Source organism: Paenibacillus sp. FSL M7-1414, from assembly GCF_038003195.1.
GTDB lineage: Bacteria > Bacillota > Bacilli > Paenibacillales > Paenibacillaceae > Paenibacillus > Paenibacillus amylolyticus.
The window spans coordinates 6113176-6170846 of the sequence record NZ_JBBOOS010000001.1; the positions used below are offsets into that span (position 1 = coordinate 6113176).

At 47.5% G+C, this 57671-nt stretch carries 43 protein-coding genes, 1 tRNA gene, 3 rRNA genes and 1 other annotated feature (2 of these 48 only partly in view); of the genes, 2 read left to right on the forward strand and 45 right to left on the reverse strand.

Translation table 11 applies throughout. The annotated features are described in order from the left end of the window. The 19 genes from rpoB to MHH92_RS26930 all read right to left on the reverse strand — a co-directional run. Nucleotides 1–2870, reverse strand: partial view of a DNA-directed RNA polymerase subunit beta gene (gene rpoB / locus MHH92_RS26840; RefSeq protein ID WP_047841125.1) — the 5' portion only. Its footprint begins 676 nt before the window's first position; only the first 2870 of its 3546 coding nucleotides appear in the window; its start codon is at nucleotides 2868–2870; its stop codon lies beyond the left edge, outside the window. A 412-nt stretch (nucleotides 2871–3282) separates the two neighbouring features. After that, on the reverse strand, nucleotides 3283–3885 hold the full coding sequence (locus tag MHH92_RS26845) for a class I SAM-dependent methyltransferase (RefSeq protein ID WP_047841126.1): 603 nt from the start codon (nucleotides 3883–3885) through the stop codon (nucleotides 3283–3285). Nucleotides 3886–3981: 96 nt separating this feature from the next. Next, nucleotides 3982–4341, reverse strand: a complete 360-nt coding sequence (gene rplL / locus MHH92_RS26850) for a 50S ribosomal protein L7/L12 (protein WP_017692065.1) — start codon at nucleotides 4339–4341, stop codon at nucleotides 3982–3984. 72 nt (nucleotides 4342–4413) lie between these two features. Further along, nucleotides 4414–4917 (reverse strand): 50S ribosomal protein L10, encoded by a 504-nt coding sequence (gene rplJ, locus MHH92_RS26855; RefSeq protein WP_253509304.1) that lies wholly within the window; start codon nucleotides 4915–4917, stop codon nucleotides 4414–4416. A gap of 24 nt (nucleotides 4918–4941) precedes the next feature. After that, nucleotides 4942–5088 (reverse strand) — a sequence feature (ribosomal protein L10 leader region). A 68-nt stretch (nucleotides 5089–5156) separates the two neighbouring features. Next, the gene (rplA, locus tag MHH92_RS26860; protein WP_017692063.1) at nucleotides 5157–5849 is read right to left on the reverse strand and encodes a 50S ribosomal protein L1; all 693 of its coding nucleotides are present in this window, start codon (nucleotides 5847–5849) and stop codon (nucleotides 5157–5159) included. Between the two features lie 94 nt (nucleotides 5850–5943). After that, the gene (rplK, locus tag MHH92_RS26865) at nucleotides 5944–6369 is read right to left on the reverse strand and encodes a 50S ribosomal protein L11 (protein WP_017692062.1); all 426 of its coding nucleotides are present in this window, start codon (nucleotides 6367–6369) and stop codon (nucleotides 5944–5946) included. Between the two features lie 68 nt (nucleotides 6370–6437). Beyond that, entirely contained in the window at nucleotides 6438–6971 is a 534-nt protein-coding gene (gene nusG / locus MHH92_RS26870) for a transcription termination/antitermination protein NusG (protein ID WP_036607165.1), read from the reverse strand. Nucleotides 6972–6992: 21 nt separating this feature from the next. Continuing rightward, the gene (secE, locus tag MHH92_RS26875) at nucleotides 6993–7184 is read right to left on the reverse strand and encodes a preprotein translocase subunit SecE (RefSeq protein ID WP_017692060.1); all 192 of its coding nucleotides are present in this window, start codon (nucleotides 7182–7184) and stop codon (nucleotides 6993–6995) included. A gap of 17 nt (nucleotides 7185–7201) precedes the next feature. Then, nucleotides 7202–7351: a 50S ribosomal protein L33 gene (rpmG, locus tag MHH92_RS26880; protein WP_072735843.1), complete on the reverse strand. Its 150-nt coding sequence runs from the start codon at nucleotides 7349–7351 to the stop codon at nucleotides 7202–7204. Between the two features lie 305 nt (nucleotides 7352–7656). Next, nucleotides 7657–8301: an RNA polymerase sporulation sigma factor SigH gene (gene sigH / locus MHH92_RS26885; RefSeq protein WP_017692059.1), complete on the reverse strand. Its 645-nt coding sequence runs from the start codon at nucleotides 8299–8301 to the stop codon at nucleotides 7657–7659. A gap of 171 nt (nucleotides 8302–8472) precedes the next feature. Further along, nucleotides 8473–8994 (reverse strand): NYN domain-containing protein, encoded by a 522-nt coding sequence (locus MHH92_RS26890; protein WP_036607162.1) that lies wholly within the window; start codon nucleotides 8992–8994, stop codon nucleotides 8473–8475. A gap of 5 nt (nucleotides 8995–8999) precedes the next feature. After that, nucleotides 9000–9746, reverse strand: a complete 747-nt coding sequence (gene rlmB, locus MHH92_RS26895) for a 23S rRNA (guanosine(2251)-2'-O)-methyltransferase RlmB (protein ID WP_017692057.1) — start codon at nucleotides 9744–9746, stop codon at nucleotides 9000–9002. A 43-nt stretch (nucleotides 9747–9789) separates the two neighbouring features. Further along, nucleotides 9790–10269, reverse strand: coding sequence for a Mini-ribonuclease 3 (locus MHH92_RS26900; protein WP_036607160.1), 480 nt, complete (start codon nucleotides 10267–10269; stop codon nucleotides 9790–9792). Next, on the reverse strand, nucleotides 10266–11666 hold the full coding sequence (gene cysS, locus MHH92_RS26905) for a cysteine--tRNA ligase (RefSeq protein ID WP_091020524.1): 1401 nt from the start codon (nucleotides 11664–11666) through the stop codon (nucleotides 10266–10268). The genes MHH92_RS26900 and cysS overlap by 4 nt, the downstream gene beginning before the upstream one ends. 42 nt (nucleotides 11667–11708) lie before the next feature. Beyond that, complete coding sequence (cysE, locus tag MHH92_RS26910) at nucleotides 11709–12368, reverse strand: serine O-acetyltransferase (protein WP_036607155.1); 660 nt, start codon at nucleotides 12366–12368, stop codon at nucleotides 11709–11711. Between the two features lie 539 nt (nucleotides 12369–12907). Continuing rightward, nucleotides 12908–14365, reverse strand: coding sequence for a glutamate--tRNA ligase (gltX, locus tag MHH92_RS26915; RefSeq protein ID WP_253503548.1), 1458 nt, complete (start codon nucleotides 14363–14365; stop codon nucleotides 12908–12910). A gap of 33 nt (nucleotides 14366–14398) precedes the next feature. Then, on the reverse strand, nucleotides 14399–14875 hold the full coding sequence (ispF, locus tag MHH92_RS26920) for a 2-C-methyl-D-erythritol 2,4-cyclodiphosphate synthase (protein ID WP_017692052.1): 477 nt from the start codon (nucleotides 14873–14875) through the stop codon (nucleotides 14399–14401). Further along, nucleotides 14872–15567: a 2-C-methyl-D-erythritol 4-phosphate cytidylyltransferase gene (gene ispD / locus MHH92_RS26925; RefSeq protein WP_253503551.1), complete on the reverse strand. Its 696-nt coding sequence runs from the start codon at nucleotides 15565–15567 to the stop codon at nucleotides 14872–14874. Before ispD ends, ispF begins: the two co-directional genes overlap by 4 nt. Nucleotides 15568–15649: 82 nt before the next feature. Further along, the gene (locus tag MHH92_RS26930; protein WP_047841132.1) at nucleotides 15650–16735 is read right to left on the reverse strand and encodes a PIN/TRAM domain-containing protein; all 1086 of its coding nucleotides are present in this window, start codon (nucleotides 16733–16735) and stop codon (nucleotides 15650–15652) included. Between the two features lie 173 nt (nucleotides 16736–16908). Between MHH92_RS26930 and MHH92_RS26935 the strand changes: the two genes are divergently transcribed. Then, the gene (locus MHH92_RS26935; protein ID WP_017692049.1) at nucleotides 16909–17304 is read left to right on the forward strand and encodes a hypothetical protein; all 396 of its coding nucleotides are present in this window, start codon (nucleotides 16909–16911) and stop codon (nucleotides 17302–17304) included. Between the two features lie 126 nt (nucleotides 17305–17430). On the opposite strand, the gene pssA is transcribed toward MHH92_RS26935, so the two are convergent. From pssA to MHH92_RS26995, 12 genes are all read right to left on the reverse strand, one after another. Beyond that, nucleotides 17431–18162, reverse strand: coding sequence for a CDP-diacylglycerol--serine O-phosphatidyltransferase (gene pssA, locus MHH92_RS26940; protein WP_017692048.1), 732 nt, complete (start codon nucleotides 18160–18162; stop codon nucleotides 17431–17433). A gap of 45 nt (nucleotides 18163–18207) precedes the next feature. Then, nucleotides 18208–19284 carry a DNA integrity scanning diadenylate cyclase DisA gene (disA, locus tag MHH92_RS26945; protein ID WP_047841130.1) on the reverse strand — a complete coding sequence of 359 codons (1077 nt, stop codon included), beginning with the start codon at nucleotides 19282–19284 and terminating at the stop codon, nucleotides 18208–18210. Nucleotides 19285–19297: 13 nt separating this feature from the next. Continuing rightward, on the reverse strand, nucleotides 19298–20665 hold the full coding sequence (radA, locus tag MHH92_RS26950; RefSeq protein ID WP_036671578.1) for a DNA repair protein RadA: 1368 nt from the start codon (nucleotides 20663–20665) through the stop codon (nucleotides 19298–19300). Nucleotides 20666–20937: 272 nt separating this feature from the next. Further along, complete coding sequence (locus MHH92_RS26955; RefSeq protein WP_036607223.1) at nucleotides 20938–23400, reverse strand: ATP-dependent Clp protease ATP-binding subunit; 2463 nt, start codon at nucleotides 23398–23400, stop codon at nucleotides 20938–20940. A 184-nt stretch (nucleotides 23401–23584) separates the two neighbouring features. Further along, on the reverse strand, nucleotides 23585–24655 hold the full coding sequence (locus MHH92_RS26960; protein WP_036607140.1) for a protein arginine kinase: 1071 nt from the start codon (nucleotides 24653–24655) through the stop codon (nucleotides 23585–23587). A 28-nt stretch (nucleotides 24656–24683) separates the two neighbouring features. Continuing rightward, complete coding sequence (locus MHH92_RS26965) at nucleotides 24684–25208, reverse strand: UvrB/UvrC motif-containing protein (RefSeq protein ID WP_036607138.1); 525 nt, start codon at nucleotides 25206–25208, stop codon at nucleotides 24684–24686. 31 nt (nucleotides 25209–25239) lie between these two features. Next, nucleotides 25240–25701 carry a CtsR family transcriptional regulator gene (locus MHH92_RS26970; protein ID WP_036607135.1) on the reverse strand — a complete coding sequence of 154 codons (462 nt, stop codon included), beginning with the start codon at nucleotides 25699–25701 and terminating at the stop codon, nucleotides 25240–25242. Between the two features lie 462 nt (nucleotides 25702–26163). Further along, a complete protein-coding gene (locus MHH92_RS26975; protein WP_340907167.1) occupies nucleotides 26164–27339 on the reverse strand; it encodes a GNAT family N-acetyltransferase in 1176 nt (391 codons plus the stop codon). A gap of 178 nt (nucleotides 27340–27517) precedes the next feature. Further along, nucleotides 27518–27634 (reverse strand): 5S ribosomal RNA (gene rrf / locus MHH92_RS26980). A gap of 79 nt (nucleotides 27635–27713) precedes the next feature. Continuing rightward, nucleotides 27714–30637: ribosomal RNA gene (locus tag MHH92_RS26985) — 23S ribosomal RNA — on the reverse strand. Nucleotides 30638–30847: 210 nt separating this feature from the next. Next, nucleotides 30848–30923: transfer RNA gene (locus MHH92_RS26990), tRNA-Ala, on the reverse strand. Nucleotides 30924–31031: 108 nt separating this feature from the next. Continuing rightward, nucleotides 31032–32584 (reverse strand): 16S ribosomal RNA (locus MHH92_RS26995). Together the 16S, 23S and 5S rRNA genes with 1 tRNA gene alongside form the textbook arrangement of a ribosomal RNA operon. A 710-nt stretch (nucleotides 32585–33294) precedes the next feature. Between MHH92_RS26995 and MHH92_RS27000 the strand changes: the two genes are divergently transcribed. Continuing rightward, nucleotides 33295–34668 (forward strand): molybdopterin-dependent oxidoreductase, encoded by a 1374-nt coding sequence (locus MHH92_RS27000; RefSeq protein WP_047840608.1) that lies wholly within the window; start codon nucleotides 33295–33297, stop codon nucleotides 34666–34668. A 128-nt stretch (nucleotides 34669–34796) separates the two neighbouring features. On the opposite strand, the gene ligA is transcribed toward MHH92_RS27000, so the two are convergent. The 14 genes from ligA to uvrA all read right to left on the reverse strand — a co-directional run. Further along, complete coding sequence (gene ligA, locus MHH92_RS27005) at nucleotides 34797–36818, reverse strand: NAD-dependent DNA ligase LigA (RefSeq protein ID WP_047840609.1); 2022 nt, start codon at nucleotides 36816–36818, stop codon at nucleotides 34797–34799. 276 nt (nucleotides 36819–37094) lie between these two features. Next, entirely contained in the window at nucleotides 37095–39449 is a 2355-nt protein-coding gene (pcrA, locus tag MHH92_RS27010; RefSeq protein ID WP_340907168.1) for a DNA helicase PcrA, read from the reverse strand. Between the two features lie 436 nt (nucleotides 39450–39885). Then, the gene (locus MHH92_RS27015) at nucleotides 39886–40581 is read right to left on the reverse strand and encodes a heptaprenylglyceryl phosphate synthase (protein WP_036612366.1); all 696 of its coding nucleotides are present in this window, start codon (nucleotides 40579–40581) and stop codon (nucleotides 39886–39888) included. 115 nt (nucleotides 40582–40696) lie between these two features. After that, a complete protein-coding gene (locus MHH92_RS27020; protein ID WP_076328773.1) occupies nucleotides 40697–41572 on the reverse strand; it encodes a phosphatidylinositol-specific phospholipase C/glycerophosphodiester phosphodiesterase family protein in 876 nt (291 codons plus the stop codon). 134 nt (nucleotides 41573–41706) lie between these two features. Next, nucleotides 41707–42588: a dTDP-4-dehydrorhamnose reductase gene (gene rfbD / locus MHH92_RS27025; RefSeq protein WP_340907169.1), complete on the reverse strand. Its 882-nt coding sequence runs from the start codon at nucleotides 42586–42588 to the stop codon at nucleotides 41707–41709. Next, entirely contained in the window at nucleotides 42585–43610 is a 1026-nt protein-coding gene (gene rfbB / locus MHH92_RS27030) for a dTDP-glucose 4,6-dehydratase (RefSeq protein WP_076328771.1), read from the reverse strand. The genes rfbD and rfbB overlap by 4 nt, the downstream gene beginning before the upstream one ends. A 54-nt stretch (nucleotides 43611–43664) precedes the next feature. Further along, complete coding sequence (rfbC, locus tag MHH92_RS27035; protein WP_340907170.1) at nucleotides 43665–44213, reverse strand: dTDP-4-dehydrorhamnose 3,5-epimerase; 549 nt, start codon at nucleotides 44211–44213, stop codon at nucleotides 43665–43667. Between the two features lie 181 nt (nucleotides 44214–44394). Next, a complete protein-coding gene (gene galU, locus MHH92_RS27040) occupies nucleotides 44395–45273 on the reverse strand; it encodes a UTP--glucose-1-phosphate uridylyltransferase GalU (RefSeq protein WP_340907171.1) in 879 nt (292 codons plus the stop codon). A 75-nt stretch (nucleotides 45274–45348) separates the two neighbouring features. After that, a complete protein-coding gene (locus MHH92_RS27045; RefSeq protein ID WP_340907172.1) occupies nucleotides 45349–48999 on the reverse strand; it encodes a DEAD/DEAH box helicase in 3651 nt (1216 codons plus the stop codon). A gap of 110 nt (nucleotides 49000–49109) precedes the next feature. Then, nucleotides 49110–51623: a U32 family peptidase gene (locus MHH92_RS27050; RefSeq protein WP_340907173.1), complete on the reverse strand. Its 2514-nt coding sequence runs from the start codon at nucleotides 51621–51623 to the stop codon at nucleotides 49110–49112. A 327-nt stretch (nucleotides 51624–51950) separates the two neighbouring features. Next, nucleotides 51951–53846, reverse strand: a complete 1896-nt coding sequence (locus MHH92_RS27055; RefSeq protein ID WP_340907174.1) for a stalk domain-containing protein — start codon at nucleotides 53844–53846, stop codon at nucleotides 51951–51953. Between the two features lie 43 nt (nucleotides 53847–53889). Beyond that, nucleotides 53890–55059, reverse strand: coding sequence for a S1C family serine protease (locus MHH92_RS27060; protein ID WP_047840633.1), 1170 nt, complete (start codon nucleotides 55057–55059; stop codon nucleotides 53890–53892). A gap of 466 nt (nucleotides 55060–55525) precedes the next feature. Then, nucleotides 55526–55738, reverse strand: a complete 213-nt coding sequence (locus MHH92_RS27065) for a hypothetical protein (RefSeq protein WP_017692026.1) — start codon at nucleotides 55736–55738, stop codon at nucleotides 55526–55528. Nucleotides 55739–56075: 337 nt separating this feature from the next. After that, a protein-coding gene (uvrA, locus tag MHH92_RS27070; RefSeq protein WP_340907175.1) for an excinuclease ABC subunit UvrA crosses the window boundary here: on the reverse strand, nucleotides 56076–57671 show its 3' portion. Its footprint extends 1263 nt past the window's final position; only the last 1596 of its 2859 coding nucleotides appear in the window; the start codon falls outside the window, past its right edge; the stop codon is at nucleotides 56076–56078.

The window sequence follows — 57671 nt, forward strand, 5'->3', positions numbered from 1 at the left end:
ACGATCTGAACCGGTGTACCGTCTGGCAGGAAAGGCATATCTTCTTCCGGCAAGATGCGGGCCACGACCCCTTTGTTACCGTGACGTCCGGCCATTTTATCACCCTCGGAAATTTTCCGTTTTTGAGCGATATATACACGAACGAGTTGGTTAACACCTGGAGGCAGCTCATCACCGTTTTCACGGGTAAATACTTTCACGTCTACTACGATACCGTCAGTACCATGTGGTACACGCAAGGAAGTATCACGTACTTCACGTGCTTTCTCACCAAAGATCGCATGCAAGAGACGTTCTTCTGCTGTCAGCTCTGTTACACCCTTAGGTGTTACTTTACCAACCAGAATGTCGCCAGCACTGATCTCAGCACCGATTCGGATAATACCGCGCTCATCCAAGTTACGCAACGCTTCTTCCCCAACGTTAGGGATGTCACGTGTGATCTCTTCAGGTCCGAGTTTGGTATCACGTGCTTCTGACTCATACTCCTCGATATGGATGGATGTGTATACATCTTCCTTAACGAGTTTTTCACTGAGCAAGATCGCATCCTCGTAGTTGTAACCTTCCCAAGTCATGAAGGCAACAACAACGTTACGTCCCAGAGCCAATTCACCCATTTCCGTTGAAGGACCATCAGCGAGGATATCGCCAGCTTTGACAGCGGCACCTCTTTTAACAATCGGACGCTGGTTAATGCATGTTCCTTGGTTCGAACGCATAAATTTGTGTAATTTATATTTAACGATATCGCCTTTAACTTCCTGACCGTCCACTTCTTCAACACGACGGACCCAAATCTCGTTCGCAGTAGATCGTTCAATAATTCCGTCATAATCGGAGACAATACATACACCGGAATCTTTCGCGGCTTTGTGTTCCATACCTGTTCCCACAAGTGGTGCTTTAGGAATCAAAAGTGGAACGGCCTGCCGCTGCATGTTTGATCCCATGAGCGCACGGTTGGAGTCATCGTTCTCAAGGAACGGGATAAGCGCTGTAGCGACGGATACAACTTGCTTAGGAGATACGTCCATGTAGTCAACGCGCTCACTCGGCATCGTAAGGATGTTATCCGACTGTTTGTTATAACGTACAATGATCGCTTCTTCTTCAAATGTACTATCTTCATTCAGCTTCGCATTCGCTTGAGCGATAACATAGTTGTCCTCTTCGTCCGCTGTCAGGTAATCAATTTGCTCGGTTACAATACCTGTCTTCGGATCAACCCAACGATATGGAGCTTCAATAAAGCCATATTCATTAACACGGGCGAACGTAGACAAGGAGTTGATCAAACCGATGTTTGGTCCCTCTGGCGTCTCGATTGGACACATACGGCCATAGTGGGATGGATGGACGTCACGCACTTCCATACCTGCGCGCTCACGTGTCAAACCACCGGGTCCGAGTGCGGACAAACGACGTTTATGTGTCAACTCACCCAGCGGGTTCGTTTGATCCATAAACTGTGACAACTGAGAGCTACCAAAGAACTCTTTAATGGATGCAATAACAGGACGTATGTTGATCAATGCCTGTGGTGTAATTACGTTAGCATCCTGAATGGACATTCTCTCACGAACCACACGCTCCATACGGGACAAACCGATACGGAACTGATTCTGCAGGAGTTCACCCACCGAACGCAAACGACGGTTACCCAGATGGTCAATATCATCCGTGCTACCAATTCCCTGCAGAAGGTTAAGGAAATAACTGATGGACGAAATGATATCCGCCGGCGTCACGTTTTTAACGGACTTGTCAATGATTCCATTGGCAATCAGTTTGACTACTTTACCATCTTCAGTTGGTGAGAACACATCAATCGTTTGCATAGGGATATCATTGGCATCCAAAACGCCGTTACCCACGTGATACGTGCGGAATCCAACGCTCTTCTCCAGATACGGCATGATTTCATCCAACAAACGACGATCAACCATTTGACCTGCTTCAGCAATGATTTCACCAGTCTCAGCGTCAACAAGTGACTCAGCCAAGCGCTGGTTGAACAAACGGTTTTTGATGTGCAGTTTTTTATTCATTTTGTAACGACCTACATTAGCCAGGTCATAACGTTTTGGATCAAAGAAACGTGCTACGAGCAAGCTTTTTGCATTATCCAGCGTTGGCGGCTCGCCCGGACGAAGACGCTCATAGATCTCAATGAGTGCTTTCTCCGTGGAATCCGTGTTGTCTTTGTCCAGTGTGTTGCGGATATATTCGTCATTACCGAGCAGATCCAGAATCTCAGCATCTGTGCCAAAACCAAGTGAACGCAGGAGAACCGTAACCGGTATTTTACGTGTACGGTCGATCCGGACGTAAACAACATCCTTCGCGTCCATCTCCAGTTCCAACCAAGCGCCGCGGTTAGGAATAACTGTAGCGGTATACGTTTTTTTGGCGTTTTTATCTACTTTGGTACTGAAGTAAACGCTAGGAGAGCGAACCAACTGGCTGACAATAACCCGTTCCGCACCATTAATAATAAATGTGCCCGTGTTGGTCATCAGCGGGAAATCTCCCATGAATACTTCCTGCTCTTTGACTTCGCCGGTTTCCTTATTAATGAGCCGGACTTTGACCCGAAGCGGTGCTGCATACGTAACGTCACGCTCTTTCGCGTCGTCTACTGTATACTTCGGTTCACCGAGACTGTAATCGATAAATTCCAAAATCAAGTTACCTGTAAAATCCTGGATCGGCGAGATATCCTGGAACATTTCGCGCAACCCTTCCTCCAAAAACCAATCATAGGATTTTTGTTGGATTTCAATCAGGTTCGGAACTTCGAGTATCTCGTTAATTCGTGCATAACTGCGCCGAGTGCGTCGACCATATTGAACAAGATGTCCTGCCAACTTAAACTCACCCCTCAATGTCTACTCACTTTAAAAATTTCGTTGCGAACCTCTGTTTGTAACCTTATAATGGTACACATACAGAGCAAAGCAATGCATCCACAAATAAAGAAAAGCCCTTACTCGAAATGTCGTTCGAAAAAAGAGCAACTTTGATCGGCGGATGTCTTTCCAAATCATTCTTATCCCCAGTTTGCCCAAAATGTACATATTATACGCCAAACGTAGGCATAATAAGCCCGTTCGGCGTAAAAAAAGGTTGACATTTTTAGTTAGCTAAAGCCAAGTAGGGCATCTTAATACTGACATTTTACAACTATACCACGACCTGAATTTCAAGTCAATAGTCCTATTGCAAAAAAAATGATCCCCTGCTTACTTTACAAACTCGGATTCAGCTTTTAGTAGATACCTATTCCGATTTCACCGCTTTAAAAATCCGATAGCCTTTATCCTTCGTCACTTCTTCCACTCTTCCAAACAAAGATTCCAATTTCGCTTTCGCCGACGGGGCTCCTTGTTTCTTCTGAATGACAATCCACAACGAACCGCCTACCTTTAGATGGCGATGTGCCTGTTCGAAAATAGTATGAACTGTCTCTTTCCCAGCCCGTATAGGCGGGTTGGTTAGGATAACGTCAAAATCTTGCTTTTTCACTTCAGCCAGTAGATTACTTTGCAATACCGTAACATTGTTAATTCCGTTCGCTTTTGCATTTTCCCTGGAAAGTTCAACGGCTCTCTCGTTGATATCGATCATGGTGACATGCCCATCCGGTACAAGTTTGGCTGCTGTAAGGCCCATAGGCCCGTATCCACAGCCCACATCGAGAACATGAGCCCCTGATGGCAACTCTATCGCATCAATCAATACTCTGCTGCCATAATCGATTCCGTTTTTGGAAAACACACCGGCATCCGTCACGAATCGCAGACTGAATCCGCGAAGAACCGCTTCAGTTGCTCTGCGATCATGCGCCACTTGCGGTTTGTCCGAATAATAATGATTGGACATGCCCTCACTCACTTTCCATTTACAATTACAGCAACAAACCCCTTGATATAAGTCAAGGGGTTTGTTGTTTTGTTCATTTAGCTTGTAATAGCTAAATTATTTAACTTCAACTGAAGCGCCTGCTTCTTCAAGCTTAGCTTTAACCGCTTCTGCTTCTTCTTTAGCAACTTTTTCTTTCAATGCTTTTGGAGCGTTGTCAACCAATTCTTTTGCTTCTTTCAGGCCAAGACCTGTGATTTCGCGAACTGCTTTGATAACGTTGATTTTGGAAGCACCAGCGCTAGTCAAGATTACGTCGAACTCGGATTGCTCAGCTTCAGCAGAAGCTACTGCACCTGCAGCAGCTACTGGAGCTGCAGCAGTTACGCCGAATTCTTCTTCGATTGCTTTAACAAGATCGTTCAATTCCAGTACAGTCATGCCTTTGATTGCTTCCAAGATTTGCTCTTTACTCATGAGTGAACCTCCATATATAATATTATTTTTTTTAATTCATTTGCCGCCTAAACAGCATTCAGATCAAGTTGCTTACGCGCCTTGTTCTTCTTTTTCTGCAACTGCTTTAACCGCAAGCGCGAAGTTGCGCACTGGCGCTTGAAGCACGCTGAGGAGCATGGAGAGGAGTCCATCGCGGGATGGCAGTTCTGCCAATGCCTTAACTTCTTCTACTCCGATTACGCGACCTTCTACGACTGCACCTTTCAATTCCAATGCATCGTTCTTTTTCGCGAAGTCGTTCAGAATTTTAGCTGGAGCCACAACGTCATCTACGCTGAATGCAATTGCAGTAGGACCTGTAAGAACATTATCGAGTTCTGTCAGTTCTGCTGCTGCAGCTGCACGGCGAAGCAACGAGTTTTTCAGCACTTGGAATTCGATCCCCGCTTCACGAAGTTGCTTACGCAACTCAGTTACTTGGGCAACGTTCAATCCGCGATAGTCAACAACAACAGTTGTAACGCTCTCGCGCAATTTTGCTGTTACTGCATCAACGGATTCTTGTTTTGCTTGAATCACTTTTGCGTTTGCCAATCTGTACACCTCCTGATCAAATTTATCCCATTAAGAAAAGCCTCCGTAGAATCACGAAGGCTTGATATATACTCATCATCGATTTGCATCGTTCTAAGTTCTATAATCACACCTCGGCAGGAAATTAAGCCAAATGGCACCTACTGTCTACGGCAAGCATATTCAAATGTCATCGGTCAGTCACTCGGACTCACAACTTTTATATCTTATCAAAAACAGGACAAGCCTGTCAAGAGATATTATCTAAAAGCTGCTGCGTTCACGCGTGCGCCAGGGCCCATCGTGGAAGAAAGACTAACATTCTTCAGATAAACACCTTTTGCTGCCGCTGGTTTAGCACGATTCAGAGCTTCCATGAGAGCTTTGAAGTTCTCATTAAGTTGCTCAGAAGAGAAAGAAGCTTTACCAATCGGTGCATGAATTTGACCTGCACGATCCAGACGATATTCGATTTTACCGGCTTTAATTTCTTGAACAGCCTTAGTTACATCGAAAGTTACCGTTCCGGCTTTAGGGTTAGGCATCAGACCTTTACCGCCGAGCAGTCGGCCCAATTTACCTACTTCACTCATCATATCTGGTGTCGCTACGCAGACGTCGAATTCGAACCAGCCTTGTTGGATTTTGTTGATCATGTCTGCATCACCAACATAGTCCGCGCCAGCCGCTTCCGCTTCTTTCGCTTTGTCACCTTTTGCAAATACCAATACGCGTTGTGTTTTACCTGTGCCGTGTGGCAAGACAACAACACCACGTACAGCCTGGTCTTGCTTACGAGGGTCTACGCCCAAACGAACTGCTGCTTCGATTGTTTCATCGAATTTTGCAGTAGCTGCCTTTTTCACAAGCTCTACAGCTTCTGAAGGCTCGTAAGTTGCTTCGCTGTCAATCAGCTTAGCAGCTTCCAGGTATTTTTTACCGTGTTTAGCCATGTTTTATTCCTCCTTTGTGGTGTTAGCGGATATACCTCCCACATCAACCGGTCGCGAATCGACCGGTTTTACGAAGCCATGTTTCTTATGAAAATTAGTCTTCGATGGTGATACCCATGCTGCGGGCAGTACCTTCGACCATACGCATTGCGGACTCAACGTCTGCTGCATTCAGGTCAGGCATTTTTGTTTCTGCGATTTGACGTACCGCATCACGTTTAACAGTAGCAACTTTTTTCTTGTTCGGTTCGCCGGATCCTTTTTCAACTTTAGCTGCCACTTTCAACAGAACTGCTGCTGGTGGAGTTTTAGTGATGAAAGTAAAGGAACGGTCCTCGAATACAGAAATTTCAACTGGAATAATCAATCCCGCTTGATCAGCTGTACGAGCGTTGAATTCTTTACAGAATGCCATGATGTTGACACCTGCTTGACCCAAAGCTGGACCTACTGGTGGTGCTGGGTTTGCTTTACCTGCTGGAATCTGCAGTTTTACCATTTTAATAACTTTTTTCGCCATGATTGACACCTCCTTGCAAAATAGTGGTTAACGGGTTTTTCAACCCTCCCACAAGAAACTTGAAGAAACTATATCTTCTCCACTTGTGTGTATTCCAACTCAAGCGGCGTTTCCCGTCCAAACATGTTCACGTGCACTTTCAACTTGCTTTTCTCTACCAAAATCTCTTCCACGGAGCCTACGAAATTCGCAAAAGGACCGACTTTAATACGTACGGATTCCTTAATATCGAACTCAATTTTCGGCTTAGGTTCAACCATTCCCATGTGCTTCAGAATTTGTTCCACTTCTTCAGGCAACAATGCAGTTGGTTTGGACCCAGAACCTGTCGAACCGACAAATCCTGTAACACCTGGTGTGTTGCGAACAACATACCAAGAATCATCCGTCTGTACCATTTCCACCAAGACATAACCGGGGTAAACTTTACGCATAACGGTTTTTTTCTTACCGTCCTTGTTTACCACTTCTTCTTCCATAGGAACAAGAACGCGGAATATCTTGTCTTCCATGCCCATAGACTCTACGCGTTTTTCCAAATTGGCTTTGACCTTGTTCTCATACCCTGAATAGGTATGAACGACGTACCATCTTTTTTCCATATCAAGCCACCGGAACCCTTCTTAAATAATCGCTTCGATCACAAAGGAGATGCCAATGTCAATGACCCAAAAAAACAGCGTCATAACCACAACAGTACCAAGTACGATCAATGTGTAGTTGGTCAGCTCTTTACGATTAGGCCAGCGAACTTTTTTAAGTTCAGCCCAGCTTTCTGAGAAAAAGGAAATCAGAGATTTGAAACTTCGTTTCACGCCGACACCTCCAAAAACTATCTGGTTTCGCGATGAGAAGTCTGCTCGTTACAAAACTTGCAAAATTTCTTCATCTCCATGCGGTCGGGGTGATTACGCTTGTTTTTTGTCGTAGTGTAATTTCTTTGTTTGCAGTTAGTACAAGCCAAAGTAATAATTACCCGCATGATGTACACCTCCCGAAGACTTCCACATTCAAGCAGAGTCTCTAAATTGATCCTGAAAAAAAGCCATAAATTTAGGCCTACCTAAAACACTTTATCACAAGGGTATAACCATGTCAATGAAAGAATAGCCTTTCATTCATTGGGTATTACTTCCGTAAAACGTACATTCGTTTCTCATCTCTGTTTTTTCTCTTCTCCTGCATGGACCGAGCGATTACTAGTATAAACATTCTTAGATTTTATAAACTTGAGACACTAAAAAAAGACTCAAACACCGAGCCTTTTCCGTCAACGACAACATGTGTTTAATTATCTCGAACTTCCAGGTACTTTTCAAGTTTACGCTTGACGCGCTGAAGTGCATTATCAATGGACTTCACATGTCTGTCCAAATCTACTGCAATCTCTTGATAAGATCTCCCGTCCAGATACAACATCAATACTTTACGTTCCAGATCACTCAGAATCTCGGACATTTTATCTTCCAGGCCCACAAACTCTTCCTGATTGATGATAAGTTCTTCCGGATCACTGACCTGGGTTCCACAAATCACATCGAGTAACGTACGATCAGACTCTTCGTCATAAATAGGCTTGTCCAGAGATACATAAGAATTAAGCGGAATATGCTTCTGACGTGTTGCTGTCTTAATCGCCGTGATGATCTGTCTTGTAATACACAGTTCGGCAAAAGCCTTGAACGAAGCCAGCTTGTCCCCTTTGAAATCTCGAATGGATTTGTAGAGGCCAATCATTCCTTCTTGAATAATATCTTCCCGGTCTGCCCCAATCAGAAAATAAGATCTTGCCTTGGCGCGTACAAAGTTACGATATTTGTTAATTAGAAACTCTAACGCTTCGCTTTCGCCTTCACGGAAAGCTTCGACAATGTCTTCGTCACTTTGGTAATCATACTTAGATAACATGATATCTTTGAGGTCGACACTCACAGACAATCCCTCCGGCTGCAACGCAAGGTACCCCGTTACTCTACTCTATGAAATATAGGATCAGTATATATGATGGTACCTCACACCGTCAACCACGCTATGCCTAAAAAAGAACATCAATAACATAAATGTCAAGAGTTTCAATATTCTAAATTTTGTAAAAACGTGCTGTTATTCCCGGCGCCATCGCTCAAACTCTTTTAATACATCGGGACTTAACTTACCCCCGAGTGTGTTACGCGTGGTCTTCGCCTGATCTTCTTCCAGTCGTTTTTTTAATTCTTTTTCGTTCTGCTCAACTTCAATTAGTAACTCCCTTGCAGATACGCGTAGCGCTCCCTGTCCAAAAATAACATGTTGCTCTACCATATCGCTCGTAGCCACATAGATTTGGCGTCTTCGCATGCTTAGTTCCCGAACGAGTCTCTCAATGCATTCGTCTGCCGTCTCTTTTTCCTTTGTAAAATAGATCTGCACTTTGCTCTGAGTAAAGGATTTACCGAGTCCAGGCACGAGGTAGGCGTCAAACACAACAATGACTCGCCGGCCGGAGAAAGCCTGGTAGTCTGCAAGACGAAAGAGAAGCCTGTTACGCGCCTCTTCGAGCCCACTTTCCGCCAGTTTGGTTAATTCCGGCCAGTCGCCAATCATGTTGTACCCGTCTACAAGAAGCACATCACGGGAATCAGCCATACCTTCTATTCCTGCGCTTGACGCGAGCGGAGCACTTCGTACATGACAACCCCCGCTGCCACGGAAGCATTCAGGGAATTAATCTGACCTTGCATTGGTAGTTTGATCAGCACATCGCATTTCTCACGAATAAGTCGTCCCATTCCCTTGTTCTCATTTCCGATTACCAATGCCACAGGGCCAGTAAAGACTCCATTACCAAAGACACCTTCATGAGCCGTGACATCTGTCCCTACAACCCATACACCTTCCTCTTTGAGGCGATCGATGGTCTGTCCAAGATTACTTACCCGAGCCACTGGCACGTACTCCACAGCGCCTGCTGATGTTTTGGATACTGTCACGGTTACCGCTGCCGAGCGACGTTTCGGTACAATGACGCCATGCGCACCCGTGCAATCTGCTGTCCGCAAAATGGACCCCAGGTTATGAGGATCTTCAATCTCATCCAACAGAATCAGGAAAGGATGCTCATTCTTCGCTTTTGCTGCGGCAAGAATGTCTTCCACCTCCACATAAGCGTAAGGTGCCGCTTGAGCAACTACCCCCTGATGCTGAATGCCTGGTACCGTTTGATCCAGCTTACGCTTGTCCACGTGTTGAATGACAATACCTAGTTTTTTAGCTTCCGAGATAATAGGTTGAGTCAGATGTTTCTGTGCTGTATCGGCAATCCATATTTTATTAATGGTCCGGCCTGAACGCAGCGCCTCCGTCACGGAGTGTTTACCGGCGATCCATTCTTCTTCCATCGTTGTTCGATCCTCTCTGTAATGCGTTGTTTTGTTGAAATTTCTATTTTTTTGTCGGTGATGGCGATTGTTGTTCCGCGTGCTCAATGCCAAGCCCGATCAGTTCAATCATGCGATCATGATGACCACTGCTGTAGAGGTAACCAATGAGACATTCAAAAGCCGTGGCATGTCTGTATTCCAACACATCTGCATTTTTGGGTACACTACCCGACTTGGCATTCCGCCCTTGCCGGACGATATCACGTTCTTCCTCTGTCAGTTCAGCCTCAATCGTTGTAAGTATGCGGCTCTGTGCCTTCGCTGATACCAACCCGGTTGCACTACGGTGCAAATGATTGGGACGCATGTTGGCCTTCGACAACAGATATTGACGAACAGCTACCTCATATACCGCATCACCAATATAGGCCAGTGCAATAGGTGGAATCAACCTCGCAGGTCTGGAAGGAGGATATGGGAACCATCCTCCCTCTGTGACCTGCTCCTGTTGTTTTGGTGTATTTGGATGTCCCTCGCTCATTTGCGCCGCCATCTCATGCCCTGCGCCGTATCTTCAAGCAGAATGCCACGTGCAGACAATTCATCGCGAATTTCATCCGCTCTTGCCCAGTTTTTGGACTTGCGCGCTTCTACACGCTCTTCAATCAGACGTTCTACTTCCTCATCCAGAAGTTCTGGCTCTGCGTCAGTATAGATGCGCAGCACAGCATTCAATTCACTGAACAATTCGAGGAGTGCACGAATGTCTGCCGCATTAACTACTTCTTGCTGCAACAGTTGGTTGGCTTCCCCTGCCCACTCAAACATCGCAGTGATCGCATCAGGAGTATTGAAATCGTCCTGCATCTTTTCGTGATACTGCTGACGAATTTGGTCGAGTCTTGCCGCAAACTCTGCTGTGATATCCTGATCTACAGTCACCGCATTCAGACGATGATTCAGGTTACCTACCGCATTTGCAATCCGGTCCACACTGTTCTGTGCCTGCTCCATCGTATCATCCGTGAAGTTCAATGGGTTGCGGTAGTGGGTAGACAACATGAAATAACGAATCGCTTCGCGTTTATATTGATTCCGCAAGTCTTTAACCAGAACACCATTACCGAGTGATTTCGACATCTTCTCGTTATCAATCCGGATGAATCCATTATGCATCCAGTAGTTCGCAAGTGGTTTACCTGTTAACACCTCGGATTGGGCGCATTCGCACTCATGGTGCGGGAACTGCAAATCCTGTCCACCCCCGTGAATGTCCAGTGTATCCCCAAGGTACTCCCTAGCCATGGCGGAGCACTCAATATGCCAGCCTGGTCGACCATCGCCCCAAGGACTGGACCAATAGATCTCACCTGGTTTGGCAGCCTTCCAGAGCACAAAATCTTCGGGATGCTCTTTGCGCTCGTCCACACCCACACGGATTCCAAATTGCAGCTCCTGCAGGTTTTGTTTCGAAAGTTTGCCATATTCGCTGAATTTGCCTGTGCGATAATAGACGTCACCGCCATTTTCATACGCAAATCCTTTTTCAACCAGCTCACGGATAAAATCAATGATCAGCGGCATGTTTTCCGTTACTCTCGGATTGCTGCTTGCCTTGGGAATACCCAATCCCTCAAGGTCTTCATAATAGGCAGCAATAAATTTCTCAGCCACGTGAGGAACATCTGTTCCAAGTTGTTCTGCTTTGCGAATCAGCTTATCGTCCACATCCGTGAAGTTCACCACATAGTTCACATCATGTCCTGTCTGTTCCAGGTATCCACGAACCGTGTCGAAAAAGATAACCGGGCGTGCATTCCCGATATGAATGTAGTCATATACCGTTGGTCCGCAGACATACATCTTTACTTTCCCTGGCTCTTGAGGAACAAATTCCTCTTTGGTACGACTCATCGTATTATAAATCTGAAGCGTCATGGTCACTTATCCTTTCATCCTATACTGCCTTTATTTATTGTATCACGTATCACGCACAGTCTCATTTTCACGGGCATTTTGCAGTGTACGTACTTCTTCCTGCAATCGTTCGAGTTCTTTTTGCATACCGCGCAAGGAGTCAACGACTGGATCGGGCAATTGCTGACTGAGGCGATCTACCCGTCGGCCATCCTGTTTAACAATTCTGCCCGGTATACCTACTACGGTACTATTGGAAGGGACCTCCTTAAGCACAACGGAGTTCGCACCAATGTTACATTGATCCCCCACGCTAAATGAACCGAGCACCTTGGCTCCGGATGAGATAACCACATTATTACCAATGGTGGGATGTCTCTTCCCTTTTTCTTTCCCTGTTCCGCCCAGGGTAACCCCCTGATAGATAACGACATCATCGCCAATCTCACATGTTTCTCCAATAACGACGCCCATCCCATGGTCAATAAACAACCGATTTCCGATCGTAGCTCCAGGATGTATCTCGATTCCTGTCATAAAACGGCTAACCTGCGAAATGAACCGGGCAACCGAGAACCATCTTCGCTTGTATAAAAAATGAGCGATCCGGTGTGCCCATATCGCATGCAGCCCTGAGTAGGTGAATACCACCTCAAACCAACCTCTGGCCGCCGGATCGTTTTCAAACACCGCCTGGATATCTGATCTGATCTTCTTGAACATGCTCGTTCCCCTCTTGTTCAGGTTCCCGTCCTCCGGCTTACCGGACGGCGCGTTCCTTGGTAGTGTACTGCACACTCGCCTAAACAAAAAAAACGCCCCTGCAGCATTTAGCTGCAGAGGCGTTTATCGCGGTCCCACTCTGCTCGGTCCATTCTTAAATAGAATGAGCCCTCAAGCGGTTTGGTAACGGAAACCAATCGTCACAACCTATCCTAACGTTTTCCCATGTCATGATCGACAAAGGCGGGGCCGGATTCGGCTGTGCAGCTCACGGGCGCATTTCGGCTGATGGACAGTGGATGGTTCACAGCCACCGCAACCAAAGAAATCTCTCTTTGCTGCGGGACCATCCTCTCTGATTCTGTCCGGGTCAGTCTACTCCTCCCGATCTTTGCTGTTCTATTAGATAAATCATATCAATTATTCGTTGTGTTGTTATTATAGCGAAAAGGCCTCAGACTGACAACAGCCTCCTACGTAATCCATCCATCGTAGGACTGTGTTCAGATTCCAAATAAACGGAATGTCTTCTACTAAAATTATTTTACTTGTGCAAGCAAACGTTCGATCACCGTATCACGACCCAGAAGTACGATCGTTTGGTTCAGATCCCGTCCATGCGTCTGTCCAGTCAAGGCTACACGAATTGGCATAAAGAGCTGTTTGCCCTTAAAGCCGGTCTCTTTCTGTACTTCCTTGATCAATGCAGCCATTTTGCTTGGAGTAAACTCTTCGCTCGCCTGTACTTTATCCGCAAATGCCTTCAGTACGGTTGGCACCTGCTCCTCAGCAAGCACTGCTTCTCCTTCACTTTCAAGCTCCAGATTGGAACGGAAGAATACTTCCGACAATTCGACAATATCGGAGGCAGAATTCATCTGCTCTTGGTACAGGTGTACCAGAGTATAAGCCCATTCTTTTTGTTCAGCAGACAGCTCGGAAGAAATACGTCCAGCCTTTTGCAGATGCGGAATGGCCATTTCGGCAATACGTTCCGGGTCAGCATGTTTGATATAATGGTTGTTCAAGTGCGCCAGCTTGTGGGTATCAAATACCGCAGGGCTCTTGGACAGACGTTTCGTATCAAAAATGGAGATCAGTTGCTCTTGCGAGAAGATCTCTTCTTCCCCTTCCGGCGACCAGCCGAGTAAGGAAATAAAGTTAAACATCGCTTCAGGCAAATAGCCGAGCTGATCATACTGCTCAATAAACTGGATAACGGACTCATCCCGTTTACTCAGCTTCTTGTGATTTTCATTCACGATCAACGTCATATGACCGAATTGCGGTGGCTCCCAGCCAAGCGCTTCATAGATCATCAGTTGACGCGGCGTGTTCGAGATGTGATCTTCCCCACGCAGGACGTGGGAGATCTTCATCAAGTGATCATCCACAGCAACGGCATAGTTGTATGTGGGAATGCCGTCTTTTTTCACAATGACGAAGTCACCGGATTCCTTGCTGTTGAACGAGATTGTGCCTTTAACCATATCATCAAACATATATGTGCGCTCTTCCGGCACACGGAAACGAATACTCGCTACGCGGCCTTCCGTTTCAAACGCACTAATTTGCTCTGGAGTCAGGTCACGGTGTTTGCCAGAATAACGCGGCGTTTCTCCACGTGCTGACTGTTCCTCGCGCTCTTGCTCCAATTCTTCTTCCGTGCAGAAGCAACGGTAAGCCAGACCTTTATCCAGCAATTCCTGCGTATATTTACGATAGAGGTCCAGACGTTCCGTTTGACGGTATGGTCCGTATTCTCCGCCCACGTCAATACTTTCGTCCCACTCAATTCCGAGCCATTTCAGGTATTTCAGTTGGCTTTCTTCACCACCGGCAATATTCCGTTTCACGTCCGTATCTTCAATACGAATAATGAATTTACCGTTATTATGTTTGGCATATAAATAGTTAAACAACGCCGTACGGGCATTCCCGATATGCAGGTGTCCCGTTGGGCTCGGCGCGTAACGCACACGAATATCCGTGCTCATATGATCCCCTCCGTCACTAATTGATTGATGATATCACACACGTACAAGGCAAACAACGGATTGAGCGGCAATGCCCTCTCCCCGTCCCGGGAATCCCAGTTGCTCTGTTGTTGTTGCTTTCACGTTCACCTGTGTTACATCCGCTTCCAGTGCCTTGGCAATAACCTCAGCCATCTGTGGGATATAAGGAGCCATCTTTGGCTTCTGGGCAATAATCGTTGAATCAATATTCCCTAGCTTATACCCGCGATCCTTCACAAGCTGCCATACATGCTCCAGCAATTTCAGGCTGTCGGCATCTTTGAATTCCGGATCGGTATCCGGGAAGTGTTTGCCAATATCCCCAAGTGCCAGTGCACCCAAAATGGCATCACTGATCGCGTGCAACAGCACGTCTGCGTCCGAGTGACCCAGCAGACCTTTTTCATAAGGAATCGTTACTCCGCCAATAATACACGGGCGTCCCTCTACCAGCTGATGTACATCAAATCCCTGTCCTACACGTATCATCGCTTCTTCTCTCCCCCCAGCAAAAACGCAGCATATTGCAAATCTTCCGGCGTTGTTAATTTGATATTGGTATAATTGCCTTCCACAACCTTGACCGACATTCCCTGACGTTCAGCCAGCATGGCATCATCTGTTCCCAGAAATCCGTCCTGCTCAGCTGATTCGTAGGCGGAGAGCAGGGAAGAAAGACGAAAAGCCTGCGGGGTTTGAATGCTCCACAGACTGCTGCGGTCTGGCGTCGCCGTAACGACTCCTTCCGCATTCACTTGTTTGATCGTATCCTTCACGGGAACCGCTAGCACAGCTGCTCCACCACCGGATATGGCGGCCGCCATGCATCCCTTGATCTGCTCATGGTTCACAAAAGGACGTACCCCGTCGTGAACGAGAACCCAATCCGTCCCAAGTGCCTCAAGGCCTTTATGGACAGAATGTTGTCTCTCTTTCCCTCCGGGGATAACACGGACACGTGAATCCAGTTGGTATTCTTTTACCCAATCCTGGCAACGTTCAACATCTGCGGTTCCTGTGACCAGCACCATCTCGCGGATCTCGTCCAGTGCAGCAAATACCTCAAGCGTATGTATGAAAACGGGCTTGTCCTGCAGCAACAGAAACTGTTTGCTCTCGGTCGTCCCCATCCGGGTTCCGCGACCTGCTGCCACAATGACAACGCCCCACCCTTTATCCATGCCGCAATCCCTGCCTTGTCTGTCAGTTTATCGTCCAAAGATATACAATATCATTCAACGATACACTACCCATCATACCGCTTTATTGGGCTTTTTCCAACAGTTTCGGCTTGGCAAAAATCATTCGTCCCGCTGAAGTCTGCAACACACTGGTCACCAGCACTTCCATCATCATGCCGATATACTCACGTCCGCCCTCCACAACAATCATTGTGCCATCATCCAGATAGGCTACACCTTGACCATGCTCCTTGCCATCCTTGATGATCTGCACCATGATCTCCTCACCTGGCAGAACAACTGGCTTAACCGCATTGGCGAGATCATTAATGTTCAACACAGATACACCCTGGAGTTCGCACACTTTGTTCAGGTTAAAGTCATTGGTGACCACTTTGCCCTGAAGCACTTTAGCCAGTTTAACCAGTTTGCTGTCCACCTCGGAGATTTCCTCGAAATCCCCCTCGTAGATCAGAACTTTTACATCGAGTTCCTTCTGGATTTTGTTCAAAATGTCCAGTCCACGACGTCCTCTGTTCCGCTTGAGCAGATCCGATGAATCAGCAATATGTTGTAACTCCTCCAGAACAAATTCCGGAATTACGATCGTGCCTTCAATAAATCCGGTTTTGCATATATCAGCGATACGCCCATCGATAATAACACTGGTATCCAGAATTTTATGTTCTTCCATCCGTCTATCCTCGTCCACCTCGGGATGACCCCATCGTCCAGACATCCAGAAGGCCCCCAGATCGTCTTTCTTCGCCATGGCAAGGGTATAACCGGAATAAGCACTAATCACCGTCAGCGCCACTTGCAGCACTTCTCCTGCCGTCCCCATCCATCCCACAACAGGGTAAAGTAACAAGGCCACGAGCAATCCTGCAACGGTACCTGCAGCACCTGCAGCCAATTCGTTCATAGGTACTTTTGCCAATGAATCAATTCCACTATGCAGCCTGTCTGCCATCAATGTTCCACCAATATTACATACAGCCATAAACATTACAGCTCCCAGCAGCGTCGATATACCAGCTCCCAGTAATCCTGCTGACTGAATCCACTCCGCCATCCATGGGACCGATTTTCCTGCCAGATGATATGCCGTGTAGCCGAACCATGCACCGCACAATCCTGTAAAAGTTAAAATGCCTTTTTTCCACATTAGTCCCTGCACCTCCTTCAATGTATCTTGATCTTTATATCCAGTATGATCCAATTCCTGAATTGCTAATCCCATCTGGAAGAACTTTTTGGAAATGTTGCAATCGTCAGTTGAAAGTAGGTAAATTATTGGCATATAATGAATTCAATTCATATCCCGAGGTGAGTGGCAAAATGAGTACGCTAAGTTTACAGGCTTTCCAGGATCAAGTTTCTGAACTGTTGTTGCGTCATCGCAGCCTGATTGATGTACTGTCCAAAACGGGACAAGCCGGAGCGTCTGTTAACCGTGCCGTGTCCAAAGCCATTACCGAATGCGGCTGCATCGAGCTGCACGCCACCAAGCAGAAATATGCCCCGGAGAGCGATATTGCTCAAACCAAGGGCCTGCTGGAAACGCATGTGGAAGGTGAGTTGTGTGAGAACTGCAGAGAGGTCATCAGCTCTGAGCTAGGGCGGAACCTGTTCTACATGTCGGCTCTCTGCAATCTGCTGGACATTAACATGGAAGAGGTCGTAAATCACGAATCACAGAAGTGTTCAACGTTAGGGATGTTTAATCTGTCGTAAGAAGATATGTATGTCGTCCGTAAGGGTTTCTTTTACCGTAAATAGATCTCAATAAACAAAAAGCACGCATTCTCCAGTTCAGGAGAGTACGTGCTTTCTTTGTATAGTGTCTGTCCCCAAGGCGACTTAACGATCGGAAGGACGGGAAGATTTCTCATCCTTGCGCTTTTTCGCCCGACTACGCGAGGCCGCTGTTCGCACATTATGCTTCATTCCATACAAGGCGTATAACACCAGCGGAATAAAGATCAACTTGGATAACTGCTCCGGGAAAATAACGGCTACGGCTATGGCAAATAACACAACCCATGGTGCGATCCAGATTGCCTTGCGTGGCAAACCGACCTTTTTGAAATTGGGATATTTAAGCGAACTCACCATCAGATACGATAACAGCAATGTAGCAATCATCATACTAACCGGGCCAATATCCTTATTGAACAAGGACAGTGTGGCCAGTACCCCGCCGGCTGCCGGAATCGGCAGACCTGTGAAGTATCCGGGAATTCCCGGACGAACGTTAAACCGTGCAAGACGAATGGCTCCACAGATGGGAAAAGCCGCTGTTGCGATCCAGGCGAGGATCGGCATCGAATCTTGAAATGACACCATAAATATGATCAGGGCTGGTGCTGCACCAAAGGAAACCATGTCAGACAAGGAATCCAGTTCCTTGCCAAATTCACTTTGAGCATTGAGTGCACGTGCCACTCGGCCATCCAGACCATCTAGCAACATCGCTACTATGACCATAATGGCAGCCAAACTGTAATTTCCATCAATCGCAAGCAAAATTGCCATCATTCCAAGAAACAGATTACCCAGGGTAAAGAGATTCGGAATGAATCTGGTTAGCATCGTTGTTTCACCTCATCCATTTCAAGCCTTTATATAGGCAAACCCTTACATCTGTCTGTCGATAAACATTTGCTCCTGCAAACGTTTGAGGCCTTCCTTAATGGTCCGGGCACGAACTTCACCAATACCGTCCACTTCGTCCAGTTCTTCAATTGTAGCCATAATAACATGAGGCAATTGTTCGAATTGATCCACCAGATTATGGATAATGACATTGGGCAGGCGGGGGATCTTATTTAATACCCGGAATCCACGAGGGGCAACCGAATCCTCAGAAGTAGCCGCTGATGATGGATACCCGAGCAGACGGACAATATGATGTGCATCCAGCAACTCATCGTCCGACAATCTTTTCAGTCCCACGATAATTTCACGGATTTTGTCATCACTGTCGTCACGGGCATAGTCTTTATACAATAACCAGGCTTCTTCTTCCGTTGTACCCACGAGTTCTTCCATTTGCATGGAAATGAGTCGTCCCTCATTCCCGAGTTCATGAATGTAACGTTTGATTTCCGTTTTGATCCGCATCACCATTTCGGTACGCTGAATCACATTAACCACTTCAGGAATCGTCACCAGTTCCTCAAATTCCGAAGCACTCAGATTCGTAAGGGACTGTGTTAATACCGCTTTGTATTTCTCAAGGGTTTGAATCGCTTGATTCGCTTTGGTCAAAATAACCCCGATTTCCTTGAGGGAATAACGAAGTGTTCCCTGATACAAGGTAATGATATTCCGGCGCTGTGATATGGATACGACCAATTTACCCGTTTGCTTTGCTACACGCTCTGCCGTCCGGTGACGAATCCCCGTCTCTGATGAAGAGATCGAAGAGTCAGGGATTAACTGGGTATTGGCGTAAAGAATACGCTTCAAATCCTCGCTAAGAATAATGGCTCCATCCATCTTGGCGAGTTCGTACAGGTAGTTTGGGGAGAAATCACAGTTAATCGAGAATCCCCCATCCACCACTTCCATTACTTCAGGGCTGTATCCTACAACAAGCAGTGCGCCCGTCTTGGCGCGCAGCACATTTTCTAGACCTTCGCGGAAAGGTGTACCTGGTGCGATCAGCCTTAACAACTCATTCATATTATCCAGTTGGCTCATATCTTTCATCTTGTTATGCCCCCTAATCTAAAGCAACCGCTAGTGCATCTGCCACGGTATTCACACCGATCAGTTGTATCCCGCGAGGATGTTTCCAGCCCTTTAAGCTTTTTTCTGGTAAAATGACTCGTTTGAAGCCCAGCTTTGCTGCTTCCTTCACTCGTTGTTCGGCCCGTGATACGGCTCGAACTTCACCTGTCAGACCAATCTCGCCAAAGATGACGTCGTCTGGCTTGGTCGGCACATCTCTCAAACTGGATGCAATGCTGACGGCAACCGCCAAGTCTACAGCGGGCTCATCCAGCCTTACTCCTCCAGCTACATTCAGATATGCATCCTGGGTCTGTAAGAACATACCCATTCGTTTCTCCAACACTGCAATAATCAGATTCAATCGATGCAGATCTACCCCTGTTGCCATACGGCGGGGAGAAGGAAAATGGGTCGTCGAGATCAACGCCTGTAATTCCACGAGCAGAGGACGTGTCCCCTCCATACTGGCAACTACCGTTGAACCTGCTACACCCAGTGGACGTTCCGACAAAAAGAGTTCGGACGGATTGCCCACCTCACGAAGTCCATCCTCGCCCATTTCAAAAATACCAATCTCATTGGTGGAACCAAAACGGTTCTTCACCGCACGCAACAGGCGATACGTATGATGCCGTTCTCCTTCAAAATAAAGCACGCAATCCACCATATGTTCTAACATACGTGGACCGGCAATGGCACCTTCTTTGGTAACATGCCCCACAAGAACCGTTGCAATGCCTCTGCCTTTTGCAATCCGCATGAACCTTGACGTACATTCCCTTACCTGTGCTACACTACCCGGCGCACTGGTAACTTCGGGAAGATATACCGTCTGAATGGAGTCGATGACCAGAAAATGCGGCTGGATCTGATCCACCGCTTCCTCTACACGTTCCATATTGGTTTCACACAGGACATACAACTCGGCAGAGAGTGCCCCGAGGCGGTCTGCCCGCAATTTGGTTTGCTTGACTGATTCCTCACCGGAAACATATAACACACGCAAACCCGAATGCGTCAAAGCATGGGACGTCTGCAACATCAACGTTGATTTACCAATACCCGGATCTCCGCCCACCAGAACGAGTGAACCCGGAACGATTCCGCCACCCAATACCCGGTTCAACTCTCCGATTCCAGTCTGTACACGCGGTTCCTGACCGCTATCTATATCTATGATAGGAAGCGGTTTATCTTTACTGTCAAACAGAGGAGAATTTCTCCCTTGTGTTTTGACCACCGTCTCTGTTTCTTCCACCATTGAATTCCATGACTGACAACCCGGACACTTACCGTACCACTTGGGGGCTTCATAGCCGCATTCCGTACATTGAAACTTGGTTTTAACTTTGGCCACTTCAGCACTCCTATAATTTAATTTTATAACAGCATTTTGCATTATTCGACGAATTTCACCCAAACTCCCTGACGTGCAGGGTTACTAAAAGTTTACCATTGTTTGAGATTTTTCGTAAAGGATTATCGCAAACTTTACACATGTTCCTGACATAATCATGTCCGTCTTCTGTCCAAAGTGCAAAAAATCCTCCCCGGCCGAAGCCGAGAAGGATTTGATTAAGGATTATGGATCAATACAAGCTGAAGTTTAACTCCAAAGCTTGCTGTATATTATTTAGTTTCGATTTCCTCATTGGACGGAACGACCACGTCTTTTTTCGTAACAGACAGTGCACCGTTCTCTTCGTCAATGAGCAATGAATCCCCTTTGGTTACGTTACCTGTGAGCAACTCTTCGGACAATTTGTCCTCGATATGCTTTTGGATTGCCCGACGAAGCGGACGCGCACCGTAAGCTGGATCAAAGCCTGACTTCGCAAGGAACGACTTGGCATTATCAGTGAGTTCGAAATCGACCTCATGTTCGAGCAGTCGTTTACGAAGTTCTTCACTCATAAGCGTAACAATTTCAGCGATGTGTTTTTCTTCGAGTGAATGGAACACGATAATTTCATCAATCCGGTTAAGGAACTCTGGACGGAAGCTTTTCTTCAGCTCATCCATCACTTTCCCCTTCATGTTGTCATAATCTGCTCCCGCATCTACAACTGCAGTGAAGCCCAGTGTAGAGTTACGTTTGATCGCTTCGGCACCCACGTTGGATGTTAGAATGATCAGCGTATTGCGGAAGTCAACGACGCGACCTTTGGAATCCGTCAGTCGACCATCCTCAAGCACTTGTAACAAGATATTGAATACTTCTGGATGTGCTTTCTCGATTTCATCGAGCAGGACTACGGAGTATGGTTTGCGACGAACTTTCTCTGTCAGCTGGCCACCTTCTTCGTACCCAACATATCCTGGAGGCGCTCCGACAAGTCGGGAAGTCGAGTGCTTCTCACCATACTCGGACATATCAATCCGGATTACTGCATTTTCATCGCCGAACATCGCTTCAGCCAGAGCACGAGCAAGTTCTGTTTTACCTACCCCTGTAGGGCCGAGGAAAATGAATGAACCCATCGGACGTTTTGGATCTTTAAGTCCCGCACGAGCACGACGAACCGCACGGCTGACAGACTTCACTGCCTCATCCTGACCGATGACACGTTCATGTAGAATAGACTCCAGATTCATCAGACGCTGTGTCTCTTCTTCTTTCAGTTGGTTCACAGGGATTCCTGTCCAGCTGGCTACCACTTGTGCGATATCCTCAGGAGTAACCTCGGAATCGGTGCGACCTTGTTTCTCTTTCCACTGGTTCTTCGTTACATCCAGCTCTTCACGGATTTTTTGTTCCGTATCACGCAGAGCTGCTGCTTTTTCGAACTCCTGACTTTGAACTGCAGCGTCTTTTTCCTTACGGATATCTTCCAGACGGCTTTCCAGTTGTTTCAGGTTTGGTGGGATCGTGTAAGAGTTCAATCTTACTTTGGAGCCCGCTTCATCAATCAGGTCAATCGCTTTGTCTGGCAAGAAACGGTCCGTAATGTAACGATCAGACAGTTTAACCGCCTGCACAATTGCTTCGTCCGTAATTTTCACGCGGTGATGCGCCTCATAACGGTCACGCAAGCCGTGCAAGATTTGAATCGCTTCTTCCGGAGAAGGCTGATCTACAGTAATCGGTTGGAAACGACGCTCAAGCGCTGCATCCTTCTCGATGTATTTACGATACTCATCCAGTGTTGTCGCACCGATACATTGCAATTCTCCACGGGCCAGAGCCGGTTTCAAAATGTTAGAAGCATCGATGGCACCTTCAGCTCCGCCTGCGCCAATCAAGGTATGCAATTCGTCGATAAACAGGACAATGTTACCTGCTTGGCGAATCTCATCCATGATTTTTTTCAGACGATCTTCGAACTCACCACGATATTTGGTTCCAGCGACTACAGAACCCATATCCAGGGTCATTACACGTTTGTCGCGCAATGTTTCCGGAATCTCATTTGCGATGATTTTTTGTGCAAGGCCTTCAGCAATCGCTGTTTTACCTACACCTGGCTCACCGATCAATACCGGGTTGTTCTTGGTACGACGGCTGAGCACCTGAATGACACGTTCAATTTCTTTGCTACGTCCAATGACTGGGTCCAGGTTGTTCTCTCTCGCATAAGCCGTGAGGTCACGTGCCAGACTGTCCAGCGTTGGTGTGCTGACATTGGCAGGTGTTCCATTATGACTGGATACAGCTTCACTGCTGCCAAGCAATTGCAGCACTTGTTGCCGTGCTTTGTTCAGGCTAATTCCTAGGTTATTGAGCACACGTGCTGCAACACCCTCGCCTTCACGAATCAATCCAAGCAGGATATGCTCTGTGCCTACATAAGTGTGGCCCAATTTACGAGCTTCATCCATAGACAGTTCAATTACTTTTTTCGCACGTGGCGTATATGCAATGTTGGTAGGTTGCTCTTGGCCACGGCCAATTAGCGTTTCTACTTCATCCTGAATTTTTTCCAATCCGAGTCCCAGGCCGATCAGTGCTTTGGCTGCGATGCCTTCGCCTTCACGAATGAGGCCGAGCAAAATATGCTCAGTACCGATGTTATTATGACCGAGACGGACAGCTTCTTCCTGCGCGAGTGCGAGCACCTTTTGGGCCCGTTCCGTAAATCTTCCAAACATCATATCTCCTGCACCTCCATGGTTTTGGATAAAACGAGGTCATGTAATGAAATAACCGTCGTATTCTTCATATCATTTTTGTTTGCAGCCGTGCTGCGAATAAAGTCATTCGGCATTCGTACATGCCTTATTATATAAAAGCCGCAATGCGGCATGAAACCATAATTCAATACAATATCAGGTTAAACTAGGACTGCTTCGCTGCATTGATCGTATCACGAATCAACTGAGCTCGGTAGATGTCACGCTCATCTGTGCGCATATCTTCCCCGAATGTTTTCTGCAAAAATCCCGGCTGTGTCATCACATTCAACTCATTCATTACCGTGATAGACAGTCCATCCAACAATCCGAGATCCACGCCAAGGCGTACATCCGATAAGCGCTGTGCAGCTTCCTTGGAATCAACAATAGCTGCATGAGACAATATGCCATAAGAACGCATGACCCGATCCGTAATCCGAAGTCTGGAGTCGGTAATTAACCGTTCTCTCGCTGTACGTTCATGACCAATCATCTGTAACACAACACCATGCAGGTTCTCGATGACTTCCTGTTCGGTCTGTCCCAAAGTAATCTGGTTCGAGATCTGGAACAGGTTACCCATCGCCTCGCTACCTTCACCGTATATCCCTCTTACCGTCAATCCCACTTGGGAAACTGCGGTTAGAATACGACCAATCTGTTGTGTCATCACCAGGGCAGGCAAGTGCATCATGACCGATGCTCTGACACCTGTACCTACATTGGTAGGGCAGCTAGTTAAGTATCCTCTGCGATCATCAAAAGCATAATCCACGTGCGCTTCAAAAGCATCATCTATTGCGGAAGCTTTCTCCCAGGCTTCTTTCACCTGAAACCCCGGATAGAGGCACTGGATACGAAGATGATCCTCTTCATTAATCATAATACTGACAGACTCATCCTCACTGAGAATAACCGCACCATTCCTGGATTCATTCGCAAGACTTGGACTGATGAGATGTTTCTCCACCAGCACCCGTTTGTCGAGTTCGTCAATATCGATCAGATCCAACGTATGAAAATCCCCAAAGGCATGAACGTCATCGTATTGAAGTACTTCGCTCAGCTTATTCAGCACCTCTTCCGATTGCTCATTGGAAGCCAGCATCGGAAACGGAACATGCTGAAGGTTGCGTGCAATCCGGACACGGCTGCTAATGACAATTTCGGAATCAGCCGCATCACTGCGCATCCAGTCGCTGAGCGCCTTCTCTGTAAAGCGCAGATTAGGCATTACGCATCCCTCCTACTCATGACAAACTTTACTCCTGAGCTATTCCTTTTTCAAGTCCTCTGATCTGGTCACGGATCTGAGCCGCCTCTTCAAATTCCTCTTGTGCGATGCTCTCTTGTAGCTCACGCTTCAGATCAGCAATTTGCCGTTTCACCTTGATGCGACCACCAGCTCGTGCAGGCACTTTGCCTACATGGGACGTATTACCATGAACCCGCTTGAACAAAGGATCCAGACGACTGTCAAAATATTTATAACATGAACTGCAGCCGAACCGGCCTATCTTACTAAATTGTGCGTACGTCATACCACACTCTTCACATTGAAGAGCTTTTGCAGGTGGTGTTCCTGCCGATCCACTTTTGCCGGCTGGATCAAAATCAAGCAATCCGGACAACAAGTTGTGAATGGAAAACCCGCCTGCTGTTCCAGGGATCATTTCCCCTTTTTCACGGGCACATGACTCACAAATATGGAATTCCGTCTTCTCTCCATTTACGATCTTAGTAAAATGAAGTGTCGCCGGACGTTTATTGCATTCTTGGCACAGCATATTGATGTACCTCCTTTGACCCCGATAGTTTTCATTTACCGAGCAAAGATATTAACATCGCCTTCAACATTCTGGCACGAATTTGATCCCGGTAAGGAAGTTTGACCAATATAACCTCTCTAGATACAGCAGCTCGCATCAACCCGGCTTCCCGCTTGCTCAAGAAGCGCGCTTCTTCCAATTGATAGATCAGACCTTCGGCAGCTGTCTGCCCGATCTCTTCACCAATACTATGGTGCAAATGATTATGCAGAGCTGATTGGGCCGGTAATTCAATGCGCTGTATGCGAACATAACCACCACCGCCGCGTTTACTCTCTACCAGGTATCCCTTCTCGAGTGTAAAACGTGTGCTGATGACATAATTGATCTGGGAAGGTACACATGAGAATTGATCTGCCAGATCATTACGCTGAATTTCAACCATTCCTTCGGGACTTTCATGCAAAATACTCTTCAGATATCGTTCGATAATATCAGAGATATTACGCATCCAATCATCCTCCACTGTCTGAAACGTTAAGTCAATAAGGACCCACACGCCCCCACAGAGTACACCTTCTCTACCCATTTAACCAATCAGGGAAACAGCGAATCTTGCTTCCACAGGTGTCAACAGGAGAGCGAAGGAAGCACGAAGGTCCTTTAATATTCCCTTGATCCTCCAATGAAATGAATCCCGTATATCGGCGATCATGCATCAGATTGTAGAAAGGAAAGCTACTTAAGTATTAAACCTTTAGTTGACTTTGACTTTCTTTGACTTTATAACCATTATAGCATATTTTGTGGTTTTGCCAAGTGGGGTCACTATTCATTTTTTACGATTTTACACGAAATATTCCCCGGACACAAAAAAACCTCTCCAAAATTGCTGGAGAAGTCCATTTGTCTTTCAATCACGCCGTATTTCTATATAAGCTAATCAAGTTAAATGGAGCAGTGGGAATAGTCATCAGAAGAAATCGAGCAAATAGGTTTCCCGTTCAGGAATCGCTTGTTCCAAAGCCTTGATTGCTGTGTTCGGTCCGTGAATTCTTCCGATTCGTGCCATTTCCGTTGGTCTGCGATATCCCATCAGCACCGCGGTAAGGGATTGAATATCCACCTTAATGGTCTGATCATCAGTAATTGGTTCCGAAGTTTTCCATATGGACGCTGTTCCGTTCATTGCCACGTTTAATTGCCATATCCCTTCATTCCATGGAGCGTGGGCATCTTCTACCTGAAGAACAATCTGCACCGGTGAGTCCTGGCTTGCAAATGGATACTGGGATATAAACTGCTCTACACTAACGATACGAGCCATAAAATAAGGTACAATCTCCTGCTGAATCCGTGGGTTATCCAATTGGAAGGCAAGCGTATCACTGGCAGGCGCCTGCAACGTAACTTCCTGGATCATGGAATCATGGTTAGCAATGAAGGTCCACAGCCCTTGCCTAGCCTCTTCATTCAGATAGATGATCTCTTTAATGGTAAATTTATTTTCCTTAACCTCATATAAAAGATAACCTTGTGCTGCATCAGCTTCATCATAATATACAGCCTTCTGGCTGGTCCCATTAACAAGAACTGAATTCTCCCACCTTGCATCATCCCGAACCAGAGTTCCGTTATAACGCTCAGCATACGCACTGTATACTTCCTTTAATATGCTGAGGCCCGGATCCCCACGCCGAATTGTTCCAGGTGTCGCTTTTTTCAGAGGCAAATGAGCTGTAGGTACTTTATAACGTTTAAATTCAACATACGTCTCCCATCCATACTTCCGATAGAAACCAAAAGAGAATGGATGCAAGAATGATATGCTCTGTTTGTTACGATTCATTTCTTCCAACGCATGCTTCAGCAGACCCGCTACCCAGCCTTTGCGTCTATACTCTGGCCAGGTGGCTACACCCGCAATACCGCCCATCTCGAACGATCTGCCATGAATATAGGTTTGGAAAGGAATGATGTGAAGTTTGGCTCCTAGCTGCCCGTCCTCATATACACCCCATATATCCTGTGACGAAAATTGACTGCGCCGTTTTTCTTTTTGTTCCTCGCTCATTACTACTTGAAAAGCATATTCGGAGAGTGCCATCGCTGGTTCAAAATCATCTACCGTCAATTTCTGAATTTCCATGTTGTCCTACACCCCATTCGCTAGAGTTATATCAATCCAAATCATGGCCTGATATGTGATATATGTACCCCTTAGAGTGTGTCAGAGGATTCTTACAAAGTCAAATAGGAGATGCTTTCGCATCCCCTAAAATAAACAAATAAAAACCACCACCGAATAACATCGGCAGTGGTTCTTCGCTTGGCGGCGTCCTACTCTCCCAGGACCCTGCGGTCCAAGTACCATCGGCGCTAGAGGGCTTAACGGTCGTGTTCGGGATGGGTACGTGTGGAACCCCTCCGCCATCGCCACCAAACGCATAGCATAGCTTACATTTCAGAGATCGTTCTCTGAAAACTAGATTCGAAACGAAACATGCGAATTATCACTTGCTATTGGATAAGCCCTCGACCGATTAGTACTGGTCAGCTCCATGCATTGCTGCACTTCCACCCCCAGCCTATCTACCTCGTCGTCTTCAAGGGGTCTTACATACTGGGAAATCTCATCTTGAGGGGGCTTCACGCTTAGATGCTTTCAGCGTTTATCCCGTCCGTACATAGCTACCCAGCGGTGCTCCTGGCGGAACAACTGGTACACCAGCGGTACGTCCATCCCGGTCCTCTCGTACTAAGGACAGCTCCTCTCAAATTTCCTACGCCCACGACAGATAGGGACCGAACTGTCTCACGACGTTCTGAACCCAGCTCGCGTACCGCTTTAATGGGCGAACAGCCCAACCCTTGGGACCTACTTCAGCCCCAGGATGCGATGAGCCGACATCGAGGTGCCAAACCTCCCCGTCGATGTGGACTCTTGGGGGAGATAAGCCTGTTATCCCCAGGGTAGCTTTTATCCGTTGAGCGATGGCCCTTCCATGCGGTACCACCGGATCACTAAGCCCGACTTTCGTCCCTGCTCGACTTGTAGGTCTCGCAGTCAAGCTCCCTTATGCCTTTGCACTCTTCGAATGATTTCCAACCATTCTGAGGGAACCTTTGGGCGCCTCCGTTACTCTTTAGGAGGCGACCGCCCCAGTCAAACTGCCCACCTGACACTGTCCCCGCACCGGATTACGGTACCAGGTTAGAACCTAGATACGATCAGGGTGGTATCCCAACGTTGCCTCCACGCAAGCTGGCGCTCACGTTTCAAAGGCTTCCACCTATCCTGTACAGATCGTACCCAAATTCAATATCAAGCTGCAGTAAAGCTCCATGGGGTCTTTCCGTCTTGTCGCGGGTAACCTGCATCTTCACAGGTATTAAAATTTCACCGGATCTCTCGTTGAGACAGCGCCCAAGTCGTTACGCCATTCGTGCGGGTCAGAATTTACCTGACAAGGAATTTCGCTACCTTAGGACCGTTATAGTTACGGCCGCCGTTTACTGGGGCTTCGGTTCACAGCTTCGGATTGCTCCTAACCACTCCCCTTAACCTTCCAGCACCGGGCAGGCGTCAGCCCGTATACTTCGCCTTACGGCTTCGCACAGACCTGTGTTTTTGCTAAACAGTCGCTTGGGCCTTTTCACTGCGCCCCCTCGTGCTATTCACACTACCGGGGCACCCCTTCTCCCGAAGTTACGGGGTCATTTTGCCGAGTTCCTTAACGAGAGTTCTTCCGCGCGCCTTAGAATACTCTTCTCGCCTACCTGTGTCGGTTTGCGGTACGGGCACCATCACCTGGCTAGAGGCTTTTCTTGGCAGTGTGAGATCATGACCTTCGCTACTATAATTTTCGCTCCCCATCACAGCTCAGCCTTACAATGTGCGGATTTGCCTACACATCAGCCTTACTGCTTAGACGGACATCCATCAGTCCGCGTCACTACCCTACTGCGTCCCCCCATTGCTCATAACGGCTTACGGTGGTACAGGAATTTCGACCTGTTGTCCTTCGACTACGCCTTTCGGCCTCGCCTTAGGTCCCGACTTACCCTGAGCGGACGAGCCTTCCTCAGGAACCCTTAGGCTTTCGGCGGATCAGATTCTCACTGATCTTTTCGTTACTCATACCGGCATTCTCACTTGTATAATGTCCAGCGCTCCTTACGGTACACCTTCAACCCTTATACAACGCTCCCCTACCCCTGATGCAAAGCATCAAGCCATAGCTTCGGTGGTGTGTTTAGCCCCGTTACATTTTCGGCGCAGAGTCACTCGACCAGTGAGCTATTACGCACTCTTTCAATGGTGGCTGCTTCTAAGCCAACATCCTGGTTGTCTGTGCAACTCCACATCCTTTCCCACTTAACACACACTTGGGGACCTTAGCTGATGGTCTGGGCTGTTTCCCTTTTGACAATGGATCTTAGCACTCACTGTCTGACTCCCGGAAGTAAGTCTATGGCATTCGGAGTTTGACTGAGCTTGGTAACCCTTGCGGGCCCCGCACCCAATCAGTGCTCTACCTCCACGACTCTAGTTTCCGAGGCTAGCCCTAAAGCTATTTCGGGGAGAACCAGCTATCTCCGAGTTCGATTGGAATTTCTCCGCTACCCCCACCTCATCCCCGCATTTTTCAACATGCGTGGGTTCGGGCCTCCAGTGCGTGTTACCGCACCTTCACCCTGGACAGGGGTAGATCACCCGGTTTCGGGTCTACGTCCACGTACTAAGTCGCCCTATTCAGACTCGCTTTCGCTGCGGCTCCGGCTCTTCACCTTAACCTTGCACGGGAACGTAACTCGCCGGTTCATTCTACAAAAGGCACGCCATCACCCCTAAAACGGGCTCTGACTTTTTGTAAGCACACGGTTTCAGGTTCTATTTCACTCCCCTTCCGGGGTGCTTTTCACCTTTCCCTCACGGTACTGCTTCACTATCGGTCGCTAGGAAGTATTTAGCCTTGGCAGATGGTCCTGCCGGATTCATACGGGGTTTCACGTGCCCCGCACTACTCGGGATCCGTCTCGGAGGGAACAGACTTTCAACTACAGGGCTTTTACCTTCTTTGGCGGGCCTTTCCAGACCTCTTCGCTTAACCGGTTCCTTTGTAACTCCATGTGAGACGTCCCACAACCCCAAAGAGCAAGCTCTTTGGTTTGGGCTTCTCCGCGTTCGCTCGCCGCTACTGACGGAATCACTATTGTTTTCTCTTCCTCAGGGTACTTAGATGTTTCAGTTCCCCTGGTATGCCTCTACATAACCTATGTATTCAGTTATGAGTAACTGGAAATTACCCCAGCTGGGTTTCCCCATTCGGACACCCCCGGATCAAAGCTTGCTTACAGCTCCCCGAGGCAGTTTCGTTGTTCGCCACGTCCTTCATCGGCTCCTAGCGCCTAGGCATCCTCCGTGTGCTCTTAGTAGCTTAACCATTTTGTTCCGGTTTCGGTCGCTCGCTTCCCTTGTTTTGCTTGCGCAAAGCCAAAAGTCGCTCTCACCGGATACCATCACAAAAGCAATTTAACTACCTTTATACACTTGACTTGTTTACACAAGTTCAGCTTAAAGGAATGTTCTAATTCGCGTTTGTTTCGTTTCGATATCTAGTTTTCAAAGAACAAGCCAAATAGATGAAATTGTTTGGTGGAGCCAAGCGGGATCGAACCGCTGACCTCCTGCTTGCAAGGCAGGCGCTCTCCCAGCTGAGCTATGGCCCCTCAAATTCCATCAAAACTGAACAAATGGATAAGTAACTGTGTTGCTGTTGCAGGTTCTAAGAACCTGCATATTTGAATGTTTCCGTTGCAGGAAACGATTCTCCATAGAAAGGAGGTGATCCAGCCGCACCTTCCGATACGGCTACCTTGTTACGACTTCACCCCAATCATCTATCCCACCTTCGGCGGCTGGCTCCTTGCGGTTACCCCACCGACTTCGGGTGTTATAAACTCTCGTGGTGTGACGGGCGGTGTGTACAAGACCCGGGAACGTATTCACCGCGGCATGCTGATCCGCGATTACTAGCAATTCCGACTTCATGCAGGCGAGTTGCAGCCTGCAATCCGAACTGAGACCGGCTTTGTTGGGATTGGCTCCATCTCGCGATTTCGCAGCCCGTTGTACCGGCCATTGTAGTACGTGTGTAGCCCAGGTCATAAGGGGCATGATGATTTGACGTCATCCCCACCTTCCTCCGGTTTGTCACCGGCAGTCTATCTAGAGTGCCCACCCGAAGTGCTGGCAACTAAATATAAGGGTTGCGCTCGTTGCGGGACTTAACCCAACATCTCACGACACGAGCTGACGACAACCATGCACCACCTGTCTCCTCTGTCCCGAAGGAAAGATACATCTCTGCATCGATCAGAGGGATGTCAAGACCTGGTAAGGTTCTTCGCGTTGCTTCGAATTAAACCACATACTCCACTGCTTGTGCGGGTCCCCGTCAATTCCTTTGAGTTTCAGTCTTGCGACCGTACTCCCCAGGCGGAGTGCTTAATGTGTTAACTTCGGCACCAAGGGTATCGAAACCCCTAACACCTAGCACTCATCGTTTACGGCGTGGACTACCAGGGTATCTAATCCTGTTTGCTCCCCACGCTTTCGCGCCTCAGCGTCAGTTACAGCCCAGAGAGTCGCCTTCGCCACTGGTGTTCCTCCACATATCTACGCATTTCACCGCTACACGTGGAATTCCACTCTCCTCTTCTGCACTCAAGTCACCCAGTTTCCAGTGCGATCCGGGGTTGAGCCCCGGGATTAAACACCAGACTTAAATGACCGCCTGCGCGCGCTTTACGCCCAATAATTCCGGACAACGCTTGCCCCCTACGTATTACCGCGGCTGCTGGCACGTAGTTAGCCGGGGCTTTCTTCTCAGGTACCGTCACCTTGAGAGCAGTTACTCTCCCAAGCGTTCTTCCCTGGCAACAGAGCTTTACGATCCGAAAACCTTCATCACTCACGCGGCATTGCTCCGTCAGGCTTTCGCCCATTGCGGAAGATTCCCTACTGCTGCCTCCCGTAGGAGTCTGGGCCGTGTCTCAGTCCCAGTGTGGCCGATCACCCTCTCAGGTCGGCTACGCATCGTCGCCTTGGTGAGCCGTTACCTCACCAACTAGCCAATGCGCCGCAGGCCCATCCCCAAGTGACAGATTGCTCCGTCTTTCCAGTTTCCTTCAGGCGAAGAAAACAATTATTCGGTATTAGCTACCGTTTCCGGTAGTTGTCCCAAACTTGAGGGCAGGTTGCCTACGTGTTACTCACCCGTCCGCCGCTAACCATCAGAGAAGCAAGCTTCTCTTCAAGTCCGCTCGACTTGCATGTATTAGGCATGCCGCCAGCGTTCGTCCTGAGCCAGGATCAAACTCTCCAATAAAGTATTGAAAAGAGCGATAAGCTCATTTTGAATCTGACGATTCATTGTGAATCAAAAGTTACTATCCATTTGTTCAGTTTTCAAGGAACTTGTATGTCCGTTTATGTTGATGTTTGTCAACCGGACAGGAATCTTATCATATCATGTTAACTAACTTACTGTCAACACTTTGTTTTCGTCATCTTTCAAATGATTATGACAATCATTCGTTTGAAGCGACAAGAAATAATATATCACGTAGTGGTTTATTTAGCAAGCATTTTTAATCAACCTTTTGATATCATCATCTTCATCTACGCTGTCTTGTTTCCAACCTGTATTCGACAGATTAGCACATGCTCTGAACAAGTGAAAGGCTACCCTTAAAGTGCATTACAGATAAAAGAAATAACTCATTTCTATAAATACTCCCTTCTATAACCACAAGTAATAATGATCTAGATGAGTTTTAGTTAGAGTACCGATCGGGATAACGATCCCTGCCCTTCTAATGGTTTGAAGAAAGTGATCCAAAAACTCTATAATAAGGTATATAGATATAGGGATAAGGTTAAGCAGTCAAGTGTACTACTTTCATAAGTAGCCTATGAACAATCGTATAACCATCTCGCATTGCACCTTTACACAGATCACGTACTCCATTCACAGCTAGCTATTACATATCAAAGTTCTGAATAAACTCATTACTAACCTATATGGGGTGATCGCACTTGAAGCAATGGTTGAAGAACAGACGCAAAGGTTACGGCAAAAAGTTGGTTTCCATCCATGCTTGGAATGCCTGGATTGTTGTGATCCTTGCTATAACAGGTCTTATGCTGGTAGGCGGCTTTTGGCGCGAGATACTCGGAATTGGACGTGTCTGGTTAAAATGGCTACATATCATCGTTGGGCTAGCTATGCTGGCACCCGTAGTATATTACTTGATTTTGGCCGGAAAGCACTGGAAACAACTTCGAAATAGGCCTTGGCAAAGGGTGAACACCATCTTTGTTCTTGCGCTGCTGGTAGGCTGGCTCATCTCGGGTATTGTATTATGGCAGTTCAAGCTAGCTGGACCTCGATGGTCGAATGCTGCACTTTTGATCCATGACCTGCTGACTTGGGTGGGCTTACCTTATATTATCTATCACTCCATCACTCGGACCAAATGGTTAAAGGATCCTGCACGTCGTGCGGTTAAAACCACTACAACTTCAACACGAACTCAAAATACAGCTGACCCATCTGATTCAATATCGGATGAAAAAGAAACTCCGGCTGCTATATCTTCTTCCCAGTTTGATCGCAGTTCCGAGAGAGATCCCCTCAAATCAGAGGAGCGACCTCAACCGTTGTATACACGACGAGCTTTCATCCGTTCTGCTGTGGGGGTTGGTCTCGCCGTGACTCTTGGTCCTACTTTTATATCCTGGGTAGGACGAAATCTCAAGATCGATAATAGTATTGATAGCATGCTGGAGAACGATCCTAACCGTATGGTTCCTCTGCCACAACCGCTGTCTGCCTCTTCACCTCCCATTGGAGGCGGAGCTGAAGGTCATTTCCGCGTATATACGGTTACGCCTATACCGTCCTTCTCCAATGCTAACTGGTCTTTCCGAATTGATGGACTGGTTGAACGGGCACAGGTTTGGAATTGGGAACAATTCGTGAAGCTGACGCGCACCGTACAGGTTAGTGATTTTCACTGTGTAACGGGCTGGTCTGTATATAAGAATACCTGGGAAGGTATCTCTCTTGCACAGCTTTTGAAACAAGCCGGGGTCAAACCGGAAGCTCACAGTGTGAAATTTTATTCCGGTGATGGTGTGTATACGGATGCCATTACGATGGATCAAGCGCAAATGGAAGATATTATGGTCGCTGTCATGCATGATGGCAAACCTATCCCTGCTGATCTTGGCGGTCCGGTACGGCTCGTCATTCCTCAGATGTATGCCTATAAATCAGTAAAATGGTTGAATCGCATTGAACTCATCGACAGTGAACATATCGGTTACTGGGAAGAGCGAGGATATGACAAGGATGCATGGCTTACAGGCGCATCTCAACGCATTCCTAACAATTTAAGTGGGTCATGATCAGATAAGATAAAATTGGCGAGCGTTCATTCGTTGTAAAAGTAATTCAATAAATAGCAAAAGCCCCCGATCATATATTCGTGTCTTCGGGGGCTTTTTTTATATGAACTCTTTTGTTCATTTATCCTCTAACCCTGTGGGTTCAAAAGACGTACAAGTTCGTCCTCATCCTCAATCGTTGGAATACCGAGATCATGAGCTTTGGTTAGTTTACTACCTGCCTTCTCTCCGGCAATCACCAGATCTGTCTTTTTCGACACACTGCCGGTCACCTTCGCTCCGAGCGCTTCCAGTCTTTGCGTTGCCTCTTCCCGCGTCAATTGGTGCAGCGTTCCGGTCAAGACGACCGTTTTACCACTGAAGAAGGAATCTTCCACAACAGCAACGGCTGGTGCCTCAGGTGCCTGAGCTTTCACGCCCAAGTTGAGCATTTTCTCAATCGCAGCCTGTGTAAACGGATCTGCAAAAAAGTTTACGATGCTCTCAGCCACGATACCACCGACGTCGGGTAGTTCAACCAGTTCTTCCACGGTTGCATTCATAATGGCGTGCAGATCTCGATAATGATCAGCCAGCATGCGCGTTGTCGATTTACCTGTGTTCGGAATACCCAGTGAGTATAAGAAGGAAGCCAAGTCTCTATCTTTACTAAGCTCAAGCGCAGCGATAAGGTTGTTCGCTTTCTTTTCCCCAAATCGCTCCAGCTTCACCAGATCATCAAACTGTAACGTATAAAGGTCAGCAGGCTCACGTACGTTCAATTCATCATACAGCTGAATCGCTGTTTTCTCACTGAATGTCTCAATGTCCATCGCATCACGGGAAGCAAAATGGGAAATACGTGCCACCGTTTGCGGTTTACACGCAAGTCTATTGTTACAGAACAGATGCGCTCCACGTTGCTCCAGTGGGAATCCACATGCAGGGCACTGCTCAGGGAAGACGATCTCCTCGCCATCACTTTCCTCCGTCACTTTACCCAGAATCTCAGGAATGACGTCGTTGGAGCGACGGATAAAGACCCGTGTACCCAGAGCGAACTTCAGATTTTTGCGCTCAATATCGCCGACATTGTTCAGCGTACAGTTCTGTACCGTTACTCCGGCAAGTTCAACCGGTTCTACGCGTGCCAGCGGAGTTACTTTGCCAGTACGGCCCACATTCCATACCACAGCATTAAGAACCGTCGTGGTCTCTTCTGCCTCGAATTTATAGGCCACCGCCCAGCGAGGGAACTTATCGGTATAACCCAGTACCTCGCGAGTGCGCATGTCCGTAATTTTGATAACAGCTCCATCGATCAGATAGTCCAGTTGACCCCGGTTCTCTTGAATCGCAGCCAGTTGTTCCATCACATCATCAAACTCATGGAAATAAGTAATGGATGGATTCACTTTGAAACGATTCTCTCGTAGGAAGTCCATCATCTGCTGATGATTGGCAAACTGAATGTCATCCGAATAACCTACGTTATAAAAATAAGCATTCAGTCGACGCTCAGCCGTCGCCTTTGGATTCAGGTTACGCAGTGCTCCCGCTGCTGCATTCCGTGCATTCTTGAGCGGTTCTGCCGCGGTCTCATTGTATCGATCCAAGACAGACAAGTTCATGATACCTTCACCCTGTACTTCAATCGTGCCGCTTGTGTAAGGAATTTTGAGGGGGACCGATCTGATCGTTCTCACCTGTGCCAAAATACCTTCCCCTACAGTACCGTTACCACGCGTAGAGGCTTGTACCAACTCACCGTTGGTGTAGGTCAGGTTCAGCGTCAATCCGTCAAACTTCAACTCAATGACATAACCTGGTTCCGGTAAAGGCGTATCGGGATTTTTGCTGTTATAGTCATTAATCAGTTTCAGTACACGGGTATTCCAGCTGCGCAGCTGCTCAATATTCTGTGCTTTGTCCAGACTCCATAATGAGGATAAATGGCGATGTGGGGTAAACCCCTTGAGCAGTTCGCCGCCCACACGTTGTGTTGGAGAATCTGGCAGAACCATGCCGCTTTCCTGTTCCAGCGTAACCAGTTCATCGTACAGAAGATCATACTCCTTATCGCTGATCTGTGGCTGATCCATCGTGTAGTACTGATAATTATGCTGGTTCAGCTCGGTAACGAGTTGCTCCATCCGGTGCATCGGGTCCATACAGGGCCATCCCTCCGTTAATTTGATCATATATGTAGAACGAACACTCCTATTGCACTTGGACTGCGATAACAGAAAAACGTTCCATCGTTGATATTACTACATAATTTCAATGAATGAATATCCACACCGACACTCCGATAACAGAACAACTTTCCGATCGCTGTTATCCCCGGATTCATTTTAAAAGGTGGAAATCCGGGGATAAAGGCGAACGCCTTGCTTCTTCAAGTTATTTCTGTTCTCTCTGTTATCGTACAAAAGGAGGTTTCGTTCTTATTCTACTTTCGTAATTGGGGCAAATCCGGCAAGCAAACGTTTTACGCCAACCGGAGCCGGGAAGGCAATCTGCAGTTCGGTATCATTACCTGTCCCTTTGACCGCAACAATGGTGCCTGTCCCCCATTTGCCATGCTGCACTTTATCTCCTGCCTTGAATCCTGCTTCACCATCAGAAGCTACCGGCTTGGAAGCAGATGATGGCGTAGAATATGTTGGGCGGGAGACACTTGTGGTCACACGCGAAGTTGGCGTGGATGAGGTAGCAGATGAACCGCTTTTACTTTGGTGATCAAAGAGCTTGGTGCCGCCACCGAAGTTACTTCCTCCACTAGAGCCTAACCCACGTCCACCATATGAGCCGCCTCCGCTACTTCCACGACGGTAACGATCACGAGCCATGGAGGTGTCTTCCTTCAGCTCATCCGGAATTTCATCCAGGAAGCGGGAAGGCGGGTTCGCTGTTGTACGTCCAAACAAGGTCCGCATCTGGGCACAGGACAGGAACAGTTGCTCTTCCGCACGGGTGATTCCTACATAAGCAAGTCGGCGTTCTTCTTCCAATTCTTCATTGTCCATAAAGGCACGGCTATGCGGGAAGACTCCTTCCTCCATACCTACGATAAAGACAACCGGGAACTCCAGACCTTTGGCGCTGTGCATGGTCATCAGGGTAACAGCGTCGCTCTGATCCTCTTCATCATCGTTCATGCTGTCGATGTCAGCAATCAATGCAAGATCGGTGAGGAACGACACGAGCGTTTTATCTTCATTATTTTTCTCAAATTCCATCGTTACCGACAGGAACTCTTCAATGTTCTCCAGCCGTGCACGGGATTCGAGTGTGTTTTCATTTTGCATCTCAAGACGGTATTGGCTCATCTCAAGAATCTTCTCGGTCAATTCAGTTACAGACAGATACTCTACCATCTGATGCAACGCAGCGATCATGTCATAGAACTCCACCAGCGCATTCCGCGTACGACCAGCAAAACCAAGATCATCTACGACCTGAAGTACACGGAAAATAGAAATTCCACGCTCTCCTGCCGCAGCCGCGAGCTTCGCTACTGTTGTATCACCAATGCTACGTTTTGGTACATTAATGATCCGTGTAAGACTGATATCATCGTCGGGGTTGGATAACAGGCGCAGATACGCCAGAATGTCCTTGATCTCTTTACGATCATAGAACTTGATGCCGCCGACAATCTGATACGGAATATCAGACTTGATCAGAATTTCCTCTATAACCCGGGACTGAGCGTTGGTACGGTACAAAATGGCATGGTTCTGATAGGATTTGCCGTTCTTCACATTTTTACTAATCTCAGAGGTAACAAAATACCCCTCATCATGCTCGGAATCCGCACGGTACACCTTGATCTTCGAACCACCCTCTTTGTCCGTCCACAGTTTCTTCGGTTTACGCCCTGTATTCAGGCCGATCACTTCATTCGCTGCATTCAGGATATTGGAAGTTGAACGATAGTTCTGCTCCAGCAAAATCGTACTTGCTTCAGGGTAATCTTTCTCAAAGTTCAGGATATTGCTGATATCCGCCCCACGCCAGCGATAGATCGACTGGTCACTATCCCCTACAACGCAGATGTGGTGGTGGCTGTCAGCGAGCATGCGGCACAGCATGTACTGTGCACGGTTCGTATCCTGATACTCGTCCACGTGAATGTATTGGAATTTCTTTTGGTAAAAGTCGAGAACTTCCGGCACTTCCTTGAACAGTTGAATAGTCTGCATAATGAGATCGTCGAAATCAAGTGAGTTGTTGGCTCTTAACTTTTTCTGATACATCTTATATATCTTCGCTACAATACCCTCGAAATAATCTCCTGCCTGCTTCTCATATTGCTCCGGACTAATCAGTTCATTCTTCGCCGTGCTCATCATGGATTGAACTGCTTTGGGCTCGAATTTCTTGGTATCGATATTCTGATCTTTCATACAGCTACGAATTACAGATAATTGGTCCGATGAGTCCAAAATACTGAAGTTGGAGGTAAAGCCAATACGTTCAATGTCACGGCGCAAAATACGCACGCACATGGAGTGGAACGTGGATACCCATATGTCGCGGCCCTGAGATCCACCTACGAGTTGGGATACACGGTCTTGCATCTCACGGGCGGCTTTGTTCGTAAATGTAATCGCTAAAATGCCCCACGGGGGCGCTTTCCGTGTTGCAATGAGGTAGGCAATCCGGTGTGTCAGCACCCGCGTCTTGCCGGAGCCGGCTCCGGCCATAATCAGCAGCGGGCCATCCGTCGCCTCGACGGCTTGCCGTTGAGGGGTGTTAAGCCGTGCAACGGCATCATGTATATTTACAGGTTGCATGCATGCATGCTCCTTTCGTTGGTTGGTCGGTATAAATGATCTATCCATTACACTTGGACTTCGATTGCAGCAGCATCTTCCGATCGTCGTTATCCCCAGATTTTTTGATTCCCTTTATTAAAGGGAAAGTCCGGTGATAAATACGAACACTTCGTTTCTTCAGATTGCTTCTGCACTCTCCGTTTCTGTGTAAACATAGTCCCTCTATACGAATTTCTTAGTAAAAAAAGAACAAAATCAGGTAATAGAAGTATGCTTAGGATTTAGCTTTCTTACAGAAAGCTTTTAACGAGCATTTCGTTTCTCCAGCTCACTTCTCTCCTCTTCGTTCTCGTGTAAACGACATTACGCTCATATAACTTCTTTAGTTAGTAAGGGCAAAGTTCTATTTTAACAGATCATAAGGGGAAAATGGGGGAATGGTAAACTAAACCGATTAAATGGTTCCTTTTACAGCCAACACCGTCTCAAGTGCCTTAGTTAAATCGCTGTACACAATGTTACCTACTACGACAGTATCTGCCACCTGGGCAGCTTGCGCGGCTTTCTCCGAATCATCAATTCCGCCGCCGTAGATAAGGTGTGCCCGATCCAATTGTCTGTGTGTCTCACCAACAAGCTCCATATCTCCGAACGTTCCGCTGTACTCCATGTATACAATTGGAAGATTGAGTAGACGCTCCGCAGCCTGGGCATATGCCACCGCAGCTCCTGTCGTCAGATCCGTATCTGCGCCAGTCAACCGAGCTACCGTGGAGTTTGCATTGAGCACAATATAACCCTCGGCAATAAGTAGATCCCACGGGATGAGATAACCATAACGCTCTATCGCTTGCTGGTGGTGCCCAATCATCCATTTGCTGTCCGTTGCGTTCAAGACCATCGGGATCAAATATCCGTCAAACCCGGGAACAACAGCCTCCAGATCGGATACTTCAAGCACACATGGCAACTCATAACGACGCACACGGGACATCAGGTCTACCGTGTTATCATAGGTAATCCCCGAAGATCCGCCAACGATAATTGCATCGGTCCCCGACATACAGACCAGATCGAGTTCTTCGTCCGTAATTTCCCGGTCTGGGTCAAGCTTAAATACATGTCTCCACTGCTTAATCATGTCTATCAACGAACATTCCTCCAGAGGTTCTTCTGCATCCTAGAAAGCTTGTAAACTAAGTCTAAGTCAGCAGGCAGCGAGTGTCAATGTTCGTATAAAAAGGGGAACAGAAAAACATGTATTTTTACGGTTTCCAGGCAAAACGTGTATTCATCTCATCCAGTTCCTGCTCCGTCAGCACGTCAGAGTATACCCCGTACACGCCCCATTTCTCATAGTTAGCCACCTGTTCAGTGTCGTTGATGGTGTGCACGTAGGTGACAGAACCTGCACTATTCAGCTTGGCGACGAAATTCTGGTTTACTTTATATTCCGGCATAGTCACGGCATCAATATCATTCTTTTGCACAAAATCAACAACCTGAGCTTCTGTATCCTGTGTGGCATATAACGTATAGATAATGGAAGGGAATGCATAGACTTCTTTCACCGTTTCGAGCATCGGTTCGTTATAAATCTGTACAACCACCCGATCCAGCACGGAGGGATCATGTTCTTTAGCTGCATCCACCAGGGACTGTAACACCTGCTGAATATCCTCATCCTTCTGTTCCTTGGTGTCGGTTACGATATACATATCCGGATACTCGGCCAGTACATCTATAATGCCATCAGCATCCATGGGTTGATACATGCCTAAAATAGGCGTATTCATAAATTCATCATGTGTCAGTGCCCCGGCTTGTCTATCCTCCGGAAGCTGTTCGTCCTGTCCTAGCATTTTGCTCATATTAGCGGTCCATTCATGTCTGGCTACGGCTTTGCGATCCGAGGTTAACATAAAGTCGATCTCAAATACACGTGTGCCTTTCTCGTAATTGGCAATCATCGCTTCATAGGCGTTGGTATATGGTTGATCACGAATGCTGCCCATCGCATGGGCGATTAATCTATAGGCGGTAAATCCGTCCCGTTGTTCCTCACTCTCGCTTTCATAGGCGAAAAAGAGTGTGCCCACGGTAACGATCAGTAGTATTAACACGGCGGCAATGCGTTTCATATCACATTCACATCCTCAGTACCTTTTTGTTAGCTAACTACCCGAATTGATGAGGTGCAAAACAAAATAGCCGCCCGAGGCGGCTGTTAAATGGTGGGTGCAGTTTGGGAATAAAGCAGAGACCCTCCACATGCTCAGTCCTTTTGCTGTACACTCCACTCTTTCAAAAACGCAATCAGTGCCTCACGCCAAGGTCTCAGAGGTTCCAGACCGTTCGTTCGAATCGCCAGATGATCCATCACCGAGTATGCAGGACGAGGGGCTGGACGCGGAAACTGATCCGTTGTGCATGGCGTAAGTTCGGCTGCAGGCTCGAACCCACTCTGCTTATTGGCTTCTTCTTTTATTGCCTCTGCAAACTCGTACCATGTGCAAGTCCCTGAATTAGAGGCATGATAGATGCCATACTTTTCACTTATGGAAAGGATATGAATGAATCGGGCAAGATCAACCGTATAGGTAGGCGAACCTTGTTGGTCATGAACAACTTGCAGTTGTGGACGTTTTTCCATAAATTCCAGCATGGTTTTGACAAAATTACTGCCATACACGCCAAACACCCATGATGTTCGAATGATAAACCATTGCGTACAAAAACTTTGAACCAGCCGTTCCCCGGCAAGCTTCGACTTGCCATATACACTCTGCGGATTCGTTACATCGTACTCGTGGTAAGGTGTACTCCCGCTCCCATCAAATACATAATCGGTACTGATATATACCAGTTTTGCTTTCACTTTCTCGGCGGCAACCGCGATATTTCTAGTACCTGATGCATTAATTGCGTATGCTGTATCCTCATCTACCTCAGCCTGATCGACCGCCGTGTAAGCAGCGCAGTGAATAATGATGTGAGGCCGGAAGGTTGTAATCATATCTGTGCACTGCTGTTGATCGGTAATATCCATCTGGTTTTTGTCACAGGCCAATACCTGATGACCCTCTGCTTGAAAGGTCTTCACCACATCATAACCCAGCTGTCCTGCCGCGCCAGTCACCATAACTCTATAGTTCATTTGGACGAATCACCCATCCGCTTACCGTACTGAAGCTGAACATAGTCCTGATATGTGCCTGATTGAATTCTAGTCCACCAATCTTGATGTTTCAGATACCACTGGATCGTCTCCTTGATCCCTGTCTCAAAATTGTGTGCAGGTTGCCATCCGAGCTCTGTACGTATCTTGGTAGGATCTATACCATAACGTCGGTCATGTCCCAATCGATCCTGTACATATTGAATCAAACTCGCCGGTTTACCCAGTTGTTCCAATACGCTCTCCACAATGTATATATTGGTACGTTCATTATTACCACCAATGTTGTATACCTCTCCAGATTGACCATTATGAATCACCAAATCAATCGCGCTGCAGTGATCCTCGACATAAAGCCAGTCACGAATATTGAGGCCGTCACCATATACTGGAATGGCTTCATCATTTAATGCACGGGATATAATCAGCGGAATCAGTTTCTCCGGGAATTGAAAAGGCCCGTAGTTATTAGAGCAACGTGTAATATTTACAGGCAGTCCAAAGGTTTCGTGATAAGCTCTTACGAGTAGATCCCCGCCAGCTTTACTTGCAGAGTACGGACTGTTTGGCATCAGAGGTGTATCTTCAGTAAATAAACCTGTTGCACCCAATGATCCATATACCTCATCCGTCGATACCTGAACAAATTTGGTGACCTGATACTTCTTTGCCGCATCCAGCAGAACTTGAGTACCCATCACATTGGTACGCACAAAGATATCCGGGGACAGAATACTTCGATCCACATGAGACTCGGCAGCGAAATTCACAACCACATCGATGCCTTGAGAAAAAACAGCTTCCATCTGCTGTACATCTGCAATATCTGCCTTGATGAAGGTATATCGGGGATTGGACTCTACCGTATGCAAATTCTCCAAGTTCCCTGCATACGTTAATGCATCCACATTGATAATTTCATAACTCGGATGTTCACGAAGCATATATAACACAAAGTTGCTGCCGATAAATCCGGCCCCACCCGTAACCAGTAGTTTCATGCTGTCTCTCTCCCTCTGCCTCCAGATACCGAAGTATCTGAAAAGTCTGATTAATTAGTCGAAATTCAGTTCAGCATCTTTCAGTAGAGGATGCTTCTGATCCTTCTCCGATAATATAGGTTTCGTCACAGGCCAATCAATGGCGAGCGCCGGATCGTTCCACAAAATTCCACGATCATGTTCAGGCGAATAATAGGCGTCTACCTTATAAGTTACCAGGGAATTAGGCACCAAGGTACAAAATCCATGAGCAAATCCTTGAGGAACAAGTAGTTGCCGCTGGTTGTACTCACTTAGAATGACACTTTTCCATCGGCCAAAAGTAGGGGATGAGCTGCGGACATCCACAATCACATCATATATAGCCCCTGATATAACCCTCACCAATTTAGTCTGTGCTTTGGGCTGAAGCTGATAATGAAGCCCACGCAGAACACCTGCTTCAGCCGACAAGGATTGATTGTCCTGAATAAAGACGTGCTGTATCCCCTGTTCATGCAGAACCTGCTCATTATAACTCTCCATAAAATATCCACGGTGGTCACCATTAACCTTGGGTTCCAATATAGCAGCGCCATCCATAAACAGCGGAAGTACCTTCATGACATCCCTCCGTTTTGCTGTTGACATCATTTCTTCATATTGACTATGTATATGTAAAGTGTCGGGTATATGTTTGTTCATTGGCCTGTATAACCCTCATATTTACTCTTCCATAAAATAAATTAAAGCCCAGCCGCGATATCATTCTTCGGCTGGACTTCAAGGGCATGCGGAAAACCATTTATTGATCCTTTACGACCTGTTCCAAATACTTTAAGAGATCTTTCCGTAGATCCGGGCGCTGCAACGCGTAATGAATCGATGTCTCAATAAAACCTAACTTCTCGCCGACATCATGACGGAGTCCATCAAAATGATATGCGAGAATCTGCCGCTGTTCATTCAATCGGGACAAGGCATCCGTGAGTTGGATTTCTCCCCCGACACCAGCAGATTGTTGACCCAGGATCTCGAAAATATCCGGTGTAAGAATGTAACGTCCCATAATAGCAAGGTTCGAAGGGGAATCTTCGGTCTTTGGTTTCTCAATTAAGCGGCGGGCACGAAAAACACGTTCATCGGTAGGTGTCAGCAACTCTCCGTCCACTATCCCATAGCGTGATACCTCGCTCCAATCAACAGGCTGTACACCAACAATCGGAGATTGCAGTTCATCGTAGACATCGATCATCTGCTTCAGACAGGGATGTTCCGCTTCTACAATATCGTCCCCTAACAGGACGGCAAAAGGCTCGTTGCCGATAAACTTGCGGGCACACCAGATGGCGTGACCAAGTCCCTTCGGTTCCTTTTGACGGATATAATGGATATCTGCCATTTCGGAGGGTTTGCGTACTTCGTTAAGCAAGTCCCACTTCTGTTTGTCCGCCAGATTCTGCTCCAGCTCAAATGAATAATCGAAGTGATCTTCAATAGCCCGCTTCCCTTTACCTGTCACAATAATGATATCTTCAATGCCCGAAGCTACGGCTTCTTCAATAATGTACTGGATCGTTGGCTTGTCCACGATGGGCAGCATTTCCTTAGGCATCGCCTTGGTGGCAGGCAGAAACCGGGTACCCAGCCCTGCGGCTGGAATAATTGCTTTGCGAATTTGCATACGAACCCACTCCTTATGCTAGATACATATTTTAATATATTTAATGATTCTGAGAGCTACGATGCTTGGACTCCATTATACCATCAACAATTCGCGGATATCCTGTTCGGATAAGGTCGTCGATCCCCCGTCTCCCGGTTCGATTACTTCGGCAATCAAGTCCTTTTTCCGCTGCTGGAGTTCCAAAATCTTCTCTTCGATTGTACCTTCGGTAACCAAGCGAATAACCTGTACCACCTGTTTCTGTCCCATACGATGGGCACGGCCAATCGCCTGTTCTTCCACCGCGGGATTCCACCACAGATCATATAATATAACGGTATCTGCCCCTGTTAAGTTTAATCCGGTACCTCCAGCTTTCAGGGAGATTAAGAACAGTTCAGCTTCGCCCTCATTAAATCTGTGACACATCTCGACCCGGCTCTGAGCAGGGGTCTGACCATCGAGGTAAAATAGGTTTCTTCCCTGTGCCGCAAGGGTCTGACGAATCAGGTTCAACATGCTCGCAAATTGGGAGAAGATGAGGATTCGTTTGCCTGCAGCCAAACAATCCTCGACCGTTTCAAGCAACTGTTCCATTTTCCCGGAATCTCCTTGATATCCTTCCACAAAGAGGGCCGGATGACAACACAACTGACGCAAGCGCGTGATGCCAGCCAAAATTTTGATGCGATTCTTCTGGAATCCGTTATCCTCCATATCCTTCGATGCTTCATCCTGAAGTTGGGAAAGATATGCGGCGTACAATTTCTTCTGTTCAACCGTAAGCTCTGACCGCTGTACCGTTTCAATTCGATCAGGCAATTCTTCCAACACATCCTTCTTCAGGCGGCGCAGAATAAACGGACGCACCATCCGGGAGATCCGTTCCGGAGGAAGGTCGCGGAATCTTCTGTAACTTGGAAACAGCCCTGGGAATACCGCTTCAAAAATGGACCACAATTCATCCAGCGAGTTCTCCACAGGTGTTCCTGTGAGTGCAAAACGACGCGGGGCCTGAATTTGTTTGACTGCCTGCGCGGTCTGAGAAGAAGCATTTTTGATTGCCTGAGCTTCATCCAGAATGAGCGTATGAAAGGTTCGGCCCAGGTAGGTATCCAAATCCCGTCTCAACAGAGGATACGACGTCACAATCACATCTGCCTCATCCATTCCAGAAAGCATGCTGGCTCGTTCTTCTTTCTGACCTGCGGCAATCAGGACTTTCAGATGCGGGGCAAACCGTGCAAACTCATTAGCCCAGTTATAGGTTAGCGAGGCAGGCGCCACGACAAGTACCGGGGGATGAATGACCCTCGTTCGGATTGTCAGTCCATCCTGCTGCATCGTGGACCATAGGCCATCCGTATTCTCTGAATCCATCTTATCCAATGGGAGCCCAGTTTCGGAATCAATGTTGGAAGTCGCCAACGTTTCACCGCCCCGTAATGATCCGCTCTCCCGGTATTTATCAACGCCCGTATAGTCCATATTGTAGTCGGGCTTCTCCTGAAGAACCGCTGTGATATAGGCGATACTTTGCAACGTTTTGCCAAGTCCCATATCATCCGCCAGAATGCCGCCAAAACGATAATAAGCGAGGGTACGCAGCCACTGGTATCCACTGTTCTGATAATCCCGCAGGATGTGGGTCAGTGTCTCTGGCAATGCAAAATCCATCCGTTCGGGATCTCGCAGATCATCAAGGAAACGTTTCAGGGAGCCTCCCCACTTCACATGACCGGAAACTTCATCCCTGCCTGGCAATTGTAACGCCCGAACAGCTGGCAGCCGGATATGGCTGCTCTTGATGTCATCTGCTCCAAGTCCCAGTGAATCGGCCATATGAGCGAAACTGTCTGCACCTTCATTTTCAAGCGACAGAAAGATACCGCTCTTGAGACGGAAATACGGTTTCTTTTCCACAATTCGACGCATGAGTTCTTGAAGCTCCTGCTCGTCCACACCTTCCATCTCGAATGAAATCTCCAGCCAGTCCTGTCCTCTCCCCAAATCTGCTCGTACTTTCGGCGGTGTTGGATAGGATTGCGCCATGGCCTTCACGGCGTTTGGCATATAGATGTCTACCTGTTTTTCAAGCTCAGGCAACAGATGATACATAACATCATAGATCGCATCTTCCCGTTCGCTCGCCCAGACACTACCATCACGTTCCAGGAAAGAACGATCGAGCCGTTCAATGAGATTCCGTTCTTTGTATCGATCACGCACCAAAATAACCTTTTTCTCTTCTTCATCTATTAAATACTCTGCAAGCGGATTAATAACCATGACCTCATAGTCGAATTCCAGACGCGCTGTAATACGTTCACGATAGAAGTCGATGTACAGCTTCGGTGAAAGTTTCGGTTCCGCGATCTGTTCACGCACCTGTGAATCAATGGACAGATGTCCGAGCGTACGCAGTTCTGGTACGACATGCTGTACGAATTCATCCACCTGCTGGGTCGAAATATCAATGCTTTCCTTGATCCCATATGAGGTAAGTGCTCCACTCAAGTCCTCCAGACTTCGCATCTGCATCGGCTCCAACATGTGCAACTGCCCTTCCACCACAGCGGCATCATAAGCAGGGAGAAGAATCAGCTCACGCAGTCCAGAAATTTCAAGCTGATATCCTTCATTCGCTCCCTGGGCGATCCGGTAAAATAAAGGAAGTACCCCCTCACCCAGTGTGAGTGGTCCATTAGCAAATCCCGTGCCCTCCATCCGGCTGTCAGCCTGTAGCAACAATTCCAGCAGCGGCTTCCATACGAGAGGAGCAATCAATATATCCCGTCCGTCCGAAGCTCCCAGATAACCGGAGATGGATTGGCGATAGGCCTCCTCACTCTGTCTCATTCGAATAAGCATCGAGAGAATGGCCTGATCCTGCGGAGTGAAAACATGCATCAATGGATCATAGTGGAACAGTTTGGTAAATGACATGGGCTCGCCCTTCTCGATACAGTTCAGGAATTGCTTCACTTTCTGCACCACATACAGACGTTTGTTACCCACTTTCAGTTCAAGAGCGAGTTTCCCACCACCCTTGTGAACTTGTATCAGCTTGCATATAAACTGAACCTGCAATTCTTCCCGCAGGGAGGAACGGCTGACAGGGGCAGTGTATTTACGATCATTTCCATGCAGCGGTCTCCGATCCTTGGCAAACATGGACAGAATCTGATCCGCCGTACGGTAAGAAGGTTTATCTGCCGAGCGGCCCCAACCCGAAGCTGAGCTTGGACGACCTGCTTGGGCAAAGTGAACAGGTGGACGCTCTGGAGCATCATTCCGTTGCTCACGTTGTGAAGCAGACTGTGGTCGCTCCCACATGCTCTCTTCCACCAAAGTCCCAACCCTGGACTTGGAACCTGAGCTGGAACTGGTATTGGCTCCTTGGCCTGTAGCAGGTTGAGGAGGCTTCCCAGAAGCAATCAAGGCATTACGCTCCTGCTGCTCACCCCATTCGTGAATAGCCAACAGGACAGCAGCGACATGTTTGCAATAGTCATAATGCCTGCCGTCACCCGGACAACTGCAGCCTGCCACAATCTCACCTGATCCATCTATATCCACCGTCACCTGATAGCGCTCCGATCCACGTACCTGTGCTTCAAAATGAAGCTGATCCTCACTAACCACCAGATTAGTCACCCTGCCAGATTGGTTATAATCTTCTCCGCGCTTGAATGCCGTGACCCCGCACAGCAATTTGATATCCATAATTGTGAATGGCGCCACGCTTCTTCGCCTCCTGTGTCATGATGTAAAAAAACCCCAAGAGCTCCGTAAAGCAGAGATTGGGGTTGCTTCATGCTTGATTGTAAATGTTGATGTAAAATACAATCTGTTTATTTCACCAATTGACCACGTGTAACGCCCAGTTGGTTCGTTGCTTTGAGTGTTTTCCAAACTTGTGTACCACTGATCTCGCCGCGCAGTGCGCGGTTGTATAGATCGATAACTTCGCGTACCTGCTCAGGTGTCTCTTCCAGGAACTCCACACGGTAACGGGATACACCCAGATCCATAAAGTTGGTCAGATACTCGGCACCTGACTGTTCCACTGCATTGTATACCGTATTACGGCAACCTTCATCCACACGTACCGGGTGGGACATACCGATCCGGTCTTGCAGTGATGCACGCTGTTCCTCACAAGGACGGCCACAGTTCGTAAAGTCCGTTCCTTCACTCATGAACGTACAATACACACAGTGCTCGGTGTGGAACATCGGCAGATGCTGGTGGATAACCACTTCGGTTTGACTTGTACGAGAGTGGCCCAGCAAATCAACCATTTGTTGAATGTTCAGGTCATAGGATGGCGTGATCCAGTCACATCCTGCTTCCAGGAACAATTCAACTGCTTTGTGATTGGCGATGTTCAATGAGAAGTCGCCGATCAATTCCGGGTGCTTCGCATCCGGGTTCTCCATCCGGTGACGCAGGTAGAAGTACAGTGCGCCTGTATTACGTACCAATACCGCATCCGGCTTCAGACGCAAGATGTTGTTATGATATCCGTTCTCCCCAGGCATGTGAATACGCGGTGTTGCCAGCGCGATCTTGCGACCAGCGGCATGCACAGCTTCCACGGCTGCCGGGAACTGTTTGATAAACTCGAAGTCGGCATAGATCATGCCGATTCCCGCTTCAATCGCTGCCTCCACTTGTGGCAGGCTACGACAGAGCGCGGTCAGCTCTGCTTGACCGCGAGCGACTGGCGATGCCGGTTTAACCGAATCGCCGTACACATCTACCGCCCGTTTCACGTAGACGGGTGGTTTAGGACGCTCGCCCGCGAGTTGTTCTACCGCCTGACGGCGGATGTTATTCAACTCGCGCATTGGGATGATGACGTCACCGTGCAGATTGATGTCGATTCCTTCCAGTTGGAACACTGTGCCTCCCAGACGACCGAACTGCTCTTCGAGCAATTCATGTGTCATTGGACGTTTCTGGGCGATGTCCAGTTCCATCTCGGAATCAATCCGGACGGTCGTGCCTTTCTGCACATCTGTCCACCATGTGCTAAGCGGCTGCCCCGGGCTGCCGATGACCTTCACCTTCACCGGGAATACACGGTACGGCTTCTCGGTCTCGAAGCTTTGACGCAGACGTTTGTCCAGCGCCGGGTCATTCGTTTTCCACACTTTGTCGCCAACTTTCACGCGACGCAGATCTACGTCACTGCGACCTGGCACAACGTCAACGATCCAGCCCTCTTCGGCTTCGCCTTCGAGTTTTACGCCTTTGCGACGTACATCGTATACACGTCCGCCCTCTTCCTTCTGAGTCGGGTCTCCGGCGTCAAATACGATCCCATCTCCACGTTTCACGGGTGCATCCAGCTTCAGGACCACACCATCGCGCAACACTTGATCCACACGACCGAGGTAGACACCACGGCTTTTCGGGAACGTTCCATCCACCAGTTCTTTGTTGTTTGTCCCGCTGAGGAAACCATGCGTGAATCCACGGGAGAAGCTTTGCTGCAATTCGCGAACTTCTTCCTTGCTTGGCGGTGTGTTATCTCCATCAAAATAACGGTCAATCGCTTTGCGGTATTTGCTTACTACGTTTGCTACGTATTCTGGCGTTTTGAGACGTCCTTCAATTTTGAAAGAAGTTACTCCTGCTTCGATCAGTTCCGGCATCAGATCAATCGCTGCCAGATCCTTCGGAGACAACAGATAAGCTACATCACCCATCGGTTTGTGCACCCCATCCACCATCAGATCGTATGGAAGACGACAAGCTTGTGCGCACTCTCCGCGGTTCGCCGAACGTCCTCCCCACATTTCGGAAGTGAGACATTGACCCGAGTAGGATACACACAGCGCACCGTGCACAAATACTTCCATTGGAAGTTTCGCCTGCTCACCGATCTTCTGGATCTGCTTCAGGTTGTTCTCCCGTCCCAGAACGACACGTTCCATATCAAACGGCTTCGTAAACTCGACCGCTTCCGGGGACGTAATCGTCATCTGTGTAGAACCGTGAATCGGGAAATCCGGCGAGATTTCGCGGATCATCTTCACCAAACCCAAATCCTGAACAATTACAGCGTCCACACCTGCATCGACACAAGCGTCAATCAGTTCTTTGGCATCCGTCAATTCATTTTCAAAAATCAATATATTAAAGGTCAAAAAACCTTTTACGCCATAACTGTGCAAAAACGCCATTATCTCCGGCAGCTCGTCCATGCGGAAATTGTTCGCCCGTGCCCGTGCATTAAACTTTTCGACTCCGAAGAAAATTGCATCTGCGCCATTGGCTACCGCCGAACGCATACAATCCCAGTCACCAGCCGGTGCCAGAAGTTCAACGTCTTCTCTTCGTATTGTTGCTGTTTTCATGTAGATCCTCCCCATAACCGGCTATCCGCCGGATTTCATCCCTATATCCTTAAACGCCTGAACAAACTAAGCCTAAGACTGCACCTTATCGGGTACACCTGCATTGTCACGGTATTACAATATCTATCTATTATGTCTGTATTGCCTGAACTCCAAGCTTACAGTCATCCTATTCATCAGATCAGTAGTCATAACTCCTGAACTAGTATAGTGTACCACTTCTGCACCGACTCTTCTACGTTTTCCTGAAAAAACCGTTTACCATTTTCATTTCCAGTACAACGAAAAAAAACCGAAAGGTCTTTTGACCCTCCGGCTCCACTACATTTATTTAATAAATGTAAATGAGTTCACTGCTTTTTCCAAGGCTGCCGCCTGAACTTCTGTCTTGTTGGCATCATTCAGCCCACTTGTGATCGTATAGGTTGTTCCATCCTTCTCAAACACGATCTGACGACCCGCATATGGCACGCCTTTGTCCAGCTCATGATACGTAAAGGAAAATGCAGGCACACCCGCAAACGTCAGCTCTTCACTGCCAAGCAACTTGAAGTTCTTACGGGTTTTGGTGGCTTCGGCATAGGCTTCTCTCAATTGGCTGACCGTCATCTCGATCGACTTGTCTTCGCTCGCCGCAATGGAGAATTCTCCGCCAGTAAAGGTGTACACCACAGGTGAATATTCGAATCGATCACTATACGGCGTCCAGTAACGCGGAATATCTACACTGTATTTATAACGTTTGGACGTACGTGTAAGTGTCTTCGTTTTGTCTGTCAAATAAGGATCTTCATCCAGCTGACCGAAATTATCGGCAACCGTATCAAAATCAATCTCCACACTCTTCATAATTCGTTCGAACCATGTCCGATCTGCAACCTGCTCCTCAGGGAACGTATACTCTGCATAATATCGATACCCATTCTTCTGCAAAAGAACATCGAACTCGGTCTGCCAGCCCCCGCCAAAGTTATAACGGAATTCATTCACCTCGGCAGTCTCTCCCGAGATATCCATCGTATATGAATCAATTGGCTCGTAACTCTCTGGTGTAAATGTCTCGCGCATCCACTTATCCAGTTGGCCGCTCCAGTCTTTTACCGTAGTACCTGCCTTCGCCGATGTGACACGCCATTGCAGATATGCACCATCCTTGGCTTCATAGATCATCTGATTGTTATCCATAGACCAGCCTGCAGGAATCTTCAATTCAATACCATAGTCATCGTTCCACGCGGAGCGCATGCCATTATCTACGGTGGACAGATCCTTGATCGTTCGATCCGACTCTGCATAGGTTGGCTGGAATGAATTGAGTAGCGCTGCACGTTTGCCCAGATCTTTATAATTCAGGGCTTCGTAATCCGCGAGGTACACATCATATTGACGGCCTTCGCTCAGATACTGACGCATCTCCCATAACATGCCGTCTACATCCTTCACGATAATCCGTGCATAAGGTGTTTTGCCTTTCGACACCGCTTGACGATCCAGCACCGTATCTCCCGATTGTTTGGCCTCCTGGACGAGTTGCTGCAACAAATCATCCGCATCCAGAGCCACATCCTGATCGCTGACATACACTTCAAGATAATAACTGTTGTCCGCAGTGCCAAAAGTCATCATGCGCTCCTGCTCACCGGTCTGGAAAACTATAAGGTCTGCCGGGTAGTTAATGGACCAACCGTAAAAACTGTTACCAATTCTGGTTTTGCCTTCATCCGGATGAATGCCATCCTCGTCATCCACCGAATCATCGGTTTGCAACAGACGAATGACCATTTCTCCGGAGCTAGTCGGAGCTAGCGTCGCCCCGATACCGGCAGCAACCGGACGAAGTGGAACCATAAGTACACCATTCACCATCTTGGGAGCGGCACCCATCTCATGTTTTACACCATCCACCCAGGCAATTGAACTGCCAATCGTTAGAGTCACGGTGTGCGGGCCTTCCTTGATTTTGACGACATCATTTTTCTCCAGCCGGATTTCACTGCCAAATGCTTTCTTGAACACTCCCACAGGCACCATCGTAACACCCTTGAACTTGTAAGGTTTGGCTATGGCCTGCTTATCGCCGTTAATGTAGGCGCTCGTGCTACCCGCTTTCACCCGTAGTTCACTTGTCGTCAGATCAGATGCCCATACAGGCAATGCCGCGCCAATGGTCAGCATCCCGGTTAATACACCTGTGCTTAGCACACGTATCCATGACTTTTTCATTCCGTTCTTTCGTCCTCTCTCCATCCGGGCTGATCGCCGGGCTTTATTGTTCTTCATCTGCAAGGAACGCTTCATCTTCCTCGTCTACGATGTCTGCGCGATCAGCAAGCACCAACGTGCGGGTGACGATATCGCCATCCGATTGCATCAACAGCTTTACCTTTTGCCCAGGCAGATACTTTTTGAGCAACTCATTGATATCCACTACTGAAGAGACACGTGTGCCCGCAACACTGTAAAGGACATCGCCCTCTTTGATTTTGGCTTTCTTGGCTTCTGGAGACAGTACGCCCGTAATCGTTAAGGGATCATCTGTAGGCAGCCCCACAATTGCAGACCAACTTTCCTCCAGCTGTAGCCCCAGACTTGCACGTTTTATTTTGCCATATTTAAAAAACTGATCGATGATATATTGAACGGTATCCACCGGAATCGAAAATCCCAAACTCTCTACGCCGACCGCAGAAAATTTCATGGAATTGATACCAACCACTTCACCCTTCAGGTTGACCAGTGGTCCTCCGCTATTTCCTGGGTTAATGGCCGTGTCGGTCTGAATCAACCGGTAGGTCGCCTCAACACCACGATTCAAGCCGCTAATTACCCCTACCGTTGCCGAGTTGCGCAAAGAAAAGGAAATCGGCGTACCCAAGGCGATCACCGTTTCTCCAACAGTAGTTTGTGAAGCTTTGGCAAAGCTCGCCGGTTTGAGTGATTTGGCATTGATTTTGATTAGCGCCAGATCACTGAGTGCATCACTGTATGTTTTCGTAATTTTGTATGTATTGCCATCCGTCGTTACGACCACCGGATTCGTTAATCCGTCGACCACATGTGCATTCGTTACAATCCATCCATTGGACCGGATAATGACACCTGTACCATGTGCAAGATTATAACGGTCGTCTGATGTTGCACCGTCCTGCACTTCGGTAGATTTCCCAATAATACCTACGACCGAAGGAGATACCTTTTCGATCACTTTGGGAATGGCTTCACTTCCCTTGTACGTGTACGTTCCTGATTTGGCATCATATTGTCCACTTCCACCAACTGCCTTGAGCAGATCCTTGGTGTTCACATAGACTTGACCGTCTACCACTTTCGCTTGCATCGCCGCTTTGGATTCAGCTGCACCGGCCGTTGCCGCTACACTAATCGAGAGTACAGCAGCCATCAGAATGGCTATCCCCTTTTTACCCAACACGCTCATATTCTCACCTGACCCTCTCTATACATCCTTCTTGCGCGACTCGACATCGGATTCATCGCTGAATCTATTCTCTCTCTCTTTCTCTCATCTGCAATTCCGGTATCCCTCAATGTATCATACAGAATCTGGATATACAATTGTTTTAAGTCCTATTTTAGTAGAGAAGATAGAATCCTGTTCAATCGTTTCAGTATAAATGAAAAAAACACCCTCCATGTCTCTCTGGAAGGTGTTCGTCTGTACCTCTTTTAGAGGTTGTTCAAAAAGTCCGCTTTTGATTACGAAGGATGCCTAGTGGCATCATCAGCATCGAATATAGAATTCAGCCGAAATGTCCGTTGCTCACGTAGTTCTCCCTACGCTCCGCTACTCCATTTCTAGCTTCATCCCATCTTCTCGGTACTGAAAAACGATCTTTTTGAACATGCACTATTGGCTTAAATTACATTTAAATTCTGCGGCATTCCTACTGAGCAAACCAACCCGTTATCATCGCATAGTCTGTCATCAGAAATACCAGTAGGCTGACTACTGCAAATCCGATCGCAAACAGATTTTTCTTCGGTGCCCGAAGAAGCCGAACAACTCCGATGAAAATCAGGATCGTAAATAAGATGACAAAAATATCAAATGCATTAAAATTCGATGTACTCGCCGTGGCAGCTTCTGCAAACAGCATGGATAGACAGACCTCCTTACCATAGTTGAACAGCTAACGCATACCCTAATATCTTCCTCTATGTTATCTGTACCCTGCTTGTAATGCAAGCCCTATCATCCATAAAAATGAAAAAAAGACAATTTGGCCGAATATTCCTGTAACGCTCGTCGCAATGCATATGTAAACACTTTCACGAAATAACCTTAGTCCAAAGGAAACACCGTGCATACTTCATAATGAAAGCCCTTCTTCTCAGAAGCAGAGCACATTAGATCGTAATCCAACGTCTTTACCTTTTCGAGAAGAAGGGCGAATACTGCCACTTCATATTGATATAACTACTGGTTAGAGGACCTTAGTCCACCAACTGCAGTGCCTTGCTCCGCTCGGTATCCCTCTCCAGAACCGGCTTCAAGTACTTGCCGGTATAAGAAGCTTCCACTTTAACGATATCCTCAGGTGTTCCGGTTGCAACAATGGTACCTCCACCGCTACCGCCTTCTGGACCCAGATCAACAACATAGTCTGCCGTTTTGATCACATCCAGGTTATGCTCGATCACTAACACCGATTCCCCGGAATCAACCAGACGGTGCAATACGTTCAGCAAACGATCGATATCATCGACATGCAAACCGGTAGTCGGCTCATCGAGGATGTAGATGGTTTTCCCTGTACTGCGGCGATACAGCTCGGAAGCAAGCTTCACACGCTGGGCTTCACCACCAGACAATGTGGTTGCAGGTTGTCCTAGGTTAATATAGCCCAGACCCACATCCATCAGTGTCTGCATTTTACGATGGATCTTCGGAATGTTCTCGAAGAATTGGGTTGCATCTTCAACCGTCATTTCCAGCACATCGGAAATATTTCTGTTTTTATATTTCACTTCAAGCGTTTCCCGGTTGTATCGTTTGCCTTTGCAGACTTCACAAGGAACATAGACATCCGGCAAGAAGTGCATCTCGATTTTGATAATGCCGTCTCCACGGCAGGCTTCACAACGTCCACCTTTGATATTAAAACTGAACCGGCCTTTCTTGTATCCACGTACCTTGGCTTCGTTCGTCTGAGCAAACAGATCCCGGATATCATCAAAGACACCGGTATACGTAGCCGGGTTGGAACGTGGTGTCCGCCCGATTGGCGACTGGTCAATATCGATAACTTTATCGATATGCTCCAGACCACGAATCTCTTTATGTTGACCCGGACGTACCCGAGCACGGTTCAGATCACGTGCCAGCGTTTTGTAGAGGATCTCATTGATCAATGTGGATTTACCTGAGCCAGACACACCCGTTACCGCAGTAAATACACCTACAGGAATCTTCACATTCAGATTCTTCAGGTTATTTTCTTTGGCTCCGCGTACTTCCAACCAACGGTCTCCTACACTTCTACGTTCTGTACGAATCGGAATGAATTTGCGCCCACTCAGATATTGACCGGTTAAGGAGTTCTCATCGTTCATGATCTCCTCCGGTGTACCCTGTGACATGATGGTACCTCCGTGGATACCTGCACCTGGGCCAATATCAATAATGTAGTCGGCAGCCATCATCGTATCTTCATCATGTTCAACCACGATCAGCGTGTTACCAATGTCTCGCATGTGCGCAAGTGTTGAGATCAGACGGTCATTATCCCGTTGATGCAAGCCAATACTCGGCTCATCCAGAATATACAGCACACCCATCAGGCTGGAACCAATCTGTGTAGCCAGTCTGATCCGCTGAGCTTCCCCACCAGACAATGTTCCGGCAGCACGACTCAGTGTAAGATAATCCAGACCAACATTCACCAGGAAGCCGAGACGACTGTTGATTTCTTTCAGAATAAGCTTGGCAATCGTCTGCTCTTTCTCACTCAATTCCAATGAATCGAAGAATCGGCCAGCTTCACCAATGGACAAACTAGTCACATACGCCATGTTGTGATCATTAATCGT

Bases quoted from the DNA above. Each gene is read 5' to 3' on its own strand.
- MHH92_RS26845 (WP_047841126.1), bottom strand. From the start codon at position 3,885: ATGTCCAATCATTATTATTCGGACAAACCGCAAGTGGCGCATGATCGC.
- rplL (WP_017692065.1), bottom strand. From the start codon at position 4,341: ATGAGTAAAGAGCAAATCTTGGAAGCAATCAAAGGCATGACTGTACTG.
- rplA (WP_017692063.1), bottom strand. From the start codon at position 5,849: ATGGCTAAACACGGTAAAAAATACCTGGAAGCTGCTAAGCTGATTGAC.
- rplK (WP_017692062.1), bottom strand. From the start codon at position 6,369: ATGGCGAAAAAAGTTATTAAAATGGTAAAACTGCAGATTCCAGCAGGT.
- nusG (WP_036607165.1), bottom strand. From the start codon at position 6,971: ATGGAAAAAAGATGGTACGTCGTTCATACCTATTCAGGGTATGAGAAC.
- rpmG (WP_072735843.1), bottom strand. From the start codon at position 7,351: ATGCGGGTAATTATTACTTTGGCTTGTACTAACTGCAAACAAAGAAAT.
- MHH92_RS26890 (WP_036607162.1), bottom strand. From the start codon at position 8,994: ATGGCTGATTCCCGTGATGTGCTTCTTGTAGACGGGTACAACATGATT.
- rlmB (WP_017692057.1), bottom strand. From the start codon at position 9,746: ATGGAAGAAGAATGGATCGCCGGTAAACACTCCGTGACGGAGGCGCTG.
- MHH92_RS26900 (WP_036607160.1), bottom strand. From the start codon at position 10,269: ATGAGCGAGGGACATCCAAATACACCAAAACAACAGGAGCAGGTCACA.
- cysS (WP_091020524.1), bottom strand. From the start codon at position 11,666: ATGACGCTTCAGATTTATAATACGATGAGTCGTACCAAAGAGGAATTT.
- cysE (WP_036607155.1), bottom strand. From the start codon at position 12,368: ATGTTCAAGAAGATCAGATCAGATATCCAGGCGGTGTTTGAAAACGAT.
- gltX (WP_253503548.1), bottom strand. From the start codon at position 14,365: ATGAGCACGGATATTCGTGTGCGTTACGCGCCGAGCCCAACGGGACAC.
- ispF (WP_017692052.1), bottom strand. From the start codon at position 14,875: ATGATACGTGTAGGACAGGGATTTGATGTACATCAGCTGGTAGAGGGA.
- ispD (WP_253503551.1), bottom strand. From the start codon at position 15,567: ATGGATAAAGGGTGGGGCGTTGTCATTGTGGCAGCAGGTCGCGGAACC.
- MHH92_RS26930 (WP_047841132.1), bottom strand. From the start codon at position 16,735: ATGTGGAAAAAAGGCATTTTAACTTTTACAGGATTGTGCGGTGCATGG.
- MHH92_RS26935 (WP_017692049.1), top strand. From the start codon at position 16,909: ATGAGTACGCTAAGTTTACAGGCTTTCCAGGATCAAGTTTCTGAACTG.
- pssA (WP_017692048.1), bottom strand. From the start codon at position 18,162: ATGCTAACCAGATTCATTCCGAATCTCTTTACCCTGGGTAATCTGTTT.
- disA (WP_047841130.1), bottom strand. From the start codon at position 19,284: ATGAAAGATATGAGCCAACTGGATAATATGAATGAGTTGTTAAGGCTG.
- MHH92_RS26955 (WP_036607223.1), bottom strand. From the start codon at position 23,400: ATGATGTTTGGAAGATTTACGGAACGGGCCCAAAAGGTGCTCGCACTC.
- MHH92_RS26960 (WP_036607140.1), bottom strand. From the start codon at position 24,655: ATGCCTAATCTGCGCTTTACAGAGAAGGCGCTCAGCGACTGGATGCGC.
- MHH92_RS26965 (WP_036607138.1), bottom strand. From the start codon at position 25,208: ATGCTGTGCCAAGAATGCAATAAACGTCCGGCGACACTTCATTTTACT.
- MHH92_RS26970 (WP_036607135.1), bottom strand. From the start codon at position 25,701: ATGCGTAATATCTCTGATATTATCGAACGATATCTGAAGAGTATTTTG.
- MHH92_RS26975 (WP_340907167.1), bottom strand. From the start codon at position 27,339: ATGGAAATTCAGAAATTGACGGTAGATGATTTTGAACCAGCGATGGCA.
- ligA (WP_047840609.1), bottom strand. From the start codon at position 36,818: ATGGACCCGATGCACCGGATGGAGCAACTCGTTACCGAGCTGAACCAG.
- pcrA (WP_340907168.1), bottom strand. From the start codon at position 39,449: ATGCAACCTGTAAATATACATGATGCCGTTGCACGGCTTAACACCCCT.
- MHH92_RS27020 (WP_076328773.1), bottom strand. From the start codon at position 41,572: ATGAAACGCATTGCCGCCGTGTTAATACTACTGATCGTTACCGTGGGC.
- rfbD (WP_340907169.1), bottom strand. From the start codon at position 42,588: ATGAACTATAGAGTTATGGTGACTGGCGCGGCAGGACAGCTGGGTTAT.
- rfbB (WP_076328771.1), bottom strand. From the start codon at position 43,610: ATGAAACTACTGGTTACGGGTGGGGCCGGATTTATCGGCAGCAACTTT.
- rfbC (WP_340907170.1), bottom strand. From the start codon at position 44,213: ATGAAGGTACTTCCGCTGTTTATGGATGGCGCTGCTATATTGGAACCC.
- galU (WP_340907171.1), bottom strand. From the start codon at position 45,273: ATGCAAATTCGCAAAGCAATTATTCCAGCCGCAGGGCTGGGTACCCGG.
- MHH92_RS27050 (WP_340907173.1), bottom strand. From the start codon at position 51,623: ATGAAAACAGCAACAATACGAAGAGAAGACGTTGAACTTCTGGCACCG.
- MHH92_RS27055 (WP_340907174.1), bottom strand. From the start codon at position 53,846: ATGAAAAAGTCATGGATACGTGTGCTAAGCACAGGTGTATTAACCGGG.
- MHH92_RS27060 (WP_047840633.1), bottom strand. From the start codon at position 55,059: ATGAGCGTGTTGGGTAAAAAGGGGATAGCCATTCTGATGGCTGCTGTA.
- MHH92_RS27065 (WP_017692026.1), bottom strand. From the start codon at position 55,738: ATGCTGTTTGCAGAAGCTGCCACGGCGAGTACATCGAATTTTAATGCA.